This is a genomic window from Arthrobacter sp. GW822-FHT05G07, assembly GCF_058799755.1.
Map to the genome: position 1 here is coordinate 1 of NZ_JBXALT010000013.1, position 54,634 is coordinate 54,634.

At 63.3% G+C, this 54,634-nt stretch carries 56 protein-coding genes (1 of these 56 cut by a window edge); 29 read left to right on the forward strand and 27 right to left on the reverse strand.

What is annotated here, in order from left to right; genetic code table 11:
- From AC1RJY_RS20150 to AC1RJY_RS20200, 11 genes are all read left to right on the forward strand, one after another.
- A partial coding sequence (locus tag AC1RJY_RS20150; protein ID WP_498603104.1) for a lipoyl synthase occupies positions 1-495 on the forward strand: 495 nt, incomplete at its 5' end.
- Positions 496-613: 118 nt separating this feature from the next.
- Positions 614-1,048: a hypothetical protein gene (locus AC1RJY_RS20155; RefSeq protein ID WP_498603105.1), complete on the forward strand. Its 435-nt coding sequence runs from the start codon at positions 614-616 to the stop codon at positions 1,046-1,048.
- Between the two features lie 293 nt (positions 1,049-1,341).
- Positions 1,342-1,794, forward strand: coding sequence for a hypothetical protein (locus tag AC1RJY_RS20160; protein WP_498603106.1), 453 nt, complete (start codon positions 1,342-1,344; stop codon positions 1,792-1,794).
- 90 nt (positions 1,795-1,884) lie between these two features.
- Entirely contained in the window at positions 1,885-2,733 is an 849-nt protein-coding gene (locus AC1RJY_RS20165; RefSeq protein ID WP_498603107.1) for a COG1470 family protein, read from the forward strand.
- Position 2,734: 1 nt separating this feature from the next.
- Positions 2,735-3,250, forward strand: coding sequence for a hypothetical protein (locus AC1RJY_RS20170; RefSeq protein WP_498603108.1), 516 nt, complete (start codon positions 2,735-2,737; stop codon positions 3,248-3,250).
- Entirely contained in the window at positions 3,247-4,506 is a 1,260-nt protein-coding gene (locus AC1RJY_RS20175; RefSeq protein ID WP_498603109.1) for an Ig-like domain-containing protein, read from the forward strand. Before AC1RJY_RS20170 ends, AC1RJY_RS20175 begins: the two co-directional genes overlap by 4 nt.
- Positions 4,507-4,665: 159 nt before the next feature.
- Positions 4,666-5,730 carry an FUSC family protein gene (locus AC1RJY_RS20180; protein ID WP_498603110.1) on the forward strand — a complete coding sequence of 355 codons (1,065 nt, stop codon included), beginning with the start codon at positions 4,666-4,668 and terminating at the stop codon, positions 5,728-5,730.
- Positions 5,731-5,826: 96 nt separating this feature from the next.
- The gene (locus tag AC1RJY_RS20185; protein WP_051025037.1) at positions 5,827-6,324 is read left to right on the forward strand and encodes a MarR family winged helix-turn-helix transcriptional regulator; all 498 of its coding nucleotides are present in this window, start codon (positions 5,827-5,829) and stop codon (positions 6,322-6,324) included.
- Between the two features lie 79 nt (positions 6,325-6,403).
- Positions 6,404-6,805 carry a hypothetical protein gene (locus tag AC1RJY_RS20190; protein WP_014923192.1) on the forward strand — a complete coding sequence of 134 codons (402 nt, stop codon included), beginning with the start codon at positions 6,404-6,406 and terminating at the stop codon, positions 6,803-6,805.
- Positions 6,802-7,731: a serine/threonine-protein kinase gene (locus AC1RJY_RS20195; RefSeq protein ID WP_014923191.1), complete on the forward strand. Its 930-nt coding sequence runs from the start codon at positions 6,802-6,804 to the stop codon at positions 7,729-7,731. Before AC1RJY_RS20190 ends, AC1RJY_RS20195 begins: the two co-directional genes overlap by 4 nt.
- 73 nt (positions 7,732-7,804) lie before the next feature.
- Positions 7,805-8,065 (forward strand): GlsB/YeaQ/YmgE family stress response membrane protein, encoded by a 261-nt coding sequence (locus AC1RJY_RS20200; protein WP_011776589.1) that lies wholly within the window; start codon positions 7,805-7,807, stop codon positions 8,063-8,065.
- Positions 8,066-8,219: 154 nt separating this feature from the next.
- On the opposite strand, the gene AC1RJY_RS20205 is transcribed toward AC1RJY_RS20200, so the two are convergent.
- A complete protein-coding gene (locus AC1RJY_RS20205) occupies positions 8,220-10,856 on the reverse strand; it encodes a LuxR C-terminal-related transcriptional regulator (RefSeq protein WP_498603111.1) in 2,637 nt (878 codons plus the stop codon).
- A 74-nt stretch (positions 10,857-10,930) separates the two neighbouring features.
- Between AC1RJY_RS20205 and AC1RJY_RS20210 the strand changes: the two genes are divergently transcribed.
- Entirely contained in the window at positions 10,931-11,581 is a 651-nt protein-coding gene (locus tag AC1RJY_RS20210; RefSeq protein WP_014923189.1) for a DedA family protein, read from the forward strand.
- Positions 11,582-11,612: 31 nt separating this feature from the next.
- Here the strand turns inward: AC1RJY_RS20210 and cls are convergent, their stop codons facing one another.
- From cls to AC1RJY_RS20225, 3 genes are read right to left on the reverse strand one after another with little or no spacing between them, the layout of a single operon-like run.
- On the reverse strand, positions 11,613-13,079 hold the full coding sequence (gene cls / locus AC1RJY_RS20215; RefSeq protein WP_498603112.1) for a cardiolipin synthase: 1,467 nt from the start codon (positions 13,077-13,079) through the stop codon (positions 11,613-11,615).
- Positions 13,080-13,085: 6 nt separating this feature from the next.
- Positions 13,086-14,150: an AI-2E family transporter gene (locus AC1RJY_RS20220; protein ID WP_498603113.1), complete on the reverse strand. Its 1,065-nt coding sequence runs from the start codon at positions 14,148-14,150 to the stop codon at positions 13,086-13,088.
- Between the two features lie 44 nt (positions 14,151-14,194).
- A complete protein-coding gene (locus AC1RJY_RS20225; protein ID WP_238324414.1) occupies positions 14,195-14,572 on the reverse strand; it encodes an SHOCT domain-containing protein in 378 nt (125 codons plus the stop codon).
- 317 nt (positions 14,573-14,889) lie between these two features.
- Here AC1RJY_RS20225 and AC1RJY_RS20230 point away from each other — a divergent pair, with 317 nt between their 5' ends.
- Positions 14,890-16,146, forward strand: a complete 1,257-nt coding sequence (locus AC1RJY_RS20230; protein WP_498603114.1) for a hypothetical protein — start codon at positions 14,890-14,892, stop codon at positions 16,144-16,146.
- 34 nt (positions 16,147-16,180) lie between these two features.
- Here AC1RJY_RS20230 and AC1RJY_RS20235 read toward each other — a convergent pair whose 3' ends face one another.
- On the reverse strand, positions 16,181-16,936 hold the full coding sequence (locus AC1RJY_RS20235) for a ZIP family metal transporter (RefSeq protein WP_210065441.1): 756 nt from the start codon (positions 16,934-16,936) through the stop codon (positions 16,181-16,183).
- 220 nt (positions 16,937-17,156) lie between these two features.
- Between AC1RJY_RS20235 and AC1RJY_RS20240 the strand changes: the two genes are divergently transcribed.
- The 3 genes from AC1RJY_RS20240 (at position 17,157) to AC1RJY_RS20250 (ending at position 18,973) form a co-directional block, all read left to right on the forward strand.
- Positions 17,157-17,765: a TasA family protein gene (locus AC1RJY_RS20240; protein WP_014923184.1), complete on the forward strand. Its 609-nt coding sequence runs from the start codon at positions 17,157-17,159 to the stop codon at positions 17,763-17,765.
- A 106-nt stretch (positions 17,766-17,871) separates the two neighbouring features.
- Complete coding sequence (locus tag AC1RJY_RS20245) at positions 17,872-18,564, forward strand: signal peptidase I (protein ID WP_498603115.1); 693 nt, start codon at positions 17,872-17,874, stop codon at positions 18,562-18,564.
- Positions 18,557-18,973 (forward strand): Hpt domain-containing protein, encoded by a 417-nt coding sequence (locus tag AC1RJY_RS20250; protein WP_498603116.1) that lies wholly within the window; start codon positions 18,557-18,559, stop codon positions 18,971-18,973. Before AC1RJY_RS20245 ends, AC1RJY_RS20250 begins: the two co-directional genes overlap by 8 nt.
- A 15-nt stretch (positions 18,974-18,988) precedes the next feature.
- Here the strand turns inward: AC1RJY_RS20250 and AC1RJY_RS20255 are convergent, their stop codons facing one another.
- Entirely contained in the window at positions 18,989-20,302 is a 1,314-nt protein-coding gene (locus tag AC1RJY_RS20255; protein ID WP_498603117.1) for an MFS transporter, read from the reverse strand.
- Between the two features lie 217 nt (positions 20,303-20,519).
- Here AC1RJY_RS20255 and AC1RJY_RS20260 point away from each other — a divergent pair, with 217 nt between their 5' ends.
- On the forward strand, positions 20,520-21,260 hold the full coding sequence (locus AC1RJY_RS20260) for an IclR family transcriptional regulator (RefSeq protein WP_011776577.1): 741 nt from the start codon (positions 20,520-20,522) through the stop codon (positions 21,258-21,260).
- Positions 21,261-21,378: 118 nt separating this feature from the next.
- On the forward strand, positions 21,379-22,566 hold the full coding sequence (locus AC1RJY_RS20265; protein WP_498603118.1) for a 4-hydroxybenzoate 3-monooxygenase: 1,188 nt from the start codon (positions 21,379-21,381) through the stop codon (positions 22,564-22,566).
- A 136-nt stretch (positions 22,567-22,702) separates the two neighbouring features.
- On the opposite strand, the gene AC1RJY_RS20270 is transcribed toward AC1RJY_RS20265, so the two are convergent.
- The gene (locus tag AC1RJY_RS20270; RefSeq protein WP_498603119.1) at positions 22,703-24,649 is read right to left on the reverse strand and encodes an HNH endonuclease signature motif containing protein; all 1,947 of its coding nucleotides are present in this window, start codon (positions 24,647-24,649) and stop codon (positions 22,703-22,705) included.
- 48 nt (positions 24,650-24,697) lie between these two features.
- On the reverse strand, positions 24,698-25,048 hold the full coding sequence (locus AC1RJY_RS20275; RefSeq protein WP_498603120.1) for a MerR family transcriptional regulator: 351 nt from the start codon (positions 25,046-25,048) through the stop codon (positions 24,698-24,700).
- A 43-nt stretch (positions 25,049-25,091) separates the two neighbouring features.
- Here AC1RJY_RS20275 and AC1RJY_RS20280 point away from each other — a divergent pair, with 43 nt between their 5' ends.
- Complete coding sequence (locus AC1RJY_RS20280; RefSeq protein WP_011776573.1) at positions 25,092-25,550, forward strand: VOC family protein; 459 nt, start codon at positions 25,092-25,094, stop codon at positions 25,548-25,550.
- Between the two features lie 11 nt (positions 25,551-25,561).
- Here AC1RJY_RS20280 and AC1RJY_RS20285 read toward each other — a convergent pair whose 3' ends face one another.
- Both AC1RJY_RS20285 and AC1RJY_RS20290 read right to left on the reverse strand, forming a co-directional pair.
- Positions 25,562-26,053: a hypothetical protein gene (locus AC1RJY_RS20285; protein WP_498603121.1), complete on the reverse strand. Its 492-nt coding sequence runs from the start codon at positions 26,051-26,053 to the stop codon at positions 25,562-25,564.
- 223 nt (positions 26,054-26,276) lie between these two features.
- Complete coding sequence (locus tag AC1RJY_RS20290) at positions 26,277-27,161, reverse strand: helix-turn-helix transcriptional regulator (protein WP_011776571.1); 885 nt, start codon at positions 27,159-27,161, stop codon at positions 26,277-26,279.
- Between the two features lie 166 nt (positions 27,162-27,327).
- Between AC1RJY_RS20290 and AC1RJY_RS20295 the strand changes: the two genes are divergently transcribed.
- A complete protein-coding gene (locus AC1RJY_RS20295) occupies positions 27,328-28,710 on the forward strand; it encodes an MFS transporter (RefSeq protein ID WP_498603197.1) in 1,383 nt (460 codons plus the stop codon).
- Positions 28,711-28,795: 85 nt separating this feature from the next.
- Here AC1RJY_RS20295 and AC1RJY_RS20300 read toward each other — a convergent pair whose 3' ends face one another.
- From AC1RJY_RS20300 to AC1RJY_RS20310, 3 genes are all read right to left on the reverse strand, one after another.
- Positions 28,796-29,665 (reverse strand): class II glutamine amidotransferase, encoded by an 870-nt coding sequence (locus tag AC1RJY_RS20300; protein WP_498603122.1) that lies wholly within the window; start codon positions 29,663-29,665, stop codon positions 28,796-28,798.
- 20 nt (positions 29,666-29,685) lie between these two features.
- Positions 29,686-31,086 carry a glutamate decarboxylase gene (gene gad / locus AC1RJY_RS20305; RefSeq protein WP_498603123.1) on the reverse strand — a complete coding sequence of 467 codons (1,401 nt, stop codon included), beginning with the start codon at positions 31,084-31,086 and terminating at the stop codon, positions 29,686-29,688.
- Between the two features lie 106 nt (positions 31,087-31,192).
- Positions 31,193-31,438 carry a hypothetical protein gene (locus tag AC1RJY_RS20310; RefSeq protein ID WP_143711672.1) on the reverse strand — a complete coding sequence of 82 codons (246 nt, stop codon included), beginning with the start codon at positions 31,436-31,438 and terminating at the stop codon, positions 31,193-31,195.
- A 274-nt stretch (positions 31,439-31,712) separates the two neighbouring features.
- Here AC1RJY_RS20310 and AC1RJY_RS20315 point away from each other — a divergent pair, with 274 nt between their 5' ends.
- Together AC1RJY_RS20315 and AC1RJY_RS20320 are read left to right on the forward strand one after the other, a co-directional pair.
- Positions 31,713-32,561, forward strand: a complete 849-nt coding sequence (locus AC1RJY_RS20315; protein WP_498603124.1) for a PRC and DUF2382 domain-containing protein — start codon at positions 31,713-31,715, stop codon at positions 32,559-32,561.
- Positions 32,562-32,675: 114 nt separating this feature from the next.
- The gene (locus AC1RJY_RS20320; protein ID WP_014923170.1) at positions 32,676-32,876 is read left to right on the forward strand and encodes a hypothetical protein; all 201 of its coding nucleotides are present in this window, start codon (positions 32,676-32,678) and stop codon (positions 32,874-32,876) included.
- Here the strand turns inward: AC1RJY_RS20320 and AC1RJY_RS20325 are convergent.
- Both AC1RJY_RS20325 and AC1RJY_RS20330 read right to left on the reverse strand, forming a co-directional pair.
- Positions 32,845-34,704 (reverse strand): glycoside hydrolase family 15 protein, encoded by a 1,860-nt coding sequence (locus tag AC1RJY_RS20325; RefSeq protein ID WP_498603125.1) that lies wholly within the window; start codon positions 34,702-34,704, stop codon positions 32,845-32,847. The genes AC1RJY_RS20320 and AC1RJY_RS20325 overlap by 32 nt on opposite strands.
- A gap of 95 nt (positions 34,705-34,799) precedes the next feature.
- Positions 34,800-35,465: a TetR/AcrR family transcriptional regulator gene (locus AC1RJY_RS20330; RefSeq protein WP_014923168.1), complete on the reverse strand. Its 666-nt coding sequence runs from the start codon at positions 35,463-35,465 to the stop codon at positions 34,800-34,802.
- A gap of 117 nt (positions 35,466-35,582) precedes the next feature.
- On the opposite strand from AC1RJY_RS20330, the gene AC1RJY_RS20335 reads away from it, so the two are divergent.
- Complete coding sequence (locus AC1RJY_RS20335; protein WP_498603126.1) at positions 35,583-36,635, forward strand: NAD(P)-dependent alcohol dehydrogenase; 1,053 nt, start codon at positions 35,583-35,585, stop codon at positions 36,633-36,635.
- Positions 36,636-36,682: 47 nt separating this feature from the next.
- On the opposite strand, the gene AC1RJY_RS20340 is transcribed toward AC1RJY_RS20335, so the two are convergent.
- Genes AC1RJY_RS20340 through AC1RJY_RS20350 form a run of 3 tightly spaced genes read right to left on the reverse strand, consistent with a single transcriptional unit; the run spans position 36,683 to position 39,107 of the window.
- Positions 36,683-37,576 carry a dihydrodipicolinate synthase family protein gene (locus AC1RJY_RS20340; protein ID WP_498603127.1) on the reverse strand — a complete coding sequence of 298 codons (894 nt, stop codon included), beginning with the start codon at positions 37,574-37,576 and terminating at the stop codon, positions 36,683-36,685.
- A 2-nt stretch (positions 37,577-37,578) separates the two neighbouring features.
- Positions 37,579-38,508, reverse strand: a complete 930-nt coding sequence (locus AC1RJY_RS20345; protein WP_011776563.1) for an EamA family transporter — start codon at positions 38,506-38,508, stop codon at positions 37,579-37,581.
- Entirely contained in the window at positions 38,505-39,107 is a 603-nt protein-coding gene (locus AC1RJY_RS20350) for a helix-turn-helix domain-containing protein (RefSeq protein ID WP_498603128.1), read from the reverse strand. Before AC1RJY_RS20350 ends, AC1RJY_RS20345 begins: the two co-directional genes overlap by 4 nt.
- A gap of 116 nt (positions 39,108-39,223) precedes the next feature.
- On the opposite strand from AC1RJY_RS20350, the gene AC1RJY_RS20355 reads away from it, so the two are divergent.
- Both AC1RJY_RS20355 and AC1RJY_RS20360 read left to right on the forward strand, forming a co-directional pair.
- Complete coding sequence (locus tag AC1RJY_RS20355) at positions 39,224-40,120, forward strand: SDR family oxidoreductase (protein WP_014923163.1); 897 nt, start codon at positions 39,224-39,226, stop codon at positions 40,118-40,120.
- Between the two features lie 118 nt (positions 40,121-40,238).
- Entirely contained in the window at positions 40,239-40,469 is a 231-nt protein-coding gene (locus AC1RJY_RS20360; protein WP_043470828.1) for a DUF6458 family protein, read from the forward strand.
- 77 nt (positions 40,470-40,546) lie between these two features.
- Here the strand turns inward: AC1RJY_RS20360 and AC1RJY_RS20365 are convergent, their stop codons facing one another.
- From AC1RJY_RS20365 to AC1RJY_RS20375, 3 genes are all read right to left on the reverse strand, one after another.
- Positions 40,547-41,344, reverse strand: coding sequence for a ZIP family metal transporter (locus tag AC1RJY_RS20365; protein WP_014923162.1), 798 nt, complete (start codon positions 41,342-41,344; stop codon positions 40,547-40,549).
- A 102-nt stretch (positions 41,345-41,446) separates the two neighbouring features.
- The gene (locus tag AC1RJY_RS20370) at positions 41,447-42,346 is read right to left on the reverse strand and encodes a carbon-nitrogen hydrolase family protein (RefSeq protein ID WP_498603129.1); all 900 of its coding nucleotides are present in this window, start codon (positions 42,344-42,346) and stop codon (positions 41,447-41,449) included.
- Positions 42,347-43,909 (reverse strand): APC family permease, encoded by a 1,563-nt coding sequence (locus tag AC1RJY_RS20375; RefSeq protein ID WP_498603130.1) that lies wholly within the window; start codon positions 43,907-43,909, stop codon positions 42,347-42,349.
- A gap of 113 nt (positions 43,910-44,022) precedes the next feature.
- On the opposite strand from AC1RJY_RS20375, the gene AC1RJY_RS20380 reads away from it, so the two are divergent.
- Both AC1RJY_RS20380 and AC1RJY_RS20385 read left to right on the forward strand, forming a co-directional pair.
- Entirely contained in the window at positions 44,023-44,667 is a 645-nt protein-coding gene (locus AC1RJY_RS20380) for a TetR/AcrR family transcriptional regulator (RefSeq protein ID WP_498603131.1), read from the forward strand.
- 17 nt (positions 44,668-44,684) lie between these two features.
- Positions 44,685-44,969: a hypothetical protein gene (locus tag AC1RJY_RS20385; protein WP_498603132.1), complete on the forward strand. Its 285-nt coding sequence runs from the start codon at positions 44,685-44,687 to the stop codon at positions 44,967-44,969.
- 9 nt (positions 44,970-44,978) lie between these two features.
- Here AC1RJY_RS20385 and AC1RJY_RS20390 read toward each other — a convergent pair whose 3' ends face one another.
- The 5 genes from AC1RJY_RS20390 to AC1RJY_RS20410 form a co-directional block, all read right to left on the reverse strand.
- Positions 44,979-45,572, reverse strand: a complete 594-nt coding sequence (locus tag AC1RJY_RS20390; protein WP_043806422.1) for a histidine phosphatase family protein — start codon at positions 45,570-45,572, stop codon at positions 44,979-44,981.
- An 82-nt stretch (positions 45,573-45,654) separates the two neighbouring features.
- Complete coding sequence (locus AC1RJY_RS20395) at positions 45,655-46,578, reverse strand: alpha/beta fold hydrolase (RefSeq protein WP_210065474.1); 924 nt, start codon at positions 46,576-46,578, stop codon at positions 45,655-45,657.
- Positions 46,579-46,661: 83 nt separating this feature from the next.
- Positions 46,662-48,275 carry an amidohydrolase gene (locus AC1RJY_RS20400; RefSeq protein WP_498603133.1) on the reverse strand — a complete coding sequence of 538 codons (1,614 nt, stop codon included), beginning with the start codon at positions 48,273-48,275 and terminating at the stop codon, positions 46,662-46,664.
- Positions 48,272-49,495 (reverse strand): serine hydrolase domain-containing protein, encoded by a 1,224-nt coding sequence (locus tag AC1RJY_RS20405; protein WP_498603134.1) that lies wholly within the window; start codon positions 49,493-49,495, stop codon positions 48,272-48,274. Before AC1RJY_RS20405 ends, AC1RJY_RS20400 begins: the two co-directional genes overlap by 4 nt.
- Positions 49,492-50,937: a purine-cytosine permease family protein gene (locus tag AC1RJY_RS20410; protein ID WP_498603200.1), complete on the reverse strand. Its 1,446-nt coding sequence runs from the start codon at positions 50,935-50,937 to the stop codon at positions 49,492-49,494. The genes AC1RJY_RS20405 and AC1RJY_RS20410 overlap by 4 nt, the downstream gene beginning before the upstream one ends.
- Before the next feature lie 127 nt (positions 50,938-51,064).
- Here AC1RJY_RS20410 and AC1RJY_RS20415 point away from each other — a divergent pair, with 127 nt between their 5' ends.
- Both AC1RJY_RS20415 and AC1RJY_RS20420 read left to right on the forward strand, forming a co-directional pair.
- Positions 51,065-51,706 (forward strand): TetR family transcriptional regulator, encoded by a 642-nt coding sequence (locus AC1RJY_RS20415; RefSeq protein WP_043806680.1) that lies wholly within the window; start codon positions 51,065-51,067, stop codon positions 51,704-51,706.
- A 228-nt stretch (positions 51,707-51,934) separates the two neighbouring features.
- On the forward strand, positions 51,935-53,299 hold the full coding sequence (locus tag AC1RJY_RS20420; protein ID WP_498603135.1) for a serine/threonine-protein kinase: 1,365 nt from the start codon (positions 51,935-51,937) through the stop codon (positions 53,297-53,299).
- A gap of 64 nt (positions 53,300-53,363) precedes the next feature.
- On the opposite strand, the gene AC1RJY_RS20425 is transcribed toward AC1RJY_RS20420, so the two are convergent.
- Positions 53,364-54,634, reverse strand: the 3' portion of a protein-coding gene (locus AC1RJY_RS20425; protein ID WP_498603136.1) for a polysaccharide deacetylase family protein. 187 nt of this gene lie beyond the right edge of the window; 1,271 of the gene's 1,458 nt are visible here — the last part of the coding sequence; its start codon lies beyond the right edge, outside the window; it ends in the stop codon at positions 53,364-53,366.

The window sequence follows — 54,634 nt, forward strand, 5'->3', positions numbered from 1 at the left end:
TCCAAGCCCGAGGTGTTCGCGCACAACGTGGAGACCGTGCCGAGGATTTTCAAGCGGATCCGTCCGGCGTTCCGGTACGAGCGGTCCCTGGATGTCATCACCCAGGGCCGGGACCTTGGCATGGTGACCAAGTCCAACCTGATCCTGGGCATGGGCGAGACCCGGGAGGAGATCTCCGAAGCGCTCCGTGACTTGCACGCGGCCGGTTGTGACCTGATCACGATCACCCAGTACCTGCGCCCGTCCGAGCGGCACTTGCCCGTGGACCGCTGGGTCAAGCCGCAGGAGTTCGTGGACCTCCAGCACGAGGCCGAAGAAATCGGGTTCCTCGGTGTCATGTCCGGGCCGTTGGTGCGGTCCTCGTACCGGGCCGGACGCCTGTGGGCCACCGCGATGCGGAAGAAGGGCTGGGAAATCCCGGCCGCCCTTTCCCACATCGAGTCCTCCGGCACCACCCGCCAGGAAGCCTCCACCATCCTCGCCGCCCACGGTTAAGCGCCGCTCCACAACAGCCGCTACTCGCGCGCCCAAAAGGTCTCGACATCGCGGAAATCACCAGCGGCGAGATGAGGGTTGTGGTGGCCGGCTGCGGAGGGAAGGCGTGCACCTTCCGGTGACTGCCGGCGCCGCAGGCGCGGTGCCCAAGGCCAAGCTCAATTCGCTGGCCATCAAGATCGGCGTCGGTTCGTCGTTGAAGTTCCTCAGCAAGAAGGGACCGTTCGCCCGGCGGCTCCTGGCAGGCGAGCGCTATTCGCGGGACGCGTTGATCCACGAACTGGCCGAACGCCCGGGAATCGATGGCATCCAGCTCTACAGCTTCAGCTCCTTGGAATCGTTGCCCGCAGTGACAGCGGCCATGATCGACGGGTGTCTCGGCGCAGACTGCAGCAGTAGTACGACGGCGGATGGTTGCCTCTGGGAGGCGGCTGGCCGCCGTCGGGGGTTAAGTCATGATGCCGAAGCAATCGAACGCCAGCGCAGTTTTAGCTCAAGATGGGCACAATGTTCGCGCACACATGCCCCGATTCGGGCGGTGACGCAGCTTTGAGGCCCTGTCCACTTCTTGGACATACTCCGGGAAATTGAGTATTCCCAGGCCTAATCTGACAGTAATTTCTGGCAACGGACCAAGTAGTCCGAGGACAAAAACTAAGTACCTGCATCATGAAGGTGGGTATTTTCTACTCCCTGTTCGAATGAAAAGAGGCGTACCCGGAAAGCTAGCCACAGGGCTTGTGCTGAATGAACCATTGGGGACATCGCTTCATCCGACAAGAACGATCGGATGCTGGGGGTTGCGACGCGGCTCCCCGGGACGTAGATCAACCAAGGAGTCTTATCATGCGCAAGCTTTCCAAGAAGAGCCGGGTCACCGCAGCCGTCGCAGGCGTTGCATTGGTAGCAGTGGGTGGCGGAGCTGCCTACGCCTACTGGACCACCACCGGTTCGGGCAACGGCACGGCAACCAACTCGACCGGCGGCGGAACGGTCACCCTTCACGCGACGTTCGCAGGCGGACTGGCACCGGGCAACCAGGTTAGCGTTGCCTACACTGCCGACAATGCCACGACCTCCAGCACCGTGGTTGGGGCGCTCAGCGCCAATGTGACCACCGATGTGGCGAGCTGTCTTCCGGAATGGTTCGAGGTCACGGCCGTCACCAGCAACAGCTCGGTCGCCGCCAACACCACAGGAACATCCGTGGGCGCCGGCGTTCTGAAATTCAAGGACGAAGCGGTGAACCAAGACGCCTGCAAGAGTGCAGTCGTAAAGGTCAACGTCACCAGCAGCTAGCGTCGGAGCGCCGGGGACCACCTTGCGAGTGGTGGTCCCCGGCCTACGCATTCCTGCCCGCAGCACCGAACACGTCCGAAAAGAGCTTCCATGGACCACCGGCCAACGCGAACAACGCCGTTCCACCGAACAAGATTGCCACTCCGTGCGCTGATACTTGCGCTCCTAGTTGCTTTCGTCCCGGTGGCGGCCCTCGCAGCAAGCAGCGGGCAGGGCACCTCGCAAGGGAACCAGGCCAAGGTTTCCAAGGGGATTGCGGTGGCGCTGTCTCCCTCAAGCCGGACCCTGGACCCGGGGCAGTCCACCTCGTTTACCGTGTCAGCCACGTCAACGGGAGGTTTCGCCGGGACTGTCACGTTCGCCGCCAGTGGGCTGCCGGCAGGCGCGGCAGTGGCGTGGCAACCGTCGGAGGTGGTTCTCACCTCCGGAAGCACCGCGCAGGTGACCATGACAGTGCAGACGGGCCCCACCACACTTGCCGGTAAGACGGACTTCACGGTGAAGGGCGCCAGCGGATCAGTGCAGGCTTCAGCGCCCGCGCAGCTGCACGTCCTGGAGGTTAAGCGGACCTTTGACGTTTCCGGCTCGGTGGATGGTTTGCTCGCACCGGGAATCACCAGGCCCGTGAATCTCCAGATTTCCAACTCCCACAACAAGAGCATCGCGGTGACCAATCTGACCATGGCTATCAGCCAAGTGGTCAGAACCTCAGCGGCGGTGGCCGCCAACCTGCCCTGCACCACGGCGGACTACAAGATCACCCAATATTCGGGGGTGTACCCGCTGACGGTTGCACCTGGCGTCCGCACCCTTTCCGAGCTCGGCGTGCCGGAGTCCAAACGACCGCAGATCGCCATGCTCGACACCTCCAAGCTCCAGGACGGTTGCAAAGGCGCCACCCTCAAGCTCACGTACTCCGGCACGGGACAGGCGAACTGACATGACTGCGACAGTCCGAACCCCGCGCACTCCAGGCACCGGACGCCTGGCACGAACAGCCGCTGCCACCGTGGCCCTCTGCATCCTCGGCGGTGCAGGCTCCGCGTACGCCTACTGGACTACCACCGGAATTGGTAGTGGATCGGCAACGAATGGCACCATGCAGGCCGTCACAGTGGACGCACTCATCCCTGGCGATACCCTGCAAACCAGTTTGGTCCCCGGTGGGACTGCCGACGTCATTCTGCGCGCCACCAACCTCAACGCCCACGCCGTCACCATCTACGGCATTGCGGCGAGCGGTCCTGTGACCGCCGACTCCGGGCACCCGGGATGCGCCACCACCGGAGTGACGTTCACGCCCCCGGCCGCACCCTTGACCCCCGCAGTAATCATCCAGCCGAACACCTCCATCCAGCTCACGCTCGGCAATGCGGCCAGCATGAGTGCGGCGTCCGTGTCAGCCTGCCAAGGTGCCCAATTCAACGTTCCCGTCACTCTGGAGGTACGGAAATGAGCCGGCTTGATCAGGCCACGGGCCGGGCGACGTCCTCGTCCGCCACCTTTGGACGCTGGAACAGGATCGTCGTGATTGTCCTCGGGATACTTTTGGTTTCCTGGGGAGGGCCGGCTGCCAGTGCGTTCTGGGGTTCGGTCAGCAGCGGATTCGGTGCGGCCAAGGCCGACGCCGTAGCCCAGGGCGCGAGGCCCACTACCGCGGTTTCCGGCACCAGCGTGACGGTCACGTGGACGGCGAGTACGACGGCGGCAGGCCGGCCCGTAACCGGCTACAGCATCGCGCGTTACGCCACAGCCACCGCAGGTACCGGGATCGCTGCGGCAGGAACCTGCACGGGTACCATCGCCGCCCTCAGTTGCGTGGACAACAACGTTCCTACCGGGACCTGGTATTACGCGGTCACCCCGTTGTTGTCGGCCTGGCAAGGCGCGGAAAGCACCAGGAGCACGGCTACGGCCATGGACGCGACTCCGCCGGGAGCACCTGTAATTACTGCTCCTCTCTACGTGAATTCCAGCACCGTGAACAGCGTTCCTGTCAGCGGCACCGCCGAACCCGGTTCAACCGTGGTTCTCACGGTCACCGGTGCCGGGGCCCAGCCTTTGACGCAAACCATGACGGCCAACGGTTCGGGAAACTGGACGGCAACTCCGGTTGATCTTAGGGACTTCACTGACGGAACCATCAACTACTCCGCCAGGGCAACAGATGCAGCCGGCAACACCGGCACTGCAGGTACGGCAGATTCCACGAAGGACGTGACCGCACCGACGGTGACCGGGGTTCAGCTCACTAACGGTGGAGCCGCCGGAATCCTCGACAAGGGCGATAGGGTTACGCTGACATTCTCCGATGCACTCAACGGGAATCTGATCTGCAGCGCTTGGTCGGCTACAGGCGCCCAGTCCCTGACTGCCAACAGCGGTCAAGTGACCGTCAGCGTCGATGCAAACGATGTCCTCACAGTCAGCAGCGGAGCCTGTACTGTCAGGCTCGGCGGTGTTTTCCTCGGCGCTAACTACACCACCCAGAGCCGCAGTTTCTCGGGGCAAGGCAACGGCGGCAACGCCTCCTCCTTGGTATGGAACGGCATTGGCACCCTCACCGTTACTTTGGGAGCGGGAACCGCAGGCACAAACACAGTCACCTCGACGAATGTGTACCCCACTTACACCCCCGCCTCCGGCTTGACTGACGTCGCTGGCAACCAGCTTGGCACCTCGCCGGTTTCAGGGGCTCCCGCGCTCTTCTGACCCCAGAAATTTGTCCAGAGGCAGTGCCCCTCGCCCACGTGATGAGGGGCACTATCTACGCCCATTACCGGGGTAGCCCTAAATCCCGGGCGTAACCTTGAAGCGGACGCCAGCGCCGCCGTCGTACTTTTGATCCTGCGACGAAAGGCGAGCCGCTCCTTGAAGGCTGTAGCGGAAATGTTCACGATGGGCCCTGGAAACAAGGACCACCATCCCGCACTCCGCTGCGCTGTAGGTGTGTTTGTTCCGCTGATTACGTTGACGCTGTTGGGGCGGCTGGACTTGGCCGTGTTTGCGTCGTTTGGTGCCTTCACCGGAATTTATGGCCGGAATGAGCCCCACAGCGTGCGGTTCCGGAGCCAGTTGCGCGCCGGCGGCTTCATGCTTTTGATCATTCTTCTGGCCACGCTCATGGCCCGTTTTGCGCAAGCTGGAGGCATCGAAGGTGCAGCATATTCCTGGCTCCTGACGGCTGCGACTACCGTTGTGGCCGGTGTTTGTTCCGTGGTGGTGGCCGCGTGGCGGCTGCGGCCCGGCGGCTCACTCTTTCACATTTTTGCCTTCGCTGCCATTGCTTCCATCGCCGCGCAGCCTCCCCTCTGGGAAGCCATGCTGGTTGCGGTGGGGACCACAGTCTTTTGCTTGCTCATCGGCATGTCTTCGCGCGTACTCAAAAGCCACCGGACGCCGTGGAAACGGCCGCCGCCCATCCGTCACACCTCAGCCGAGCGCCGGGCGATCTGGCTTGAAGGCGGCGGCTACCTGGTGGCTGCGGGTCTGGCGGGGACCATCGCGACTTTGGTGGGGGAACGGCTGGGGTTCGGTCATACCTACTGGGCCATGGTGGCGGCCGTAGTTCCGTTGGTGGGTCATTCGACTCGTCACAGGGTGAGCCGTGGTATTCAAAGGATCGCGGGTACGGTGATTGGGCTGGTTTTGCTGGCCGGCATTCTGTGGCTGAATCCCGCGCCGTGGGCCATGGTTTTGGTCATTGCCGCGTGCCAGTTCGGAGCGGAGATGTTCATTGCCCGCCAGTACCTGGTGGCGCAGGTGTTTGTGACGCCGCTGGCGTTGATCGCCACGCTGTTGGCGGCGCCGGTTGATCCTGCCTTACTGCTGCGTGATCGCATCGTTGAGACCGTCATTGGTGCCGCCGTCGGCGTTGCAGTGGTGGCAGCTCCGGCTGTTTGGCGGCGACTACGGGCCGTTGGTCCGGACGCTTAGCCACCCGGGGACCGGTGACGGTCTGCGCCACCCGCGCAAATCACCTAGTATCAATTGCTTAGACAATCGAGATACATGTCTACCAAAGGACTGGTGATGAGCGACAAAAGTGAACGTCAGGGCTATTGGTACGGACTGGAGAGCCGCAAGCAGATGGGCGCCGTTGACGTCCTGAATGCACTCAGGGACTATCGCTCGGCCGAAGCCGACATGCGGCGCCGCACCCAGGCCTCCATGGGAATGGGTGAAACGGACCTGTTGGCCCTGCGGTACCTGCTGGAAGCCGAGCGCGCGGGCAGGGACGTGGGGCCAAAAGAGCTGACGGTCCGCCTGGGTATGACGTCCGCTTCCATGACGTCGCTGGTGGATCGGCTGGTCAGGTCCGGATACGTCATCCGCGAACCGCATCCCACTGATAGGCGGGCACTCATCCTCAAACCAACCCCAGGGTCGGACCAGGAAGTACGCAGCACTCTGGGCGACATGCACGCCCGAATGATGGAGGTTGCGGGCACCTTGAGTGCCGAGGAATCCGCGGTAGTGGTTGAATTTCTCAGGCGTATGCGCGGCGCAATTGACACCATCGCCACATAATCCCGACTGGACTTAAGTAGTAAGTACACATATAACTAGATAGCCAAGCTACTTACTAGGGAATGTGTGGGAGAGAACGATGACAGTCGCGCTGCGTGAACCAAGCTCCACACCAGTGGCTGAGAATACCGTTGACGTAGTCACGGAGCAGGTTATTCCCGAGGGGCCCGTGCATTGCGGTGCACACATGGCCATCTCCGCCGGGCCATCATATGACTCCATGCAGTGGGTTTCAGTGGAACCCATCTGGCCGGAGTGGGCTTGCGGTTGCGGCTTCCGGATGGATATCGACGCCCTGGACCCCGTGAGCGGCGTCTGGATCGCCGCTCTCCGCCGCCAGAGCCTGCAGCATGAACTGGCAATCGCCCAGAACACCCTGGAACTGACGTTCAAAAAAGCGGTCGACGCCGGAGTCGACCCTCGCGCTCTGGCCGACGTGACCGGAGTGCCCGCCGCCGAAATCGAATCCCTCCTGCAGTGACGCTCCTTGACCGGGCGGCCGTCCGCGCTGATCGCGGGGCCGCAACTGCTGAGCGCCCGGCCGCAAATGCCAGTGCAAATGCAGGCGCAAAATCGGTGCACCAGGACGTGCTGCTTGGAGGGCGTTACCGGCTCGGTGCCCAACTGGGTGGCGGCTCGGAAGCGTATGTCAACGAGGCATTGGATCTGCTCTCCGGCAAAACGGTGGCGGTCAAGATCTTCAGGTCAACGAACTCCTTGGACAACGCCCCTTTTCGGCGGGAGCTGGAAATCCATGGACGTTTGCGGCACAGGAACATCGTCAGGATTCTCGACTCCGGTGACACCGACTCCCGTGGCGACGGCGTCGGCGTCAGTCAGGACAACCGCCACTTCGTGGTGATGGAGCTGGTGGCCGGTAAGGACCTGCGGTGGATCCTGCAGGACAAGCCCGCGTCCCCGGAACAAACTGCCGCGTGGATGACCGACGTTGCCCGCGCCTTGGCCCACGTTCATCGCAGGGGAATTGTCCACAACGACATCAAGCCGGGCAACATCCTGGTGGACTTCGCGTCCGATCCCGGCGGCCCTGGAGTCGCTAAACTGGCCGACTTCGGAATTGCCCTCAACGGACGCCACGGTGTGCCCAACTCTTCCTCGGGCACACCGCACTACCTCAGCCCTGAAGAAGTGTGCGGCGGAACGTCCACAACCGCCAGCGACATCTACTCGCTGGGACTGGTTGCCCTCGAATGCCTGACCGGAACCAAAGCGTTCCCAGGCCCTCCCCTTGAGTCCATGGTGGCAAGGACTCTTGGAGAACCCCGAATTCCCGGCACGGTGCGGCGGCGCTGGTCCATGGTGCTTCATGCCATGACAGACCCCGATCCTGCCGGCAGGCCGTCTGCCAGCCAAACCGTCGGTATGCTCCGACGGCTCAGCTGGTAGCCAACAATCAGGCCGATAGCGGCATGCGTCCTTATGCCGAACTGGGGCCTCTTCATGAAAGAGAGAAAGAAAAATGGGAATCATCGGTTGGATTGTTTTGGGTTTGATTGCCGGAGCCATCGCAAAGGCCATCAAGCCCGGCAAGCAGGGTGGCGGATGGATCGCCACGATCCTCCTGGGCATCGTGGGTGCCGTCCTGGGCGGTTGGATCGGCAGCGCGCTCTTCAATGTAGGCATCAACGAGTTCTGGTCGCTTTCCACGTGGTTGCTCGCAATCGGCGGCGCACTGCTGGTACTCATCATTTGGGGACTGGTCACACGCAAGAAGGCATAACCGTCTGAATGACAAAGAGGCCCCGACGCTGCTGCTGGTTCTGCAGGGTCGGGGCCTCTTTGCTGCCCTCCGGGGGTTATCCAGGAGTTAAAGGCTGTTATTCGGCTGAGTAGCCGAGGGCCAGGTCGATGAGCGGCGTCTTCCGAGGTCACGGCTACGGCAAATATCCGCTCTTGTAGGCTGCGGCCACCGCGTCATGCCGCGAACCGGCCCCCAGCTTCGAATAGATAATCCGAACGTGCGTCTTCACGGTGTTCACGGACAAGTGGAGTTCCGCTGCCATCTGTTCCTGCGACAAGTGAGACGGAAGAAGAGTGAGGACTTCCCGTTCCCGGGGAGTCAAGGCCTGCGCCCGCCGGGCATCGGTGGGCGGCCGCAAAACCAGCAGGCGCTGAGCGAGAGTCTCTTGGGGTCCGTAGGAACCTGCCCTTTCCACCAGGAGATCAATGACCTCGTGGGGCGCGATTGCCAAGGGCCGGAGCACGTCCAGGTCGTCGGCTTGACGCAGGGCTTCTTCCAGAATTTTGCCGGCAAGTGACCGTCGTCCGGTCCGGATGGCCATGGAGCATTCCAGGACGTTAACGTGGAGCCGGGTCCATTCCAGCACGGGCTTCACCGCACCGGTGTGAAACGGCTTGAGCCGATCGGCAGCGGCGTCGAATCGGCTGATCCCTGCTGGACCCTGGGCGCGGAGGAGGCAAAGCTCACCCGTTCCTGGTATTCGCTCCTCCGCCCATTCCAGGACCTCCCGGGCATGGTCGGCATGCCCCAGTACCAGCGCGGCCGTGTGCTCAATGACAGCGATGCAGGCAGCCAGGGGTTGTGCAAAGAGATGGTCCCTGCCGATGCGCAGGCGGGCTTGGCGCATGCCTTCAAGAGCGTTGCGCCTGTCCCCGGAATCCATGTGCGCGCACGCAGTGATTATTTCCAAGGTGGCTCGCATGGCAGCTCCCACACCCTTGGAGGCAGCCCCGAGTTGACCGAGTTCGGCAACGCCGGCTGCAGCGAAACGCAGGGCTTCTGCTGGTTCCGCTCGGAGGAGCGCAGCAGAGGCATGCATCAGGGCTCCAACCGACCTGCCGGCTCCGGCCGTCCACACGTGTGCCGGAAGCTTGTCCTCGGCGAGCCGCAGGAAGTGACTGGCACGGCGTAGCTGGCCTTGCATGGAGTAGGTGGCGGCGAGTTTGAGGTACACCTTGCCGGCGAGGTAGGCGTTGCCCGCCTCGGTGGCCTCCATCAGGGCGGCGGAAGCCTCGTTCTCCGCGGTTCCATATTTCCCTTCCACCAGTGCGGCGGTGACGCTGACCATTCTCGCCTCGATGCGGACATCACTTTGCCTCGAGAAACGGAGGGCAGCATAGTCCGCCGTGGCTTGCGGGTCCTGATCTTCCCAGCCATCGTTGAACCAGGAAAGGCGTGCTTTTGCCAATGCCTGCAGTTCGCGGAGATCGGGAGGTAAGTCGTCTGCCCGGGTTCGGTTAGCCGCGGCCATGTAGCGGGTTGCGGTGGTGGGCTGACGGCTTTCCACGTGTGCCAGGGCGGCAACCACGCAGAGCGTGGGGTTCGTGGCGAAGGCGGCATCGGGCAAAGCCGCTATCGCACGGCGGACCTGCATGACTTCACCGGACCCCAGGAGTGATGCGCCGTGCCGTTCAAGGACTTCGCCGATCAGGCCGTTGTCCGCCGAGTCCATGGCGTGCCTGAGCGTCGCTTCGGGTTCGCCGGCCTGCTCATGCCACTGGGCGGCGATCCGGCTGAAGCGGAGTAGTTCGTCTGGCTGCTTCCGGGCCAGTTCGGCCCTGAAGAACGCACGGATCAGGGGATGGACCAGGAAGACTTTCCGCCCGCTACCTGCCGATTCAACAAGGTCGCGGTCATCGGCCAAGCTGGAGAGGATGCTTCCGGCGTTCCGGTGGCCTGCAAGGGTATTGGCCTGAGCAGCAACCACCACGCGGCACACACTGGTACTGGAAAGGACATGCCGTTCTTCACCGGAAAGGGTGCGGATGATGTGGTGGTCCAGGTAATCGGAGAGCTGCCGGTTGTTGGCAGCGATGTCTCCCAAGGGGGCCTCGGTATCGGCGGCTTCGCGCAGGTAACGCAGCGCGAGGACTACACAGGCAGGCCAGCCCGCGGTCTGCCTGAACAGCTCGCGCCGTTGGTGCATCCCCGTCAGGGTGGTCGTCTTTGCTGCCAGTACGTTGATTTCCTCAAGACTGAAAGCCAGGTCACTCGAGCGCAGTTCCACGATGCGGCCGCTGAGCCGGGCAGGTCCGGCATCAACTGCAGTGCTGTCCCGTGCAACGAGTGCCAGTTGGATGGGTGGTCCGGATTGGTTGAGCAGCGCCGGAATCCAACGCTCGCGTTCATCCGAACTGAAGCCGTCCACTCCGTCGATGACCAGGCGAACGCTGGTGCCGGTGGAGGCCAGCTCCTGGGCCAGGTCACCCAGGACTTCCACGGCATCTTCTTCTTCTCCGGAAAATTGCCTGAGTGCACCGGGCGGGATGGCCGGGGATCGCCTCAGCGCCTGCAACATCGCGGGCCAAAGCGCTTCCCTGTTGTGTTGGTTGGGGCTGAGCCACGCCACCTTGTGTGCCTGATCTTCCAGCCACTGGCTCAGAAGCACTGTTTTTCCGTACCCGGCAGGGGCGCAGATGAGGACGGTATCGGCCGTGTCGTCGAGCTTGGCCACGAGTCGGGATCGAGCCAGCAGGACCAAGGGCAGCCGGGGGACCGCAGTTGGCTTCAGGCTCAAGAGGTCCGGGCGGGTACCACCTTGGTCGTCCACTCCTTCAGTGTAGGGCGGGGTATCGAGGATTCACCCGGTAAAGGCGATCCGCGTGGCGACTCCAGGACGTAAGGATGATCTTGGCGGCCGTGAGACGCTTGGACGAGGCCCGGGAGAGGGGTTTCACCGTGCAGGCTTTTAAGGACTTCATGAGCGCCGCGGATTCCGGGTGGGTCTACCCGCTCGGAGCGATCTTCGTGGCGTTGTCTGCCGTCTTCCCGCCAATTCCCACGACGTCCCTGTTTGTGGCATTGGGAGCTCTTTCAGCGACGGATAACCTTCCGAACGGGTTCTTGTTGGTGGTGGCGATGCTGGCCGGTGCCGTGGCCGGCGATGTGGGGGCGTATGAACTGGTCCGGCACCGGGATATGGCCAACTGGAGGATACTCCGTGGCCCCCGGACCCAGAAGGCCCTGCACGCTTCCCGGGAGCGCTTAGCCAAGCACGCAGCGTCGTGGGTCCTGACGTCCAGGTTCGTTCCCTTGGGGCGGCTCACCATGAACGTGGCCAGCGCCATCACGCCCGTTCCGCGGGGAAGGTTCATCCTTTATTCAGTGGCTGCCGGCATCCTGTGGTCCGCATACTCCGTTGGCATTGGTGCCCTTTCAGGGCTTTTGCCTGGCTTGTCCACCGAATTCGCAGTGGTCATGGCAATAGCTTTCTCGCTGCTGCTGGGCAGGGGTATCAGTGCCGGCGTGACGTGGTATCTCCAGCTGGACGACTGACTTAACCCAGCCGGGCTAGTGACGTGAGCGGCTACTGAAGCGACGACGTCAGCCGGGCCAGGTTATCCAGTGCCACGTGGCCCACTGGCCGCCGGAGCCAATCCTCCAGCAGCAACTCCGTGCTGGCTTCCCGGTAGCCGTCTTCAACAGCCCGCATTTGGTCCACAATGGAGCGTCCGTGAACCAGCACGGAGACTTCCATGTTGAGGCTGAACGATCGGACATCCATATTGCTTGAGCCGATCACAGCGACGTCGTAATCCACTGTGAAGTGCTTGGCGTGCAGGACCTGCGGGGCCTTGTAGAGGTAGATGCGGACACCGGCCCGCAGCAACACTTCGTAGTAGGAACGCTGTGCGTGATAAACCATGGCTTGGTCGCCCACTTCGGACACAAAGAGCTCCACGCTGAGGCCCCGGGAGGCGGCCGTAATGATGGCCAACTGGATGGCTTCGTCGGGCACGAAGTAGGGGCTGGTGATGCTGACGCGATGCTCGGCCTTGTAGATGAGCGTGGTGTACAGCTTGAGGTTGTTGTCATTGTCGAAGCTGGGGCCGCTCGGCAGGATCTGGGCGTCGATGAGCTCGGGCGCGGAACCGAGGACAACCGGGGAGGTGTCCAGCGGCAGCAGGGTCTCGGATTCGCTGTACCAGTCAGTGACGAACACGGCGTTGAGCTCGCGCACCACTGGCCCTTCCAACCGCACCATCAGTTCGTGCCATTGGAGCCCGCGCCTGACGTTGCTTTTCTTGTTGTAGGACGCGTCGATGAGGTTTTGCGAACCCGTGTAACCCACCCTTCCATCCACCACCACCAGCTTGCGGTGGTTGCGCAGGTCCGGGCGTTGCCATTGTCCCTTGAACGGTCGGAGGGGGAGCATGGCATGCCATTCGGCGCCCATCCCCTCAAAAGCGCGCAGCATGTCCCGATACGTGGGATCACGCACCGCCGCCAAATGATCGAACAGGACCCTGACCGCCACGCCACGCGCGCGTGCTCTGGCCATGGCCTCGAAGAACGGAGCCGTAGTGGGATCCAACGCCAGAATGTAGAACTCCACATGCACGTACTCCGTGGCGGAGTCGATGTCCGCGATCATTCGATCGAAGCAACCCTTGTAGTCCTCCAGCAACTCGGCCCGGTTGCCGCCCACCATGGGCAGCGCGCCCAGACGGAGGTTAAGTTCGACGGCGGACCGCAGCCAGGCGGGCCACTCCTCACTGTGGCTGACTGCTGAGAGGCCTGGCGTCCGTCCCAGTATGAGCTCGTTCACGGCGCGCTGCTTCTCCCGCCGAGCCTTGGGAAGCTTGCCGCGGCCCACCAGCAGGAACGCCACCATTCCCAGGTAGGGGATGAAGATAATCGCCAGTACCCAGGCAATGGCGGACGACGGGCGGCGATTGGCTGAGACCATCACCGCCGCGATTGATCCGAGCACGATGTGGAGCGCCAACAAGATCAAGGCGACAACATCGACGTCGTTCAGTAGTCCTTGCATGCCGCACTACTTGGCGTTCTGCTGCGGTATGACAACCTTCTTGATGATCAGCAGAATCGAGGCGGTGATGGGGCACGCTATCAGCGCCCCCAGCAGGCCCAGAAGCGTCCCTCCCACCATCGCGCCGATGAGGACCAAGGAGCCCGGGATGCTGATCGCCTTCCCCACTACCCGGGGCGTCAGTACGTAGGCCTCCACCTGCATGTAGACCAGCATGACGAGGAAAACCACCAGTGCAGTTGCGGGAGACGTGAAAAGCGAAACCACTGTGATGATTGCGGTGCTGATCGCACTGCCCACCAAAGGTATGAGGGTGATGGGAAATGCCAGGACCGCGAGTACTGCCGCATATCTCACCCCGGCAACCGACAGGACAATGAAGGTGAAGATCGCATTTAGCAGGGCGAGAATTGACATTCCACTCAGGTATTTACCCACGGAAGCGATAATTGTTTCCGAGATATCAGCGAAAGATTCCCGGCGGGAAGCCGGAACCAGCGCATATAGGTTGGACTTCATGACCTCGTGCCCGGCCACGAAGTAGAGCGTTAGGACTACTACGAAGATCACGGCGAAGGTTCCGTTGACCACGTTGTAGCCAACCTGCACGGCGCCGCCGCCAATGGCAAGCCACACATTTGGATCCGCGGCCGAGGTTTCCAGCCATTCGAGCAACGGCGACAGTGCTCCGCCCAGGGAGCCGTTGAAGTCCCGGAACCATTCCTGTTCTCCCACCGCATCAAAGCTGGAAGGAAGCACCCGGACCAGCGCGGCGCCCTCCTCCACCAGAATCGGGACAATGAAACGGATCAGCACCACTACAAGCACCAGGAAGCCAACCGCCACAGCAAGGACGGCGCCACCGCGGGAGAGTTTCCAGCGTTCCAGCCAGCGAACCAAGGGATAGAGCCCCAGTGAAATAAACAGGGCCGCAAAGATCAAGGTCAGCGAATACCGCAGCGTGATGACGGCGGAGCCCAAGGCCAGGGCGACCAGTACACCGAGCGCTGCGATGAGGCCGAATCGAAACGGTCCGCCCTCCAGCAGCGGAAATGCCTTCAATCGCGTCATGCGGTCCCTTTCGGCCGTACGGGAATGGCGGACCGTAGCCTGAGTCAGGCCAAAGCGATCTCCTTGAGGCGAGCGTACTCGGCTTCGGTTATATCTCCAGCCGCAAGCAGTGCCTTGGCTGCTTCGATTTGCTGGGTGGGCGATGGGGCTCCGGCGACTTCACGAATGTAATTCTCCGCCTCTTCAACGGATTCCCGGACCCGTATTTCACTGCGTAGGGCCATGCCCTTCCCGCGCATGATCACGTAGATCAATGCGGAGATAAAGGGAGCCACAAATAGGCACAGGATCCACAATGCTTTGACGCCACCGCTGAGGGCTTTATCGCGGAGAAGATCGGAAATGATCTGAAAGAGGAGGATCAGGTAAGCAATAAAGAAAAAAGCAACAATGATGCTCCACAACGATTCCAAAAAGCTCATGGTGTCTTTCCCATCGTTCATTCGGCCCGGGGCTGGACCGCCATCATCCGGCACGGGAACCGATCCCCGGCAGGACCACAACACCATTCTCAATTCGCTGACGCCCAACTGCGCGTGCCTTCAGAGGATAGGTAACGATTGAACAGAAAGATCACCCACTAAGGGTGAGCGCCGGTGGCCCCGGCTCGACCACGGGCAGCCCTGGGGCCTGGGCGCCGGTCGGTCACAAATCTCCCGTAGCACGGCGGCTGCGGACTGCATCCAACGGTCCGTTACGCTGCTCAAAGCCACGCCACTCCGCACGCTTAGGGCCACCAATGACGCACTCTTTCGCAGCCGACAACGCCGTCCCGCAGTCGGAAAATCCGGCGGAATCGTCGTCGGAACCTTCGCTCCAAACAGGCGGCGAACGCACCGCCGCCGGCACCGCCCTGGGAGCATTTGGAATTGCCGCCGTCATCGGAGGATTCGCACTTCTCCTCCACTGGCTGGCGCAGCATTCGCCGCGGATTGGCCCCGGTTACGAGGGCTGGCCGCAGGACACCACCGTTTCGGCGTTTGCCGCCTTGCGCTGGTTCTTCGGCGACATGACCGAGCCCTTGTTCTACAAGTCCGATCTTGCAGCGCTCGGACTGCTCGCGGGTGCCACGGCTGCGTGGTGGGCCGGCCGACGAGGCGCGAAATGGGCCGGCACGCTCAGCTACGGCACAGGTCTGTGGCCGTGGGTCCTGACCTCGGCGTCACTGAGTCTGATGCTGTCCAACCTGGCGTTCGGATGGATGCTGGACGACGGGTGGCAGCCAACATTCGTGCCGTTGGTGTGCGTCGCCCCTGCCATGGTTCTTCTCTACGGGGCGGGGTGGCGGACTTGCATCACCGGCGCCATCCTGGGGGCAGCCACCACCACACCGCTGGCGTTGCTGTTCATCCCTACCGTCTCTGCGCCGCTTGGCCTGCCAGCCGTGGTGGCGTGTGTCCTCGCTATGTCAGTGGGGTCGGTCATCTCGTTCATGCTTGCCCGGCGGCTGCCGTGGCTTGTCCTGCGGGAGCCTCGGCCGGCGACGCAACCCGAGCTGCCGCCGTCGGGCCCTATCCCGAAATTTCTCAGGGACGTCCAGTGGGCGGCGCGCCGGGTCCTCAGGGACTTCACCGAAACCCACTTCTTTGCCAACGAACTCGCCGGCGCCTGCGTGATCCTGGCCGTGGGCGCGGCGTTTGTCCTGAACCCGGGATTGTCGTCGTACGGAACGGGCCTGTTGCCACACATACTGTTTGCCCAAGCGCTGACGTCGGCCATCGGCGTCACGCTATGGAGTGGTTGGTACCGCGACGGCGGGTGGGCGGCCACCTACGCGTCCGTCGTGTCAGTGGCTCCTGCAACAGTCCTCGCGTACGGCGGCTCCTGGACGGCGATGGTGGGTGGGGCCGTAGTGGGAGCGGTCCTTGCGCCGCCTATAGCCAAGGCCATATCCGCGCGGCTGCCGGCCGGATTCCATCCTGTCATCGGTAATACAGCGGCCATGGCAATCTCGACGGCGGTTGCCGTGCCGGCGCTTGGGCTGCTGCCCTTCTAGACCCAGCCCTCCCCGCTCATGCCGGTGCAGCGCGTCAGCCGCCCACGTGATGAATGGTGAAGGCACTCAGGAAGCCGACGGCGGCAGTCAGCCCGGTCAGGTTGTGATGCTCCTCGAAGGCCTCGGGAATCATGGTGTCGGCGAGCATAGCAAGGATGCCGCCTGCGGCGATGGCGGTGATGAACGCGATCACGGTTTCCGGAGCGTTCTCCAATGCGGTGTACCCCAGAAGTGCAGCAAGCCCGCTGAACACAGCGATGCCGATCCACGTACCAAAGACGTACGCGGGGCTGCGCCCGGCCTTCTTCATGCCTGCCGTGCTGGAGAGCCCCTCGGGAACATTCGAAATGAAAACGGCGGCGAGCATGGCGGGGCTGACTGCTCCACCGGCGAGGAGTCCGACGCCGAGGACCACGGATTCGGGAATGCCGTCAATGAGGGCACCTACTGCGATGGCCGTGCCGCTTCCGGGGGAGTCTTTCTCGGAAGGCTGAGAGCCGCCGGAGCGTTTCCTATGCTTGGCGCCGGCACGGGCCAGCAGGGCGTTGGAGCCCACAAAGATCAGGGCGCCCAGGAGGAAACCGAGGACTGTGGGGAGCAAGCCGCCGCCCTCCACGGCTTCGTCAACCAACTCGAACGCCAACGCTGAGATCAATACACCCGCGCCGAATGCCATCACCGTGGACACGATCTTGGGCGGTACTTTCCACATCCACGCGATGCCCGCCCCAAGGACCAAGGCACCGCCGGCCAGCGTTCCCCACATCAAGGCCTGCAACCACATTGGCATTTTTCCTGCCCTCTCATCGGCCGTTCACGTGCATCATGAAGTGTTGCACATGGCACCTTGTGTGACTGCTGAAAGTCTTGAGGGTTTCCTGAGGAACTGTTGACCGAACACAGGATTGGTTCTTGATCCGGGCCCGGCACAGTAGTTCTTGTCAGCCAGAGAGGCTGAAAAAGAACGGCCGGCCGGACCCGCGGTGGCCTCCCGAAAGGACCATACTCAGATGGCCATCAGCCTCAAGACCACCTCAGGCAAGATCCTCGCTTCCGTCGCACTGGTCGGCACCGCAGCCGCCGTCGCCGGCATGGGCACCTACGGCGCGTTCACCTCCTCCACCTCCGCCTCCCAGGCCGTCACCGCAGGCACCGTCACCATCGCCCTGGGCGCACCCGGCCCCGCGAACACCCTCAACGTCCCCGTCACGGGCCTGCTGCCCGGCGACAAGGTCGAAAAGCTCGTCACCTTGGCCAACACCGGCAACTCGGACCTGAACAACGTCACCCTCACCACCTCCGCCGGCGCCACCGCATCCCTGCTCACCACGGACGCCACCAACGGCCTGCAGCTGACCATCGAAAACTGCTCCGTAGCCTGGACCGGCGCCGCTGCACCCTACAACTGCACCGGAACCAAAACCACCGTCCTGGCCTCCGGCCCGGTCATCGCAGCGAACAAGGCCCTGAACAACCTCACCTCCCTGACCTCGGCCAAAACCGACAACCTCAAAGTCACCACCGCGTTCCCCACCACCGCGAACAACGACTTCCAAGGCGCCGCATCCACCATCGCCTTCGCCTTCACCGGCACCCAACGCACCGAAACCACCAAGTAAGCACTGCCCTAGAAACAACAACAGCCCCGCCGGGCCTGGTCGGGCGCCCCCCTGCCCGATCAGGTCCGCCGGTAGACCCACCCAGCCACGGAAGGAACGCCAGGCAATGAGCGCCATCACCACCATCAGCGAACCCGCAGTCCATGGCCGGCGTTCCGCCGGGAAGGTTACTGCCGCCGTCGTGATCCCTACGGAAGCTGCGGCCGCAACAACAGCCAACGGCAAACCGGGTGCGTTCCGGCGGGTCGCCGGCAAGGTAGCCAGGGGAATTGGTGCGGGCATGCTAATCCTGGGCGCAATGGTGTTCCTGTTCCTGGCGATCGGACCACGGATCCTGGGCTACCAAACCTCAACCATGCTCACCGGCTCCATGGCGCCGCTGATCAACCCCGGCGACGTCGTCGTCACCGTCCCCACACCCGTCACGGACATCAAAGTGGGCGACGTCATCACCTACCACATCCCCGTCGAAGACCAGCGGGTGGAAACCCACCGCATCACCGAGATCACCACCACCGCCGACGGCGGCGTAGCAGTCCAAACCAAAGGCGACGCCAACAACGGCATCGACCCCTGGATCGCCACCCTCCAAGGCAAAACCGTGGACAAACAAATCGCCACCATCCCCTACGTCGGCAACGCCATCCGCACCCTCCGCGAACCCATCGTCATGAACACCCTCATGTACGGCGCACCCACCATCCTGGTCATCGGAATGCTCGCCTCCATCTGGACCAAAGACCCCAGCAAGTCAGAGCCGGAAAGCGTCGCAGCTCCCCAGGCAGCCAGCGGTGAGTAAGGACCCGGACCCAACGCCGGAGGCAACAGCCCTTGAACCGTGCAAGCTGACAGTGCTGGCTGACGAGTTGGGAGACTCAACACCAGCGCTCCGTTTTCTCTCCACATATCTGTCCATGCTGCCCGACCGGATGCTGAGGATCTCCAACGGCTTGTGCCGGCACGACGTCGACGCGAGCATGGACGCCATCCTCAGCCTCAAGGTTTCCTCGGCCATGGTGGGCGCCCTGGACACAGAAGACCAGTGCCGGGCCATTGAGCTGATGATCCGGGAAGACCACTTCGACTCCGCAGTGGAGGCATTCCCGGCGCTTCAGAACTCTACGGACCGCTGCTTCGCTGCCGGACCGCAGTTGCTGGGGAAGGCTCGGGAGTCGCTCTGCCAGTCGATGATTCCTCGCACGACTTAGCGGCCAACGTGGCGTCTAGTGGTCTACCGGCACACTGGTGTCAGCGGTCTTGACCTCATGCGGCACCACGAATAGCGCGGCCACTGCCAGGATCCCGGCTGCGGCGAATACGTAGAACCCCGCAGGGTAGGCGATGTTCGCGGCCACCAGGGTCCCGGTCACGGCAGGCCCAACGATCGCACCGAGCCTACCCACTCCTGCTGCGAAGCCCAGTGCAGTTCCGCGGAGGCGGGGCGGGAAAAGCTGGCTGACCCAGGCGTAGACCAGCACCTGTGAGCTGAAGACGAAGACGCCGGTGACGAACACCGCAGCGTTGAGTAGGAACTCGTTCTGGATCTTGACGCTCAGAATCGCCAGGAACACCGCGGACAATCCAAACCACATCAGCACAATCTTCTTGGTCCCGTGCTTGTCGGCCAGAACTCCGGCAAGGAAAAGACCCGCCACGGCGCCGAGGTTCAGGACCAGCAGCAGGGTCAGGCCCGTGCTCACGGGGTATCCGGCGGCGGCCATCAATTGCGGCAGCCACGTGTTCAGGCCGTAAACCAGGAGCAAGCCCATGAATGACGCGATGCCGATGCCCACGGCAACCATGGGATAGGGCTTCTGCAGGAGGTCCCGGAAGCCTGTCTTTGGCTTGGCGACGGTTGAATGCTCGACGCCGGTTGTTGCGTTCGCGGATTCGCTCGGCTTTCGTTCGGCAGCCCTTGGCGAGCCGGCCTGTGCTGAGCCGGCCTTCACGGGCGTTACTTCACGGAGCGATTCAGGCAACTTGACCCACAAGAACGGCAGGAGCACCAGGCCGGCAACGCCACCGATGATGAACATGAGTCGCCAGTTTGGAACGATGAAAATGGCCAGGAGTGCCGTTGCAACAGCGCCAACGTGGTACCCGGTCATGGTCCGTGTGGTGGACTTGCCCGCGGATCCGGCCGGGGCGTAGTCGTTGATGTAGGCCAAGGCGGCAGGGAGGCAGGCGCCCAAGCCGAGCCCGGCCAGCATGCGAAGCAGGGAGAAGACGGCGACGTTCGGGGCAAAAGCAACTCCGATGGTGAACAGGGAGAAGCTTGCCACGCAGGCGATCAGCAGTTTGCGGCGTCCGAACTTGTCGGAGAGCGGCGCGATGAAGAGAGCGCCGAGGCCCACGCCCACCAACGAAATGGTGGCTGCGAAGGTGGCTCCGACGGCGTCGAATCCAAGCTCGCCGGTCTTGATGAGTGTTGGGATGACGGTGCCCAGGACCACGAGGTCGAAGCCGTCCAGGACCATGGCCAGCCAACAGAGCCAAACAGGCCATTGGGAGCGGCGGGCAGATGACATCGTTGGCATAGCGTCCTCGGTACTTCTCAGTGGGCCCGACCGCTGAACGGTCGGTCGGTCATTCATGAGAGTTGTATCACCGCATGATGTTGTCTGGCACACGTTCTACCATTGAATGGAAGATGCTTTGGGGTGTCACGTCATATTGAAGACGAGACACTAACCAAGAAGCAGCGGCTAGAGGCAGCGACCAAGAGGCAGTGACCAAGAGGCAAGGGAGTGTATCGTGGCCAACTCGGCATCCGGCGATTCTGTGGTGGACCGCGTGGTGCGATTGATCGAGGCCTTTCCGGAAGGGGTGCCCTCGCTGCAGCTGAGCGAGCTGGCCCATCGCGCCGGACTCCCGCTTTCGTCAACCCATCGCTTGGTCCGGCAACTTTCCGAACACGGACTTCTGGATCTTGGGGCCGGGGGGACTGTCCGCTTGGGGCTGCGTCTGTGGGAGCTCGTGAACCGGAATTCGCCCACGCTTGCCCTCCGGCAGGCAGCCATGCCGTTCATGGAGGACATCCAGCAGGTCCTCAACCAGAATGTGAACTTGGCCGTGCTTGACGGATGGGAGGCGCTCTTCGTTGAGCGGCTTTCCCGGCGGGGATCGGTGGCCAACAGGGCGCAGATCGCCGGCAGGATGCCTGTCCATATTTCCTCAGCAGGGCTGGCCCTGATGTCACACCAGTCGCGTGAACTGCAGGCGGAGTACCTGGAGCAGTTCGCGGATCCGTTCGGAAAGGTGACTGCCGACGTCGTGCGTCATTACCTGGCCGAAGCGTCGCAGCAGGGGTACGCGCAACTGGCTGGCGTGGTGGACCCGGACACGTGGGGCATTGCCGTGCCGGTGATGAACGGTAAGCGACGCACGGTGGCGGCGCTCGGGGTAGTTGTGCCCCTTGCGGAGATGCGGCTCCAAGCGCTTGTGCCCGCGCTCCAGACGGCGGCTCGAGGGATAGGGCGCCAACTCGCCGACTAGATCTGCTTTCCGTTCAACGGAATTGTTGTAACGCTCATCACGAAACCCGGGCCACACTAATTCCAGACTCATCCCCGCTTCCGAGCAAGCCGGGATACGCAACGAAGCGAGGAAAACCATGGCACGCACAGCTATCACCACTCAAGTCGCCATCATGGGCGCTGGCCCCGCCGGCTTGATGCTCTCCCACTTGCTGGCTCAGCAGGGCATCGAATCGGTGGTGGTGGAGATCCGTAGTCGCAAGGATATCCAGGAAACGGTCCGCGCCGGAATCCTCGAGCATGGCACTGTGAACCTGCTGGTTGATTCCGGCGTCTCGGACCGGGTGCTGCGCGAAGGCGACCGACACGACGGAATCGAACTGCGATTCAACGGCGAAAGCCACCGCATCAACTTCAAGGAACTCGTAGGCGAATCCGTGTGGCTGTACCCGCAGACGGACGTTTTCATGGACCTCGCCGCCAAGCGGGAGGCCGACGGCGGCGTCGTCCGTTACAGCGTTACGGACACCACTGTGCACGACCTCGAAGGCAAGCCGAAAGTTTGGTTCACCGACGCCGGGGGCCAGGAGTTCGAAATCCAAGCCGATTTCCTGGTGGGTGCCGACGGGTCGCGCAGCCACTGCCGCTTCCAGATCCCCGAAGCCAACCGCAAATGGTACTTCCACGAGTACCCGTTCGCATGGTTCGGAATCCTGGCCGAGGCCCCGCGCAGCGCCGACGAACTCATCTACGCCAACTCCGAGAACGGTTTCGCCCTGATCAGCCAGCGCACCGAAACCGTTCAGCGCATGTACTTCCAGTGCGACCCCAAGGAGAACGTGGCCGACTGGGACGACGAACGCATCTGGACCGAGTTCCGCAAGCGAGTCAACGGCAACGGGTTTGAGCTCAAAGAAGGGCCGGTCCTGGAAAAGATGGTCCTGCCGTTCCGCAGCTTCGTCCACACCCCCATGCGACACGGCAACCTCTTCCTCGCCGGCGACGCCGCGCACACCGTCCCACCCACTGGCGCCAAGGGCCTCAATTTGGCGATACACGATGTCAAGGTGCTGTTCGAAGGCTTGGATTCGTTCTACTCAAGCGGCTCCACTGCGTTGCTCGATTCCTACAGCGACCGCGCCTTGGACCGTGTCTGGAAGGCCCAACATTTCTCGTACTGGATGACGTCCATGCTGCACACCGTGCCGGGCGCCGACGACTTCGACCGCGCCCGCCAGCTTGGTGAGCTGCACTCCGTTGTGACGTCCGAGCACGCCAAGGCATACCTGGCGGAGTCGTACACAGGTTGGCCGACCTCCCGGTAATCCTGGTGGAGGCAGGCCGCATGCTGCACTAGCAGCACCCGGTGACTCACTGGCTGTTGGTTTGGTGGCTCGCTGTATCAGTGAGTGGCTGAATCGCCGAAACAGCAATCCGCTTCCAGCTCTTCCCACCTTTCGCTCATGTCTTGTGGGGTGTGTGGTGGTGGTTGCGTCGGGGTGTTTGGTGGGGGTCGACGTGGGGTGGGGGGATGAACCAGGGGATGCCTGTTGTCATGTCGATGCGCCATTGCTCCTTGTGGATGAGGTGGTGGTGGTGGCTGCAGAGCAGGGTGCCGTTGTTTGTGCCTGTGGTGCCGCCGTGGGACCAGTAGGTGGTGTGGTGGGCTTCGCACCAGGGTGCGGGCATGGTGCAGTCGGGGAAGGCGCAGCCTTGGTCGCGGGCGGTGATGGCTTTGCGGATGTGGGGTGGGAAGATCCGGGTGGTGCGGCCGATGTCCAGGACGCGTGAGTCGCTGCCGAGCAGGACGGGGAGGATGTCGGCGTCGCAGGCGATTTTGCGGATGGTGTTCGGGTGGATCGGGCCCAGGAATGTGGCGGTCCCGGTGCTGAGCCGGTTCCCGGAGCCGGGCTGGGTGGGGCTGAGTTGGAGTTGGTTGAAGAGGTCGCGGCGGTCGATGGTGACGGTGACCTGGGGTCGGAGGCCGCCGTTGGAGGGCAGCTTCCCGGTGCTCATGGCGACGCTGCACGCACCGACGAGACCGTCGAGGAGTTTCTGCGCCCTCGAACGCCGGTCCAGATCCGGGCCGCTTGATCCGAGATCTGCTTCTTGCATGGTTGCTTCGTCGGCTCCTGATCCGGCCGGGTAACCTGTGCCAGGTCCTTGATCCGGGCCTTCGCTGGGTGCCGTGCCGGACTCCGGACCATTGAGGCGGGGGTTGGTGGCGGCGTTCATGGCGGTGGTGAGGGTTTCGTATTGTTCGGCGGTGGCGAAGATTTCGAGGTGGTGGAGTCCGTGGCGGCGTCGGCGGCGGAGGAACGCGCCTTGGAGTGGCCGGAGTGCTTCTTCAGTGGGTTCGGGGCCGTCTTGGTCGATGAGGTCGGTCCATCGTTTGGCCATTTTGGTGACGAAGTCCGGGTCGGATTCGATGGCGGTGGTGGTGAGGGCGTGTTCCATGTCGGTGATGGTCTGGGGCTCTGCGAGGTGCCGGACTTTGTCCAGGGCGGTACTGATGATCGTTGCCGAACGGGAGGGCACCGACGCGGACCCGATGGCGTCGGCGAGGATTTCACGCCGGGCCGGGAGGACCTGGCCGGTCATTCCGGCTTGGGGGAGGACCTCGGCGGCGAGGGCAAGCCGGCGCCGGGCCTCGCCGATGCCGATCCGCAACCGTGCCCGAAGGAACTCCGCCGCGTTCCGGTACCCATCATCCAAAGGATTGGCGGATGCCGTCGCCGTCGCATTGCCCGCACCCGCGACGGCCGTACTGGTATGAGTTGCTGCTCCCGCCGGGACGGTATCCGCCGAGGCTGAGGTTGCGGGAACCGTCGAAGGCCCCGCCGGTTCAGTCCAGCCTGTCCGCCATTCCGGCGCTGCGGCCGACACCCCCGGCTGCGCATGCTGTGCTTCCGTCCGGGTTCGTTCCACGGCGTGCGCCGCAACCACCTGCAAATACTCCACGGATCGCGAGATCTCCTCGACCCTGCCGGCAAAATCCGCGGCCTCAACAAACCCAAACAGCCGGGCCTCCGCGGCAGCGGTCGAGCGCATCGATTCCAACAGGGCAGCCCCCTGGCCGAGCGCCTGAGTCAGCCCCGGGACGGTGCCGGTGCAGCCGCTGCGTGGTTCTAAGTCCTCACTCGATGTAATTGATTTCGTTGGCGAACCTTGTTTTGAGCCAACCCTGCGGTCCCGCTGGAACTCCGAGGAGTTGGCGATCGACTCCAAGCCGTGAAGCAGCTCAGCGGTGAGTGGGTTGCCCGCAGTGGAGGCTACCGCCGTCGAGCGCTTATGACCGATTGCGATCTCACCGGGCACCGCTGTCGTTCTTAGGGGGATGCGTCCCGGCAGCCCGTCGGCACCGGACGAATCCGCCCGCCGCGCCAATGTCTGCCCAATGCCTTCCATAAATCAACAATGTCATTTGGGTCCATCAGGCATCAGCCCTCATCGCCGCTATGTGGATAAAGTGCGCAGTTCGTCGATCAGATGGTCCAAGGACGCGCGGTGGCGCTCGATCACAGCGATGTTGTTGCTGAGTCTTGCCCGTTCGCGCAGGAGCCGGGCCTGCAATTCCGATGTCCGCTTTCCAGGATCAGTGATGCAGGGCAGGAGTTCAGTCATTGCTTTGCTGCAGAGTCCGGCGTCGAAGAGACGCTGCATTAACCCGACGCGCTGAACAGCGTCGTGGCTGTAGGTCCGCTGCCCGGATTGTGAGCGCAACGGACTGAGAAGGCCTTGATCTTCGTAGTAGCGAAGTGAACGCGCGCTAGCCCCGGTCGCTGCAGCGAGTTCGCCGATACGCATAAGTATTTGCCCTCACGTTGGTGTCAGGTCCTACGGTACAGACATGACAAGTGAACCAAGCCCAAAGTCACCGGTCCGGCAGTTGCGCCTCGTCGTGGAGGCTGAGGATTACGAGGCTGCATTGATGTTCTTCCGCGACACCCTGGGCCTGTCGGAGCAGGCTGCTTTTGAAGGGGAAGGGGACGCCCGCGTCACCATCTTGGAAGCCGGCCGAGCCACGCTGGAGATTTCCAACCCCGCGCAGGTGCGGCTGATCGACCAGGTTGAGGCCGACGGACAGCCCAGTGCCAAGATTCGAATCGCCTTCGAAGTGGATGATTCCGCCGCGGCCACTAGAGACTTGGTCGAAGCAGGAGGCACCTTGATTGCTGAACCCAGGGAAACCCCGTGGAAGTCGTTGAATTCGCGGCTCGAAGCACCCGGCGGGCTCCAAATCACGCTGTTCCAGGAGCTTGAATCCATCGAAGAACGTAGCTCGAAGCCTGGTTTCAAACGCCCCTGACCGCTCGTGGCCTAACCGGCGACTCCCGTTTGATGGTCGATCCCCGCTTGGTCCACCTTCCGGTGGAAGCGCATTCCGGCCTTGCCACCTAGAATGGCGCCGATGAGGGGCACGATGAACGCGATGGCGAGGCCAATGATGCCACTGGCGGTCATGAGACTTCCGTCGACGGGGATCTGGGGCGCGCCATTGAGATCGCTGAGGATGTTGAACTGGCTCCCGGCCACAGTCGCGAGGATCGCTACGATGATGGCGACGATGATGCCCCATAGCCACACCGCGAGCCCTTGCTTCGCTCCGTCGAAACGGGCCATGCGTCCGGCGACGTAACCACCGCAGTAGTACGCCAGGAATAAGACGATTGCCAGGACGATGCCGCTGACGATGCCCAGAGTCTCTGCGTTCTGTTGCGCCTGTTCCGCTGCTTGTTCGGCGTTGGAAGAATTCGCTGCTCCCACGCCGACGCCGATCGCGGTAGCTAAGGCGCTCAGCAGGACAGTCATCCCGATTGCCGTTAGCCAGCCAAAGAAGGCCGAGCCCCATTTGATGCCGCCAAAGCTCTTTCTCGGCAGCGACCACGTCGTTCCTGCGGCCCCTGGGTGTGCTTGACCCTGCGATGTTTCTGTCTGCCATGTCAGCTCCTTGTCCGGATGCCTGGGCTTTGGCCTTTCATAGTCAAGCAAAACATCCTCATCAGCGAGAAAGCAAGGAGGCTTACTATTTTTCTCAGCGGTCGATTTCAGCCGCGCTGCGCAGCGCGCCTTCGAAATCACCCGCACCTTGGAGAAGCTGCAGGGCCGCCGCTCCCGGAGATCCCGGGTCTGCGGCATAGAGGAGGACCCGGTGCCCGGACTCATCGGGCGGCGTAAGTACCTCGAAGTTCAGCTCCAGATGACCCACTTCCGGATGCTGCATGTATTTCACTCCGGACATGCAGTTCTCCACTGGATGCTTGGCCCAGAGCTTCGCAAACTCCTGGCTCTTCAAAGTGAGCTCACCAACCAGGGCAGCCAGTTCCTGATCATCGGCGGACTTTCCTGCCACAAGGCGCAACGACGCTACTGCACGGCTGGCCTCCTCTGGCCAGCGCGTGTACAGCTCCCGTGTGTGGGGGTCGAGGAACAACAGCCGGGTCATGTTGGGACGCGAGGACGGGGTCTCCGGGGCGGCGTATTCCAGGTGGCCGGCGACGAGCCGGTGCCCCAGGGCATTCCACGCCAGCACTTCACTTCGGCGACCCAATACAACGGCCGGGGTACCGGACATGGACTGGATCAGTCGCAGGGTCCCGGGCCGCACTTTGTCCGGTTTGAACGGCATGCGCCGCTTCGCCTTTCCGGGGCGCGCCAAGTTGAAGAGGTGCGCGCGCTCGGCCTCGTCAAGGTTCAAGGCACGGGCGATCGCACCGATCACGGCTTCTGAAGCATTAGTGCTGAGGCCCTGCTCCAACCGTGTGTAGTACGTGGTGCTGACTCCGGCGAGCATGGCCAGTTCCTCCCGTCGCAGGCCAGGGACGCGCCGGATGCCGTAGTTCAGAACGCCGACGTCATCTGGCTGCAAGGCTGCCCTCCGGACGCGAAGGAACTCCCCAAGTTCACTGTGTGTACCCATGCCCCCATTGTTCATGTGCTGGCCGGCATTGTCCTGTCACTGCCAGTGGTACCCACAACGGGGTGTGGTTGCCAAACACGAACACGGCCACGCTGGGGGCATGCCAACATCCAACAAAATCAGTCATCCCCACGTCGAGCCAGTAACAGGCGTAGCCAAACAAGGCATGACCACCAGGCAGCGGCTGGCGCTCATTGTCCTCCTGGCTGCGAGTTTCACGCTGGCAGTGGATTTCTCCATCCTCAACGTCGCCCTGCCTGCCATCGGCTCAGACGTGGGCTTCTCGCTGGAGCACCTCCAATGGGTGGCAACGGCTTTTGCCCTGTGCGCAGCCGGCCTCACGTTGCTTTTCGGGCGCGTAGCGGACCTGGCGGGACGCCGGAGGATGTTCCTGATCGGCATGGCACTGCTCGGGGTAGCTTCCCTGGCTGGTGGCCTCGCCACTGAACCGGCGTGGCTGCTGCTGGCAAGGGTTGGCCAAGGCATCGCGACAGCCATGGTGGTACCGGCTGCGTTGTCGCTGTTGCTGGTTTCGTTCCCGGAGGGCCCTCTTCGGGACAGGGCACTCGGGCTCAACGGCTCCCTGATGGCTGCCGGATTCACCACGGGGGCAATCCTTGGTGGGCTGCTGACCGAGCTCCTGAGCTGGCGGTGGGCGTTCTTCATCAATGTTCCCGTTGCGGTAGCAGTTCTCCTCATCGCACCCGTTGTACTCGCCGAAAGCCGACCATCGTCCAAGGTCCGGCTCGACGTTCCCGGCGCCATCACGGTCACACTGGGCTTGCTCACGTTGGTGTTCGGCCTTACCCATGCCGCCGAACACTCATGGACCGAGCCTCTGACGCTAGGTGCGCTTGCGGCCGCCGTCGTTCTCTTTGCCGTGTTTGCCAGGGTTGAAAGCCGTGCCCCGCACCCGCTGGTGCCCCTCGGCATCCTCAAGCGTCCAAGTGTGGCGTGGGGCAACATCGCCGGGGTTCTGGCGTTCGTCACCGAGACGTCGCTGGTGTTCCTGCTGACCCTGTACCTGCAGCAGGTCCTCGGCTATACGCCGCTCGCGGCGGGTCTTTCCTTTGCCGTCCTGGGCCTGGGCACCGTCCTCGGCGGCGTGCTGGGGCCAAGAGTGATCGCGAGGGTGGGCAGCAAGAGGGCAATCGTGTATGGGTTTGTGGTTCAGGCAGTGGCTACCGGAGCGTTGGTGTGGCTGAGCTCAGATCCGGCGTCCTTAGGGCTGTTGCTGGTGGCGACATTCATTGGGGGTGTCGCCAACCTGGTGGTCATCGTCGGCTTTATGGTGACCGCCACGTCCGGGCTGCCCGACTCTGATCAAGGAATGGCCACGGGTCTGGCCACCATGAGCCAGCAGATCGGCATCACCATGGGCATTCCGGTGATGAGCGCGGTATTCACCGCCCAGCTGGTGGCTATCGGCGCATCGGACGCTCCCGCCGTGCTCAGCGGCGTCACGGTGGCGGTGGGGGTGAATGCGGCCATGTGCGTCGCGGCTGCCGTGGCCGTTGCGGTGTTCCTCAGGAAGCCGGCTTCCGCCTGACGCCGCGCAAAGGCGACAAACGCACGACGGCGGAAGGTCGCCGTCGTGCGTTTGTCGCGTTGGGAACGGACTGCAGAAGTGGCGGTCAAGGCTGTTGCGACGCCGCCGCGGTCGGTTCAAGATCGGCGAGCGTGAGCAGACGCGCAGGAGCATCCGGGAAGGGCGCAGTGGAGGTGACGGCGAGATCCCGGCCCACGTGAACCAGCTCGCCGGATTCCATGGGCCGCCAGCCGGGGTTCGGGTCCATGGGTTCGGTGGCGAAGAGGACATGCGGAGAACGGGAGAGCTCGGTGCTCTTCGAACGGATTCGCTTGCTTCGAGCATCCAGCGGGGCGGACGGATCAGGTGCCGCAGTTGGATCCCTTTCCAGCACATACAAGGGGTGGGTGGCCGGGTACCTCAGCGCCCACATGTCGGTTGCGGTGGTGAGGATGAAGTTGAGGCTGAAAACGGGTAGATCCCTGGCAACCCAATTGATGGCCGCCGCGATACCTGCCCCCACGTCCCCGTCGGCCCGCCTCGTTTCCGCCGTGATAAGCGCGAAAAGGCGTTCGCTGTCCGACTGACCCAACACCAGGTCCATCACGCCGAGCTTGTTGAGGCGCTGGTCGAGTTGGTCCAGGCCGTGAAGAACGCCGTTGTGCGCAAACAGCCGCCCGTCCTGCTCGAACGGGTGCGTGTTGACCATGGTGAGCGCGCCAGTGCTGGCATACCGCACGTGGGCCAGGAACGTTGTGCTCTTCAAGTCCCTCGCTTCACGGGCGAAAGTGTGGTCCTCCCATGCGGCCAAAGGCTGTTTGGCCACGTGCGCCTTGCCGGCAGAATCGAACGTGCCTATGCCGGCGCCGTCGGGCTCCCGCCGGCTTTGCGCGGAAAGGCTGTCCGGGGCGTCCAACAACCAGAAGGTGGCCCGCACCGGCCGGGGACCGGCGTGGAGCCCGAAGAGACGGCACATACCAACTTCCCTTCCAGTGCTTAGTGGTGAAAGCCCTCTGACTGCTTGTCGGTGGGCATCGGCGCCGTGAGACTGTCGAGGTAGTCCACTTCCTTCTTGAGGTCAGCCAGGAAACTGGAGGCGAGGTCGCGGGTGAAACCGTTGCGGACCACGATCCTCTGGACCGTGACGTCACTCAACCCGTCAGGGAGGGGGTACGCGGGAACCAGCCAGCCGTTCATTCTGAGCCGTTCCGAGAGATGGTGCAGGTTCCAGTGTTCCGTGTGGCCGTCGCTGAGTTGCCACGCGAATACCGGAATGTCCGAGCCGTCGCTCCACAGGGTGAACGCGTCCATGGCACCGATTTCGCTGGAGAGGTAAAGGGCCACATCCCGTGACGTCGCTTGGACGGACCTGTACCCGGCAAAGCCAAGGCGCAGGAAGAGGTAATACTGCAGCAGCACTTGGGCGCCGGGCCGTGAAAAGTTCAGCGCAAACGTGGGCATGTCCCCGCCGAGGTAGCTGACGTGGAAGATCAGGTCCTCGGGGAGCGCCGCCGCGTCCCGCCACACCACCCAGCCCAGTCCGGGATACACCAGCCCATATTTGTGGCCGGAGGTGTTGATCGATGCGACGCGGGGGAGCCGGAAATCCCACACCGTTTCAGGTTGCAGGAACGGTGCCACCATGGCTCCGGAAGCCCCGTCCACGTGGATGGGAATGTCCAGTCCATGGCGGGCCTGGATCTCGTCCAACGCGTCCGAGATGAGTTCCACAGGCTCATACTTCCCGGTGTAGGTGACACCCAGGATGGCGACCACGCCGATGGTGTTTTCGTCCACGTACTGGTCCAGGTCATGGCCATCAAGCGTGGGGTGCTCGGCTGAGACCGGGACAAAACGGGGCTCCACATCCCAGTAATTGCAGAACTTCTCCCAGCACACTTGAACGGCGGAGCTGAGGATGAGATTGGGTTTCTCCGTGGACTTGCCCGCTGCACGCCTTGCGTGTTGCCACCGTCGCTTCAAGGCTAAGCCACCCAGCATGCAGGCCTCCGACGATCCGATGGTGGAGGTGCCGATGCTCTTCTCGGGATCCGGAGCGTTCCACAGATCCGCGAGCATCCGCCAGCAACGGGTTTCGATCAGAGCCGTTTGGGGGTACTCGTCCTTGTCGATCATGTTCTTGTCGAACGTCTCGGCGTAGAGCTTGGAGGCTTCCGTCTCCATCCACGTTCCAACGAAAGTGGCCAGGTTCAGCCGCGAGTTGCCGTCCAGCATCGCTTCATCGTGCACAACCTGGTAGGCCGTGGCCGGTAAGGATTCACCGTCCGGCAGGGTGAAACGGGGAAAGATGGTGGATTCTCCGGGCCTGCTGAACAGGGGATTGAGTTCGACGGCGGTGTCCGGTTCATGCTGTGACGCTCGGTGGGATCTGCTCATGGGCCAGCTCCTTGGAAATCGTCCGCTCGCGGCGGGGCGCAACCTGTCTTTGGCTCACGCTACCCGGGACGGCCCGCCCACCCAAGCTCCGCAGACCAAGTGGAGATTAGTCGGGGATCTCCATCTGGAATCCGCACTCGTCGCAGTGCAGAACCCTGGTGCTGAGGTAGACCTCCAGCTCAGGGTCAATGGATTGGCCGGTGGTTTCGACCATAAAAACGTGTTGCTTCCCGAGGCCTGCATGCATGGGAACTCCGCAGTGGAGGTAATGGTTGCCGAGCTGGAGGAGGTGGAGCGGAGCGGGCGCGGGGGTTTGGCTTGGAAGGGGGAAGTGTTCTGGCTGAGCAGACATGATGAACCCTGGCGGGAAGGGAGAATGGATACCTTTGGGCACAAGTACTGATTTCTCCGCTTCGAGCCTACGGGCCAGCGGGCAGTGTGGCAAGCGCCACTCATTCTCCATAATTAGGGCTTGCCAAGCAAACACTAAGCATGCTTACTGTATTGGTGTTCCTTAAAGTCGACGGGTTGAAACTTGCTCCCCGCTCCGGCATCCGGAAACCACGCCCGGTGATGCAGCCCGCTTGGCACTCCACAGTAAGAGAACCGCATTCCAAGGAGACATCATGCTCGCGAGGGAAAACATTGACCGTCTGATGGGCCTCAACGGAAACGTCCGCACCACTGAAGGTGACAAGGTGGGCTCCATCGGCACGTTTTACACCGACGATGACACGGGTGAACCTACCTGGGTGACCGTCAAGACAGGTCTTTTCGGCAGTTCGGAATCGTTCATTCCGCTTCAAGAAGCCACAGTCGAAGGCGACGATGTGGTGGTCCCGTTCAGCAAGGACCACATCAAGGACGCACCGCGTGTTGCCGAGGACGGGCACTTGGATCCGGGCGAGGAGAGTCGCCTGTACAACCACTATGGACTTGAGGGCGAGAGTGGCTTCAGCGGTCACGATGACTACGCCGGCACCACCACCGGAACAGTGGGGACTGCAGGCACAACCGGCACCAGGGACACGGTGGACAGGGACGCCGTGGATACGGACGCCAGCTACACCCGGGATACGGACGCCAGCCGCGGCGATGATGCCATGACCCGTTCGGAAGAACGGCTGAACGTGGGCACGGAGAAGCAAGCCACTGGCCGGGCGCGGCTGCGCAAATACATCACCACGGAGAACGTCACCACCACGGTTCCGGTGCAGCGCGAGGAGGTCCGCCTGGAACGCGAGCCCATCACGGATGCGAACGCCGGGGACGCCATGTCCGGGGCGGAGTTGACCGAGAGCGAACACGAGGTCACCCTCCATGAGGAGCGGCCCGTGGTGCAGAAGGAAACCGTTCCGGTGGAGCGCGTACGCCTGGAAAAGGACACCGTCACTGATGAAGTCCAGGTGGACGAGGAAGTCCGCAAGGAACGTATTGAAACTGAAGGAACCGGTACGGGCGAGACGCGCCGCTAGTTGCATGGTGTGAGGCCCGCTCTGCGCCCCAAAAACTCGGAAGAGTGCGCAGGGCGGGCGTCACAACGTCCGCTGAGCTATCGCTGACGAACTGGTGATGGGACCATTGTTTGTATGGGCGAACAAGAGAATGTGCAGCCCGCCGCGCCCTTGGGCGCAGCGTCAGAAGATCGGGGTGACCCGAACACACAGCAGATGCGGACCGTCGGCCAGCGTCGGCGTGAAGCCGAACGCAAGCTGGACCTCCACTTGGAGGAAGCGAGCCACAAGGGCGAACCATCAGCTACCGAAGGCGAGGATCATTCCGAAGGGTAGAGCCGCTGGCCCGGCCCGGATGTTTGGGTCTATGGAGCGGCGTGTCACTGCTGTGGGCTTCACCCTGGTGAAGCTGCAGGGCACTGTGAATCAGCGGGAAATGGCTGAAGGCTTGCGGAGTGTTGCCGAGGTGCCGCTGCGTCCGCGGATCCCACTCCTCGCTGAGTAGGCCCACATCGTTGCGGAGGCTGAGCAGCCGCTCAAACAGCTCGGTCGCCTCGTCGGAGCGGCCGATTCCCAGCAGCGCATCCACCAGCCAAAACGAGCACGCCAGGAAAACGCCTTCGTCGCCCGGAAGTCCGTCATGTCCGGACTGCGTGCGATACCGAAGGACCAGTCCGTCGTCAGTGAGTCCCCTCTGGATGGCGTCCACAGTTCCTGCGACCCGCGGATGCCGGTGCGGCAGGAAGCCGACGCGCGGAATCAGGAGGAGGCTCGCGTCCAGTTCCGTGCTGCCGTAGGACTGGACGAAGGTGTTGAGTTTCTCGTCGAAGCCCTTGGCCATGACGTCCGCATGGATCTCGCTGCGGAGGGCGGACCACCTATCGGCAGGGCCGGGCAAGCCTGACGTTCGAACGGCTTTGACCATTCGATCAGCAGCCACCCACGCCATCACCTTGGAATGGGTGAAGTGCTGCCTCGGGCCGCGCATTTCCCACAGCCCGTTGTCCGGCTGGTCCCAAGCCCCTTCCAAGAACTCCATCAAGGCGACCTGGATATCCCAGGAGCTATCCACGCTGCCATCAGGGGAGGCCGCCCGGGTCAGCGAAAGCCCGTCCAGTACTTCGCCCCACACATCCAATTGAAGCTGCGGAGCGGCGGCGTTTCCGGTGCGGACGGGCAGTGAACCTTCGTAACCCGACAACCAAGGGATGTCCGCTTCCGGGAGTCTCCGGGCGCCGTCGAGCCCGTACACAATCTGGAGTTCTGACGGGTCACCGGCGATAGCGCGCAGCAGCCAGTCGCGCCAAGCGGAAGCTTCCTCGGTGTAGCCCGCTGCGAGCAGCGACTGCAGGGTCAAAGTGGCATCCCGCAACCAGCAATATCGATAATCCCAGTTGCGGGGTCCGCCGATTTGCTCGGGCAGGGACGTTGTCGCAGCAGCCACGATGCCGCCTGTGGGTGCGTACGTCAGCGCCTTGAGGGTGATCAGGGACCGCTCCACCGGCTCCTTGTATTTGCCCGTCATTTCGCTGCGGCCGATCCATTCCAGCCAGAACGCCTCCGTCGCCTCCAGCGCCCGCAACGGATTAATCCGGCGCGGCTCCCGTTCGTGGCTTGGTGCCCAACGCAGCACGAACGGAACGCGCTCGCCGGCGCGGACAGTGAATTCGCTGACGGTGCGTTTGTCCCGGCCCACCAAGGGTGCGGGGGTGGTGAGGTAGGCCGAATCGGGGCCGGCCACCGCGCTGATGCCGTGCTCGCCGTGCCGGACCCACGGCACCACCCGGCCGTAATCGAAGCGCAGGACCAGTTCCATCTGCATGGTGACCTCGCCGGACAGTCCTTCGACGATCCGCACCAGATCCACGGCGTCGTCGCGGACGGGCATAAAGTCGATGACCCGGACCGAGCCGCCGTCCACTTCCCATTCCGTTTCCAGGATGAGGGTGTCCTCACGGTATTGGCGCCGCGTGCAGTTGCCACCCTCCGGTGTCCCGGCGGGCGCCAGCAGCCAGCGGCCGGCCTCAGACGTGTGCAGCAGTGCGGCGAAGCAAGCAGGGGAGTCAAAGCGCGGCAGGCACATCCAGTCGATGGAACCGCTGCGCCCCACCAGGGCAGCCGTGTTCAGGTCCCCGATGATTGCATAGTCCTCGATCTTGGCCATGAACTCAGCTCCCTCACTCGGCGTCGGCTATGCCTGACCGTACCGCGTCGGCCTGAGTGCCTCCAATGAGACTCGCAGCTCCAGTCGGAAGGCCTCTACTCCTCGCCGGCTTTCAGTCGGTGGAGACCGTCAAGGATGAGGTCCAGGCCGAACTCGAACTCGTCGCCAAAGTCGTAGCCGGGTTTGAGGACATGCTCGACGGCGATCTCCACCATGCGCGGATACTCACCCGTGGCGAAACGCTCCATGATGGGGTTGGTGATCTCGGCCGCGGTGTCCCGCCCCTCGAACGGAAGGGCTGCTTCCTGCAGGGCGAAGCCATAGATGTAGCTATCCAATAGGGCGTAGGCGTGTGCTGTCAGCTGGACGGAGAACCCGGCCTCCCTCAGCGTTGCAAGCGTTGCTTCATGGTGCCGCAGCGTGGCAGGTCCCGGCGCGGACCGGCTTTCGAGCAGCCCGACTGCCCACGGGTGGCGCCTGAGTGCTGAGCGCACTCCGCGGGCCCTTCGCTGCATTTCCTCGCGCCAGTCCCCTTGCGGTGCCGGCAGCTCGATTTCGCTGAAAACCATGTCCACGATGCCGTCCAGGATCTCGTCTTTGTTGGCTACGTAGTAGTAGAGGGACATGGGCTTGGTTCCCATGCTTTGGGCAAGCGTACGGATGGTCAGCGCGGCCAATCCGGACTCGTCGGCGAGTGCAACCGCGCACTCCAGGACTCGTTCCCTGCTCAGGGGCAGGCGCTGGGATGCTGCGGTGGTCACGGGATCTCCCTCGGTTCGATGCTGCCCTCTAGCGGTTTAGTACAGTGTACGGTAGCGTATTTAGTACAGCGTACGAAAGACTCGTCAGGCACAACACCGCACTAGAAAGGTCCGGCCATGACCACTGGTCAGCAAGCCAAAGAATCGCGCCGTCACAGGGATCAGTCCCTGCCCGGTCCCACTATGCGGGCCATCGTCCAGGAAGCCTATGGTTCCGCCGATGTCCTGCACGAGGCTCAGGTCCCTCGCCCGGCCATCGCGGACAACGAAGTACTGGTGAAGGTGCGAGCTGCCGGGCTCGATCGGGGGACGTGGCACGTCACAACCGGCCTGCCGTATGCGCTGCGCTTGGCCTACGGTTTCCGGGCTCCGAAAAACCCTGTTCCCGGGCTGGACCTCGCTGGCGCCGTGGAAGCCGTGGGCGCGAAGGTGACCCGGTTTGCGGTGGGTGACCACGTCTTCGGCTCAGGGAAGGGAACTTTTGCCGAGTTCGCCGCTGCCCGAGAAAAGCAGCTCGCCCTCAAGCCCGCCACTATCAGCTTTGAGCAGGCAGCGGCAGTGCCAGTGTCTGCGTGCACGGCACTGATCGCTGTGCGCGCCGGCGGCATCGATCCCGCGGCTGGGCGGATGCCGAAGGGGCAAAAAGTCTTGATTACCGGCGCCTCGGGCGGTGTGGGCAGCTATGCGGTGCAGTTTGCTAAAGCGGCTGGCGCTGAAGTCACGGGTGTGGCCAGTACGGCCAAAGTGGAGCTGGTTCGAGCCCTCGGTGCAGACCGGGTGATCGACTACACCAAGCAGGACTTTGCTGACGGCGCTGAGTCCTACGACGTCATTATCGACATCGCAGGCAATCCTTCCGTTTCCCGTCTTCGCCGGTCGCTCACGTCAACGGGGACGGCCGTGATCACCGGTGGGGAGGAAGGTGGCTCATGGACCGGCAGCCTGGACCGGCAATTCCGCGCTGTGGCTCTTTCCCCGTTCATTCGCCAGCGGCTCACCATGGTCGTGGGCACCCAAACTGCAGCGGACCTGGAATATCTTGCCGAACTGTTGGAATCGGGAACCATTGCCCCGGCCATCGATCGCGTTTATCCGCTGGCCGAGGTCCCGGACGCAATGCGGTATCTCGATGCCGGTAAGGCCCGCGGAAAGGTGGTCATCGCCATCTAGGCCTGGCAGGATTCCCGAATCAGGATTATTGCGCTGGATTTCTTGCGCTAGGTTCCCAGGCCAAGCTCCTCGATGACCCCGGCAACGCGGGCCCGCTGCTCAGGGCCCAGGCCTTGGATGGGTAGCGGCAGGCTCTTGGTGGAGGCCAGTCCCAGCTGTTCCGCGATGGCGGCGACAACTCTCAGGCTTCCACCAAAATCCGCAAAAAGTTGCCACAAGGGCGCAAGGCGCTCGGACTCGGAGGCCGCTTCACCGGGCCGTCCGTTGATGGCAGCATGTGTGATGCGTTGGGCGATGCCGGGCAAGGTTCCTCCGATCACCGAATACCAGGCGTCGCATCCAGCGCTCAATCCGGCGGCAGCGTTGGCATCGCCGGAAATGCCGAGGGTCACGTGGTCCGGCACAAGTGATCGGATCTCCCGCACCCGTTCCTCCAGGTGCATGGTGTTCGGGCTGCCCGGAATCTTAATGGAGGCAACCCCGGGCAATTGGGCAATGCGGCCGTATAGCCCTGGGTGAAAGGTGAAGTGGGTGGTGGCGGGGTTGTCGTAGACGATCACCGGAAGGGAGGAGTGGAAGGTGACGGTGTGAAACAGTTCGAACACGTCATCCTCGGTGAGCGGTTGGTACGTCATCGGCGCCAGCAACACCCCGGAGGCGCCCGCTTCTTCGGCAGCCTCGACGTTGGCCAGGACGTGCGAGGTGCGGAGAGCCCCCACACCCACGAAGACAGGGACGCTCCCGGCGTGCCGAACGGCGAGGTGAGCCACGCGGCGTCGTTCTTCATGTGTCAGGTAGGCATACGAGCCGGTGGATCCCAGTGCGGTGATGGAGTCCACGCGTGCATCACGCAGGCGTTCGATGAGTCCAACGTAGGACCGTTCGTCCAGGGAGTCGTTGGTGAGCGGCGTCAAGGGGAAGGCGCTCAGTCCTGTGAACATGCTCAGACCTCGTTTCGTGGGCTGGTGGCAGGTAGGGCATGGGGAAGGGGCGGTTCCAGGCCGGTGACGGGTTCTGGTGACGACGGGCGCCTGTCCCCGCCGCGCTGGGCCGCAGCGCCCGCAACCACCACCAGTGTGATGCCAACGAACTGGATGATGGACGGTTGTTGATGCAACACCAGGAGCCCGAGAAGCACGCCAAATGCCGGCTCCAGGGACATCAGCGTGCCGAAAGCGGTGGACGTCATGCGTCGCAAGGCCATCATTTCCAGGATGAAGGGGAGCACTGGCATCAGTACGGCGACTCCGAGGGCAGCCAGCAGGACTTCCCAGCTAAGGTGTCCGGCGGCCTGTGGGACGCCCACGATTGCGGCCGTAACAGCTGCCACCGGGACTGTGAGTGAGAGTGCTCCGGTTCCCGTGAAGCGATCACCAACTCGTTGGGTCAGCAGGATGTAGGCACCCCAGCCAGCGGCCGCGATGGCTGCGAACATCACACCAAGGGCGTCGATCTCGCCATGCCAGGGTTCTGTTAAAAGGACGACCCCGGCCAACGCCAACGCCGGCCACGCCAGGGCCTTGTGGTTGTGGCTCCGGATTGCTGCCACCGTCAGCGGTCCGAGGAACTCGATGGCCACCGTGGTGCCCAGCGGTATGCGCTCAATCGCGGCGAGGAACATGATGGTCATGAGGCCTGTGGCTACGCCGAGGCCCAGGAGGGGCAGGATGTCAGGGCGGCGTACAGAGCGAAGCGGCGGGCGGGCAATGGCCAGGAAGATGATGGCACCCATGCTCAACCTCAGCCATGCGGTACCGGCCGGACCCACGTCGGCGATGAGGTCCACGGAGAAAGCGGAGCTCAGCTGGACGGAGATCATGGCCGCAACCGCGAGCCCCCACGGTGGAACGGGGATGCGTTGGCGGGTCTTCATGAGCCAGCCTCCTGCACGTGTCCTGAGCCCACGCCAGGCTCGAACACTGCCAGGGAGAATCGGACGGGATCTGTGCCGGGGTTTGCGTAGGAGTGGGCGACGTCGCCCGGGAAGGTCATGGAATCTCCCGCCTCAAGGGTGTTCATATACCCGTCAACGTCCACGGTCAGGGTGCCGTGGAGAACCTGCAGGAGTTCCTTGGTTCCAGCGGCGTGGGCTTCGCTGCCGTGCTGGTCTCCCGGGCCCAAGGTCCAGTCCCACAGTTCCACCACATCCGGAGATTCGGTACCGGCGACCAGGACTCCGCGTCCGCCCTGCTCGCTGGTCCATAAGGATGCGCCTTCGCCGCTGCGGGTCACTTTGACCGGCTTGGGGCGTGGGGATTCAACCAGTGCGGGAAGTCCGACGCCTAGGGCATCACTGATGCGCAGTAGTGTCCCGACGCTGGGGTTCGCGGCTCCCTGCTCCACGTTGATGATCATCCGCCGACTCACGCCGGCAGCTTCAGCCAACTGATCAAGGGTCCATCCGCGGTTTTGGCGTTCTTGTCTAACCCGGGCTCCGATGGCCAAGGAAAGTGTGGTGGTGCTTTCATCCATTAGTGCATCATACTGCACTTTGAGTGCACTATAGCTGGGAAGGCGCGGCGCACCCTAGCCCGCAGTTCCCATCGCGTGCTACCACTGACCCTAGGAACGAACCTGGAGGAGAAACTGTGGCCGAAGACCTGCCTGTCCTTGTTGTTGGCGCCACGGGTTTCCTGGGCGGCCAGGTGGTGGACGAGCTTCTCAAGCGCGGAAAGAAGGTTCGCGCTTTAGTGAGGCCCAAGTCCAACGCCGCCAAACTTGAGGCCAAAGGCGTAGAGATCGCCCGGGGTGACATGCTGGACGCCGCCTCCTTGGTCACTGCGATGACGGGCGTTTCCGCGGCCATTTCGACGGCGGCCGGCTACACGCGGAATGACAAGAACGCCAAAGCCATAGACACCTTCGGCAATAGCAATCTGGCTGTCGCGGCCAAGCATGCCCGTGTGCCTCGCTTTGTGCTGATCAGCATCGTCACCAGTGACCAAACTCCCCAGATTCCCCATTTCTGGAACAAGAAACTGGCCGAGGACAAATTCGAGGAGCTCGGGGTACCCTTCGTGGCCCTCCGTCCGGGTGCTTTCTTTGACCAAGCGGTGGGAATGGGTGGTGATCCCTTCGAGAAGGGGCGCTTCGTGTGGCTCGGATCCAAGGATGCCCGGCTCACGTTCGTGCTGGCCAGCGATGTCGCCGCTTACCTTGCGGAGGCGGTTGATGCTGACATTGTTGAGGGGGAGCGCATCGACATTGGGTGGAGCAGGCCCCTGAGCATTCATGAAGCCGCCGAACTGGCTGGTCGCCGGGCCGGCAAGCAGGTCAAGGTGATGTCCATACCTTCCGGAGCGATCGCCGCACTCGGCAAGGTCACGTCAAAGGTCCTTCCGTTGGTGGCCGATATGGCGAGCATGGTGGCGTGGTTCGAGACCGGAAAGTACGTGGCGGACACCACCCGCCAGGAGCAGGTCTTCGGCCCCCCGCCCACCCCTGAGGACGCGATCGCCCGGGTGGCTGAGCGCTACGGCCACTGATTAATACTGACTAATGCGGCGCGGCAATGTCTGGTCGGAGCGGTAGGTCATAAGTATCCTGATGATACAGATTCGGCTGCAGACCCTGACTGCGCCGAACAAACATGAGGAGCACGCTATGAGAATCGGTTCTTCCATTGCCCTGATTGCCATCGGAGCTATTCTGGCTTTCGCGCTCGCCCCCGGAATCATTCCCTTCCTTGACCAGGTACTGGTTGGCTACATCCTGATAGGCGTAGGCATCATCGGCCTCATCATTTCCATCGCCATGTCCAACCGCACCCGCCGTACCGTTGTTGAGCGCCGCGGCGATCCCCACACGGTTGTTGAGCGGCGCCCCGAGGTCTAGCAGCCGCAACCAGCGAAGAAAGCGCACGACGGCGACCTCCGCCGTCGTGTCTTTTTCTTGTGTTTGCCTCCCGCGGCTCAGGCGAGCGAGAGCGTGAACGACAAAACAAATCCAGCTGCGGTGCTTAGCGCCACAGCCGGGCCGCCGTGCTCGTAGGCCTCGGGCATGAGTGTGTCCGCGAGGGACGCGATCACGGCTCCCGCTGCAAAGGCCAAAGGCAGGGAGATGGTTGCGGGCTCGGCGGAGGACAAAGGCCCCGCGCCCAGTACCACGGCGGCAACCAGCAGCACTGCGCAGACGCTCCAAAGCAGCATGATGGGCCCGGCTTTCCGGCCTTGGCTCTTCATGGATGATGCGCCCACCAAGGCCTCTGGCAGGTTGGAAACGAAGATGGCCGCCAGCAGTGCCAAGCCGCCGGATCCTTCGCCCAGGGAGATGCCCAGGGCGAGGTTTTCGGGCACGCCATCCAACGTCACGGCCGCGAGCAATGCCATGCCGGCCGCGCCGCGCGTTGAGGCGGAGGTGGCAGCTTTGTCCGAAGCGGCGGCGTCGGTGTCCAGTTTGGGGCTGCCCTGTATTTCGTCCGCGGCCTTGGTTTTGGACTTGCCTCCGGGCTGCGCCCAACGATCGAGCAAGGCGCTGAGGGCCGTAAACACTATGGCGCCGGCCAGCAGTCCCAACGCCGCGCGCACGATCCCGCCTTGTTCGTAGGCGTCCTCGAACAGTTCGAACGCCAGGGCGGTAATAAGGGACCCCGCCGCGAACGACAGCAGGATGGCCAGAAGCCGCTTCGGCAGCTCGAAGCGCACGCCCACGAAAGCGCCTATGACCAAGGCGCTGGAGGCAATCAATCCGAACCACAGTGATGCCATCACAACGCCAGTATAGAAGTAAGTAACCTGATCTTCTCTAGGGTGAGGGAAAAGCGTTCGACGGCGGCAGCCCGCCGTCGAACGCTTCTCACCTTGGGTGCGTCGTCAGGCCGTAGTGCTGGCTTGTCGCGCGTCCACCGAATCCCCGCTCCAGTCCGGCGCTTGGAAGTGTGCGCCCCCGAACATGGGGAAGCGCAGCATACCTTCCTGGTCCCGGAGCTGGGCCCACGGACGGTTAATGCCATGCGTTCCATAGCGGCGGAGTTGGGTGACCCGGTCCAAGTCCAGCACGGCGAACAGGATCTCTTCGCCGCCCCGAGCCTGCTGCATGATGGTGCCCTCCGGGTCGACGATGACGCTTTCGCCCACGCCGGAGGGGGATGCGCCGTTGACGTTCACCACATACACCTGGTTGGCGAAGGCGTTGGCCTGGGACATGACGATTTCCATGGCCCGGTCCCGGGTGGTGGTGAGTGTGGGCTGGATGATGACTTCTGCGCCTAGCCACGCGAGCTGGCGGGCCACTTCGGGGAAGCTGCCGTCGAAGCAGATGGCCAGGCCGATCCGTCCGCAGCCGGGGATGTCGAAAGTGACGAAGGAATCGCCGGGCGTGGTGGTTTCGAACGGGCGCCACGGAAAGAGCTTCCGGTAGCGGGCCACGATCTCGCCTTGCGGGGAGACGGCGATGGCTGTGTTGTAAGTGTTCCCGTTGTCCGTTTCCAGCAGTGAACCGGGTATGAGCCAGACATTAAGTCTGCGGGCCAGTGCGGAGATGCGGTGGGTAAGTGGGCTGGGGATGGGTGCGGCAGAGCGCGTTTCGCCGTCGGGGTCCGGGAGCAGGAACTCGCCCGGCGCGGACAGCAGCAGCTCCGGAACCACGATGACGTCCACGTCCGGGCCGAGCTTCTTGGCTGATTCGGCTTGGGCCTCGAACCGGGCCCACGTGGCCTCGAGGTCGTGGGGGACGGGGTTGGTCTGAAGTGCTGCGGTGGACAGGATGCGCATTTATGCCTCGGTTTCGTTGCTGAGAATGGATGGAAGTTGGTGCCGGGTGGTGACGTTTCCGCGGGGGATGGTTTTGCTGGAGAAGAAGCGGCGCAGTCTGGTCCTCAAGATCGCGGTGACCACCAGGCCCAAGGCCAGCGCACCGATGCCGATCCAGAACACCGAGCCGATGCCCAGCCAGGCCAGCCCCGCGTATTCAGGGGACAGCATGTCCACGGCGCTGTACGCGAACGCTCCGATCATCAGAAGTGCTCCCAAACCAGGAAGGAGGCCCTTCAGGATCAGGGCGGATGCAGAGGTGCGCATCAGCGGGGCGAAGTACACCACGGATGCCAAGGCGGTGGCCGCGTAGTAAGCCGCGATCATCAGGCCCACGGAGAGGATGGCCAGCCCGATGAAGTCAGCGCTGATTGCCGTTAGTCCCAAGGTTATGGCCATGGTGATGACCGCCCAGCAGGCGATGGAGGTGGTGGGTGTTCCTCGCTTGGAGTGCATCTTGGTTGTCGCCTTGGGGAGCGCACCATAGGTGCCCATGCTGAGCCAGGTCCGCGGCGTGCTGACAGCTACTGTCATCAGTGCTGCCAACGCTGAAAGGCCCACGGCCAGGATGATGACCTGGCCAAACACATCTCCTGTCGCCTGCGGACCGAGGACCGAGAGGACATCAGAGACGGTTTCAGGATCGGTGATGCTCGCAGTCCCGGCAAATCCCACGGCGGCCGTGGCCGTCACCACGTAGAAGAACAGCAGGATGACGGTGGTGATGACTACGGCCTTGCCGGGCGTTCCCTTTCGGTCCGTGGTTTCTTCGTTCACCGCTATCAGCGCATCCCAGCCCCAATAAATGAACAGGCACAGGATGACGCCGGACACGAGCCCGGACATGTCGCCGGATGCAAAGGGGTTGAACCACTCCAGGCTTGGCTGTGCGGCGCCACCTTCTGCCGTTCCGACGGAGGTGCCCGTGGCCATCGCCGCGAAAGCCGCGACACAGAAACCGCCAAGCGCCACCAGCTGGAGGGCAATCAGCGCATACTGCACCCAGGCGGATAGTTCGATTCCCCTCGCCGCGATCCAAGCACTCAGGACGATCAGCCCACACGCGATGGCAGCTACTGCGATAGGCTCCGCGGCGATCCAGGCCAAACCAAGGAAGTTGAGCAGATAGGTTGTGGCCACTTGAGCTAGTGCGGCGCTCGCAATGAACGTGGCCATCTGTGGCACCCATCCGCCAAGGAACCAGCCTGCAACCGGTCCGAAAACGCGGGTGATCCAGACGAAAACGCCGCCGCAGTCAGGCATTTCCCTGTTGAGGTCCCTGAACGCGAGGGCGGTAAAGAGGATGGGGACAAAGCCAAGCAGGAACGCTGCAGGGGTGCTCGCCCCAACGGCAAGGACCACGAAGCCCAGGGTCACGGCCAGGCTGTAGGCGGGGGCGACGGCGGCCAGTCCGAGGGCGACTGTTGGACCGATGCCGATGGAGCCGGCTTTCAGGCCCTTGGATGTTGGGTCCTTCGGGGTTGGGTCTTTGGCGAGTGAGATGCGGGAAGGGGGATGGGACACGGAGACTCCTCGTTGAATCAGTAATTTGAATCACATTCAAATTTGAATGCCATTCAATACCGGTCTAGAGTCAATGTCAACAGGAATTTTCAAGAGTCCCCGGGGGAGCGGTAGTGGCCAAGGCAGACAAGAAGGAAATCCGACGCCGTGAAATAGTGGCGGCAGCCCAGGCTGTTGCAGCGCGCGACGGCGCTGAGGGGGCCACACTCCGCGCCATTGCCGCGGAGACAGGCATGGCCGCAAACGCCGTGCTCTACTACTTCGGCAGCCATGCCGACATCATCGCTGCCGCCGTGCAGGCTTCCTCCGGCAGATTTCTAGAGAAGCTCGCCGAAGCCGTGGATCAGAGCATGACCCCCACAGCCAGGCTCGCCGCGGTCATCAGCGCGGGAACCACTGCCGGGCTTGACGATGATGTCTCCCGGATCCTCTACGAATACTGGCCCCACATGCTGCGAGACCCCGAGCAGCGCCGGATCCAAGACGAGCTCACCCGTGCGCAGGAAGGCGTCTACCGTGAAATCATCGACGCCGGAACCCGCTCCGGCGAGTTCGCTCCCCTTCTGGACCCGGCCAAGATCGCCCGCACCCTGGTTGCCCAGGAAGATGGACTTGTCATGGATGTGCTGGCCGGAAGTGCCGGCAGTGAGTATGTGCTGGACCTGATGGGGAGCCTGGCGGCCGCACTTTTGGGCCTTGAGGCCGAGACTCTGCTGGACCTCATCGCTGCCCGCGGTGTGCCGGCAGCCGCCACGTAACGGCGTAGGCTGCTGCCATGGAGAAGTCATTCGACATTGAAATGGTCAACCAGAACGAGTACTTGGTGCGTTGGGCATCCGAAGGACAAGCCGGGGAATCCCTGGTCCACACCAACCCGGAATTCCTTGCTGAGGTTGGGCTGGAGGGCTTCGACGAGCAACTCGTGGTCGAAGAAACCACCACCTACCTCGCGGAACACCAGCCCGTGATCGACTTCCCCCAAACGGTTGACCTGGAAGAGATCGCCGCCGCGTACACGGACTACGCGGAGCAGCTGAAGGCGCGCCTCGAAGCGCGGTAGCAGCCTAGCTCAGGACTCGACGCCGGCCGTGACCCGCTCGCCGTTGAAGTACTCCAGCTGCCAGCCGTCCGTGACATGGTGATGGGCCAGGTTGAGGACCGCGTTCTGCACGCTGTCCAAGGTGCGTCCGATGGCCCGGCTCAGGGTCAGCCGAATCAAAGTGCCGTGAGCCACCACCAGGACGCGCTTGCCGGCGAACTCCTCGGCCAGCTCTTCCAAGGCAGCAATGCCGCGATCAGCGGCGGCCTCGTCAGTTTCGCCGCCGCGGAAACCTCCGGGGATGCGCAAAGCCTCCAGCTCAGGCCCGGCCTGAAGTCCTTCGGCAGGACCAAAGCTGCGCTCTGTGAGCTCCGGAACCAGCCGAGCAACTTTCAGCCCCAGTCCATCGGCGATGATCTCGGCAGTTTCGGCGGCGCGGCCCAGGGGCGAGGACACCACGGTGTCCCAAGGCTGGTCCGACAGGAAGGCGACGGCGTCGCGCGCCTGGCCGCGACCGACGTCGTTCAGCGGAATGTCAGTGGACCCTTGCAACCGGCGCTCCGCGTTCCAATCGGTCTGGCCATGGCGGACGAGGGCGAAAGTTGTGAGGGTCATGCTCTCCATTGTGCCCTGAGGTCCTGCCGGGCCGCAGTTCGCTACGTCACGTAAGGCAAACGCCCGACGGCGGGAGGTCGCCGTCGGGCGTTCAGCGTTGCCGCAGTTCCTCTATCAGTTGCTTTACGACGGCGGTCTGCTCGGCGATCGCGAAGTGTCCGCACTCCGTTAGCGTCACGATCTGGACATGCGGGCCGAGCGAGGCCAGCTGGGAATGGTCGGATGCTGGCGTGAAGGCGTCGTGGTCGCCACGCATCGCCAGCACGGGGCAGCTGATACGGCGCCACTGGCCAAAGTCGTACAGTGCAATGGCTCGCGCGGCTGCACTGAAGCTGGCTGGCCGGGCTTCCTGTGCCAGCCTGCGGATGAGGCCCGAGGGGACGGCTGCCGGGTCCGCGAAAAGTGGTGACAGCAGAAGCCGCATCAATGGCGTGTGCCCGACCCCGCGGATCAAGGCTCTTCCCGCGTTTCCGAAGACTGCGGTGGTGTTCATGAGCAGCAGCATGCCCACGAACCATGGCATCTTGGCAAGCCCACGCCACGGGCTCTTCACCGATCCGGCAACTCCAAGAGTGGTTGCCGAAACCACCACGACGCTGACGGTGGATCCGGGCCATGCCGCAGCAATATGCAGGGCCAGGACACCTCCCATGGAATGGCCCACGATGTTCCACTTGTTGTTCCCCAAGGCAGTCAAAACCTCGACGACGGCACCCGCCATGGCTTCGATCGTGGCCGTCTCCAGCTGCGCACCTTGGGTGGAATCGCCCCAGCCCGGCAGGTCTATGAGGACGCGGTCGCGTTCTGGAGTATCGGAGAGCAGCGGCTGGAAAGTTGTCCACGACCCCGCGGCCCCGTGCAGGTAAACGTCAGCGAAGTCACCGCCACCTTCCGAGGATTCTTGTACGCGTGCCACACACGGCCCCAGGGCCGTGGCGATCACCTCGAGCCGCGGCGAAGCAACGCCCGATAACGCTGCGCTGCCCGACCGCGACGCTTCCTGCAGAAATTCCATGCGACCCGCTGCTCCTGACCTTTGACAGTGATCCACCTTTGACACTGATTCGGAGCAGCGGGCAATCCGGATCGGCAGGCGGGTTAGTCCCTTTCGAACACTGTGCGTCCGCCCACCACAGTTCGCACAACCTTGGCTTCGAGGAGCGAGGCAGGGCTCTCTGTGGCGAGTACGTCCGTATCCAAGACAACGAAGTCCGCGTACAGGCCGGCAGTAAGCCGACCAATTTCGTGCTCCGCGCCGCACGTCCAGGCCGAATCCCGCGTTGCATGTTGGATCGATTCCGCGAGGGGCAGTGCGAACTCCGGGACATTTGTTCCAGCGGACGCGTCCAAAGCAGAAGCGCGGGTGGTGGCCACATACATATTGGGCAGCGGTGCGTGCGGGGAGGTGGGGGAGTCCGTGCCGAAAGCCAGCCGCGCTCCCGCCTGGGTGATCCACGGCCACGGGAAGCCGCGCTCCACACGGTCGTCACCCAATTTGGCGGCCCAGTTCTCGCTGATAGCGGGATCGGCGTGGACCGGCTGCATGCTGGCGGTAATACCCAGCGCGGCGAGGCGATCGACGTCGGCCCTGTCCACCAACTCAAGATGCTCTATGCGGTGGCGGCGCTCGCGGGGGCCGTTCTCCGCAACGGCGTGTTCCACGGCGCCGATCGCGATCCGCACCGATTCGTCGCCTATGGCGTGCATGGCAACTTTCAAACCGGCGGCATCTGCGGCGGCAACCACTGGCGCGAGTTCCTCGAGGCTCCAGATCGGTTCCGCATTCGAACCATCGGCGTACGGCATACCCAGGGTGGCCGTGCACCCGTCGATAGTGCCGTCGATGATCACCTTGATGCCCACCACGCGCAGGAACGGCGAAACATGTTCGACGGCGAGCGCGGCCGCCCGCTGTACCTGGGCGATGTTTTCCTCCGCCGATCCAGCGTTGTTAACACGCCAATAGGCGATGAGCCGGCTGGTCAGTGTGCCGTCTTTGTCGGCACGTTTGAAGGCCTCGAGGTCGGTCTCGTTGAAGCCCATATCGCAGGCTGTGGTGACGCCGGTTTCGCGGTAGGCCTCTTGGACTGCGGCGATGCTGGCCCCGTGTTCGCCTTCGCCTACCTGGGAGTCGAGGAAGGGGAGCACCATGTCGTAGAAAGCGTTCTCGTCGATGTAGCCGGTGGCGTGCCCGTGAGAGTCGCGTTTGATGGTGCCGCCGTGCGGGTTCTTAGTGTGGTCATCAATCCCGAGTTCAGTCAGCGCCGCGGAGTTCACCCACACCGAGTGGAAGTCGTAAGCGAAGGCATACACAGGCCTGTCCTGGACTACGGCGTCCAGCATCCCCGCGTCCGGTACACCGCCTGGGATGGCACCGTGCAGCCAGCCAGTGGCCAGGATCCTCACGGCATCCGGGCGTTCGGTGGCCCTTGCCTTGATTCGTTGCTGGATTTCCTCCACGGATCGGGCACCCCACAGGCTGACCTGTCCCAGGGCTTCGCCGGTGCCCACAACATGGGCGTGCCCATCCACGAAACCGGGGACCACCAAGCGGCCCTCAAGGTCAATTGGTTGGGCGTCCGGGCGGAGGCGTTCGGCTGTGTGGGCGTCTCCCACGTAGAGGATGCGTTCACCTTGGACGAGCATAGCCTCAGCCCAGCGGCGGGTATCGGAGGTGAAGATGCGGGCGTTGGTGTAAAGCTGGGTGGTCACGCTGCGGATTCCTTGCTTTCCTGGGCTGTTTCTTCTGTTGGTATCTCTTGTGATGCGAGGGGCTGATCCAAGGAGCGGCTGACATCGAGGAGCAGCTGGTTCTGGAGCTCGTGGAGGTGGCCGCTATCCGGTTCCGGCCAGGTGGAGAGCTGGACCACCACGGTATCGGTGGCGGGATCGATCCAGAGGTACTGGCCGTAGATGCCGATTCCTGTCACGTTGCCTCGCTCGTTTCCCGGGCACCACCACTGACGGGTGTAGGAGCCCTGGGGGTGTATGCCGGTGAAGGAAGCGTCGGCCATGGCTTCCCGGTCTCCGCCAGCGAGTATGCTGCGGACCCACCCCTCGGACACCACCCGGCCCGCCGGACCTACGCCACCGTCGAGCATTAACCGGCCCACCCGCGCGAGGTCGCGGGCAGTGCAGGAGACCCCGCCGTTAGCGAAACCGAAGCCACTGGAATCGACGGTGATGGTGGCGTCCCGGTCTGCGTCGAGCTTGGACCACAGGTACTTGGACAGGGCCTCTGAGTAGCGGAGCCCGGTCACGCGCTCGATGATCCAAGCCAGGACGTCCGTGTTCGCGGAGCAGTACTGGAAGCGGCCCACGGTTCCGTTGCCTGTGAGCGTGGTGAGGAACTCGTAGGTGTCCTGGGGGTCGCCGTCCCGGCGGGTGCGCCAGCCGGAGGAGCGGTCGTGGGTCTGCACCTCGGAGGCGGGATCCATGTAGTCCTCGCTGTAGTTGAGGTGGATGGCCATATCAAGCACGTGCTGGATGGTGGGACCGTCATAGGCCGATCCGGCGAGTTCGGGGACGTAGTGGACAACGCGGTCGGACGTGACGATGTCTCCGGAATCCACCAAGGCCCCGACCACCAGGCCGCACATCGACTTCGAAATGCTCATGACCAGGTGCAGGTCATCGGGGGCGAAGCCAGGGCGGTAGTACTCCGCAATGACATTGTTGCGGTGCAGGACCAGGAATGCGTCGGTGTAGCTCTCCTCCAGCCGTTGGCTCAGGCCTGGAACGGCAAGGGCATCCAGCCGCTCAGTAGCCGCTGCCGGGGCGGCCGGGAAGTGGCGGGTGACTGACGCCGTCGGCAGCATTTCACCAAGGTGGGCGAAGGTCCACCGGTTATGCGGGCCTTCCTGCCAAGAGTCCACGGTGGGTTGGCCGGCGGCGCCAACGTAACGCGGGGGATGGGCTCCGGTGGTGGTCATGCGGGGGCTCCTTCGATGGAGGGGATTGCGGTGGGGCGGCGTTTCGCGGCGAGGCGCGTCAGGGCGATGTAGACCCCGGCTGTCACCACCATGGACACCGGCACCGAGAGGTCCAGGAAGCCCATAGCCGCGGCGATAGGGCCGGTCCACACAGAGCTGGTGAGGAACAGGGAGGCCACGGCTGCGCCAAGGCCGATGGCGAGCAAGCCGGGGACGTGCCAGCCGCCGGAGTACCAGAAGCGGCTGCCGGGCTGCTCGTCAAAGAGGTCATCGCCGCTGTAGCGGTTGCGTCGGAGGATGACGTCGGTGGCGAAGACTGTCATGGTGGGTCCGGAGATGAGGACCAAGAGCTGCAGCATGAGGTTCACGGCGTCCAGCAGGCTGGTGGACATGACGAGGTAGATGGTCAGCGCTGTGCCGATCGCTCCAACTACCACCGCCGAGGGGATGCGGCGGATGGGGACGCCGATGGACTGGAACGCCATGCTCGCCGTGTAGGTGGTCATGCCGTTGAGCGCGATGGTGTTGATGATGACGCCCACCACGAAGATGGGCCCGAGCCAGGCCGGGAGCAGGGCCAGAAGCGCCGATTCGATGCCAAGATCCATCGCGGCGGAGTCAATCCCTGTTGCGAGCAATGCGCCCACTGAGGTGAAGAAGATGGCTGGCAGGGCGCCACCGAGCGCTGTGGCCGCGATGATGTGCGAAGGCTTGGTGGATCTGGGGAGGTATCGCGCCAGGTCCGGGCTATTTGAGTAGGACAGGGGAGAGGAAGCGAGGATGGCGAATCCGATGGTCATCGCAGACCATAGCGGCAGACCCTCCAACGGTGCAGGAGCCGTGTAGCCCCACTGCACGTGCGGCAGGACGAAGGCCGTCACCAGCAGGAAGATGGCAAGCAACACCGAGGCAACCACGGGGTAGCTGCGCAGGATCAGGCTGTGGCCGAACACAGCCACCAGCACGGTGATGGCGGCAACAATAATGGTGACGAGCACCGGCACAAGGACGGGATCGGTGAAGCCAATCTGCGCCAGGAGCTCAGCGCCCATGAACGAGGACGCGAGCCAGTTGAGCGCCAGGAAAACGGCGGAAATGAACCAGCCAAAGAAGGCGACAACCACCCTGTTCCCGCGGATTCCGTAGATGGCCCTTGTGATGACGGAGCCGGAGGTGCCTGCTGCCGGGCCGCTGGTGGCCACGATGCCGGTGAGGATCCACGGGAGGCTGCCCGCGATGATGACCAGGAAAGCCTGCCAGAGCTCCATGCCCAGCAGGATGAGCGTGGCGCCCACCGTGAAGTTGAGGACGCTGACGTTTGGGGCGGCCCACACCGGGAAGAGGTCCCGGGCACGGCCATGGCGTTCGGACGATTCGATGAGTTCAATGCCGCGTTTTTCGGGGTGGGCAAGGGGTTCGGGGTAGCTGACCGCATCGGTCATATGGTGCTGGGACAACGCTGTTCCTCTCGGGCAAGGACCGGTTCGCAACGCTGGGATACCGGTCCAGGGACGCTATTGGTCGCATGACCAACGTGCTATTGGTCACTAATCCAATAGACTGATGGGCATGGTGTCAAGCCCCACGTCCCAACGTGTTCGAAAATTACCTGACGAGCGCCGCGCCGAAATTCTGGCCGAAGCTGCTTCGATCGCCCTGAATGAGGGGCTGGAGCGGATCACCCTCCGCGCCGTAGCTGACCGGCTGGGTGTGCGCCCCGGGCTGATCAGCCACTACTACCCGGCCGCCGAGGACCTGGTGATCGCGGCCTTCGTCCTCGCCGTTTCGGAGGAGCGGGAAGAGTTGTTCCCCGACGGCGGGACTCCCCTGGAGCGAATGGCCCACCTCATCGGACGCATAGAGGGGAATGGCGCCTTCGAGCTCACCAGGCTGTGGCTCAATGCCCGGCACCTGTCCCGCTTCATTCCGGCCTTGTCCGAGGCGCTGCTGGCGCAGGAATACCTGGATAGGTCGCGGCTGACAGCACTCATTGAGGATGGTGTTACCTCCGGTGACTTCGCGGTGGATGACCCGTTCTCTGCATGCATCCGGATATGGGTGGCCATCGACGGCGTGGGCTCTTATGTCAACAATCCAGCGTCCTTTGATTACGAGGCATTTACCCGGTTCGTCACTGACGTGGCTGAATGGTCGTTGGGTGTTCAGTCCGGGGTACTTCGCAGGGCCGTGGATCGGGTTCGCAGCGCCTGATTCCGGCGTTCGCCGATACTCCGCATTGCCCTCCCTGCTGGTTAATCAGTATCCTGATGACTTATCTGGTGTAACCGGATGATGCTGCTTGGGCTGTTTGCCTGGGCCGTAAGGGGCTGAAGCAGTCGGCCCCGCGGCCATCGTGAGTTTGATTGACGGCATTGCTTGGTGCGTCGGACGGCGGGTTGGTCCGGGGCACCCAAGTGGGCCTGAAGGGCGTGACCATTCGTGGGCAACAATGAAGAGGCCGTGGACTCCCGCGTCCCCGATTCCATCGACGACACACTTGACGGGCGCTACCAGCTGGGACCCGTGCTGGGCAGGGGCGCCATGTCCACTGTCTACCGGGCAACGGACCTGCTGCTGGGCCGCGAAGTGGCCATCAAGATATTCCTCCCGGGCTCCGGAGATGACTCCTTCCGCGGCCGGCAGGAAAACGAAATGCGGCTTCTGGCAGGGTTTGACCATCCCGGACTCGTCGCAGCCTTCGATGCTGGCGTCGATACCCGGAACGACGAAGAACGCGCCTTTCTGGTGATGGAACTCGCTGAGGGCCGCGACCTGCGAGCCGTGCTGTCCGACGGGCCACTCACCGTTCCGGAGACTGCCCGCATTGGCATCCGGATTGCCGGAGCGTTGTCCCAGGTCCACGAACACGGCGTCATCCACCGGGATATCAAGCCTGCCAACATCCTGGTCTCCGACAACGACGGGTTGGCGCAAACAGTGAAGTTGGCGGACTTTGGCGTCGCGCTGGTGATGAACGACAACCGCCTCACCGCAACAGGCTTCACCGTTGGCACCGCCCAATACCTCAGCCCGGAGCAGGCACAGGGTCTTTCGCTGACCCCCGCAAGCGACATCTACTCGCTGGGCCTGGTACTCCTCGAATGCCTCACCGGGCGGGCTGAGTACCCCGGGACACCTATTGAAACGGCATCAGCCCGCCTCCACCGGGCGCCGCAGGTCCCCGTGGAACTGCCCGGCCCGCTGCGTGAGCTCCTCGAAGCCATGACGGACATGGACCCCGAAAAGCGCCCCACAGCGCAGCACGTTGAACAGGCGCTCGCCGAAGAAGGGATCCAGTCGGGGCGAAGGACCGCGCTGCTTCCTTCCGTTCCGTCCCGGCCACCACTCCGCACGCCAACCAAGCGGCAAGCCACTGTTACCAGTCTCAGGGGCTTCAGTAAACGCCGGCCTAAGACCGTCAGGAGCGTGGCCGCAGCGGCGGTCACCATACCGCTCGCTTTGCTGATCCTCTCCCAGGGGCTTACTCCTACAGGCAACACGGCGGATCCCTCCCAGCCTGCAGACACCGGCATTTCCCAGGCCGAACCGCAGCCCACTGCGCCGGTGGTGCCCGCTGTATCTCTCGCGCCGGCGCCCGTCGACGCTGTCCCCGCCGACGCCCAGCCCGCTGAGGCGGTCAATCTGCAGGAGCCGGCGCAGGCCCCTGCACAGGCACCAGTGCAGGCACCAGTCCCGGCGCCTGCCCCCGCTGTGGTGCCCGGCCAGGACCTTGCCAAGGACAAGAGCGGCGGCAAGAGCGAGAACAAGCCTGAGAAAGCCAAGGGAAACGGAGAGGGCAAGTAGCCCCGCCGGCGTGAATTAACGCACCACGGCCACCCGCCGCCGTCGTGCGCCAAGGTCCGGAAGTTCAGCGTCCGGCAACGCACCCCGGTGCGGCACCGCGGCACTTGTAGGAGGCGCCCGCCTTCAGTTCGATCCCGGCGAAAAGCTGTGGGAGGGTGACCAAGTAGAAGCCCTTGCCTTTGAGCTGGGTGATGAGTTGGTCCTGGCCGTCCACGGTGGACGCGTGGACGTCGTGCAGGAGGATGACCGATCCCGGCTTGACCAGGCCCATGATCCTGGGGAGGAAAACCGCCTTGTTCTTTGACTGCCAATCCAGGGAGTCGACATCCCAGATAATCTGCGGGAGCCCCACGGAAGCCGCAACCGTCGTGTTGCTCGCTCCGTAGGGCGGCCGCATGTAAGCCGGCACCACTCCTGTTGCTTTTTCAATGGCGTCCTGAGCCCCTCTTACCTCGCCCTGGATGCTGGCCGGCGCCAATTTGGTCAGATACGGGTGGCTCATGGTGTGGTTTGCGATGGTGTGGCCCGCTGCTGCCACGGTTTTCGCGACTCCCGGATTTGCCCGGACGTAGCCACCCTGCTGGAAGAACGTGGCAAACACTTTGTGCTTTTCGAGGATCCCCAAGAGCCGGGTGGTTTGCGCATTGGGCCCGTCGTCGTAAGTGAGTGCAGCGCAGGCCACGACGTCGCAGTTGATGTGGGCCAGGCCGCCCGGGGCGGGCGAAGGGGCGTTGAACGGTGCACCGGCGATGACGGCGGTGCGAAGGGCTTGGCCAGCAGGCGAAATGACATCGTCTGTGGCGTCCGCATTCAAGACCACTGTGACGGTGTCGGGCAGATCGGCGCCTGTTCCGGGGTCCCGGTGAACGGTGACGCTGAGATCCCCGCTGGAGGTAAAGGCGACGGCGGTGAGCAGCTCAGCATCGGAAACTGCTGCTGGAGGCTGGGTGGGGGGCGGGTGGCCGATTGCTTCGCCAAGTATTGTCCGCAAGGTGCCGGTCATGGCGGGGTGGATCAGGGTGGCACTGCCACTGACAACGCCGGTGCCGAGGTCCTCGTAGGTGATTTCGTCGATGCGGGCGGTGCGGACGCCTCCGTTCATGGTTGTTTGCATGAACCTGGACCCCACAACGCTCCCGGTGGCCAGCACAATTCCATGGATGACCGAGACCCCGTCGGCCAGGAGGGCGCCGGGGGTGGCCGGCAGTGCCGCGGGTTCATGGCGTCCGCCGCCTCGGGCATCGAAGATGCTGAGCAGCCTGGCGTCGAGTTTGCTGTTGAAGGCCTCGGCACCGCTGATGTATTGCCACGTCGCGACCGTGGGGGAAGCCCCGG

What these genes read in the sequence shown, in the direction of transcription:
- AC1RJY_RS20370 (WP_498603129.1), bottom strand. Translation starts at nt 42,346, where the DNA reads ATGCGCATCCTGTCCACCGCAGCACTTCAGACCAACCCCGTCCCCCAC.
- AC1RJY_RS20410 (WP_498603200.1), bottom strand. Translation starts at nt 50,937, where the DNA reads ATGACCGATGCGGTCAGCTACCCCGAACCCCTTGCCCACCCCGAAAAA.
- AC1RJY_RS20415 (WP_043806680.1), top strand. Translation starts at nt 51,065, where the DNA reads ATGGTGTCAAGCCCCACGTCCCAACGTGTTCGAAAATTACCTGACGAG.
- AC1RJY_RS20185 (WP_051025037.1), top strand. Translation starts at nt 5,827, where the DNA reads ATGAGCGACAAAAGTGAACGTCAGGGCTATTGGTACGGACTGGAGAGC.
- AC1RJY_RS20280 (WP_011776573.1), top strand. Translation starts at nt 25,092, where the DNA reads ATGACAAGTGAACCAAGCCCAAAGTCACCGGTCCGGCAGTTGCGCCTC.
- AC1RJY_RS20190 (WP_014923192.1), top strand. Translation starts at nt 6,404, where the DNA reads ATGACAGTCGCGCTGCGTGAACCAAGCTCCACACCAGTGGCTGAGAAT.
- gad (WP_498603123.1), bottom strand. Translation starts at nt 31,086, where the DNA reads ATGAGCAGATCCCACCGAGCGTCACAGCATGAACCGGACACCGCCGTC.
- cls (WP_498603112.1), bottom strand. Translation starts at nt 13,079, where the DNA reads ATGCAAGGACTACTGAACGACGTCGATGTTGTCGCCTTGATCTTGTTG.
- AC1RJY_RS20210 (WP_014923189.1), top strand. Translation starts at nt 10,931, where the DNA reads ATGATCTTGGCGGCCGTGAGACGCTTGGACGAGGCCCGGGAGAGGGGT.
- AC1RJY_RS20310 (WP_143711672.1), bottom strand. Translation starts at nt 31,438, where the DNA reads ATGTCTGCTCAGCCAGAACACTTCCCCCTTCCAAGCCAAACCCCCGCG.
- AC1RJY_RS20240 (WP_014923184.1), top strand. Translation starts at nt 17,157, where the DNA reads ATGGCCATCAGCCTCAAGACCACCTCAGGCAAGATCCTCGCTTCCGTC.
- AC1RJY_RS20160 (WP_498603106.1), top strand. Translation starts at nt 1,342, where the DNA reads ATGCGCAAGCTTTCCAAGAAGAGCCGGGTCACCGCAGCCGTCGCAGGC.
- AC1RJY_RS20225 (WP_238324414.1), bottom strand. Translation starts at nt 14,572, where the DNA reads ATGAGCTTTTTGGAATCGTTGTGGAGCATCATTGTTGCTTTTTTCTTT.
- AC1RJY_RS20230 (WP_498603114.1), top strand. Translation starts at nt 14,890, where the DNA reads ATGACGCACTCTTTCGCAGCCGACAACGCCGTCCCGCAGTCGGAAAAT.
- AC1RJY_RS20175 (WP_498603109.1), top strand. Translation starts at nt 3,247, where the DNA reads ATGAGCCGGCTTGATCAGGCCACGGGCCGGGCGACGTCCTCGTCCGCC.
- AC1RJY_RS20350 (WP_498603128.1), bottom strand. Translation starts at nt 39,107, where the DNA reads ATGGATGAAAGCACCACCACACTTTCCTTGGCCATCGGAGCCCGGGTT.
- AC1RJY_RS20270 (WP_498603119.1), bottom strand. Translation starts at nt 24,649, where the DNA reads ATGGAAGGCATTGGGCAGACATTGGCGCGGCGGGCGGATTCGTCCGGT.
- AC1RJY_RS20320 (WP_014923170.1), top strand. Translation starts at nt 32,676, where the DNA reads ATGGGCGAACAAGAGAATGTGCAGCCCGCCGCGCCCTTGGGCGCAGCG.
- AC1RJY_RS20290 (WP_011776571.1), bottom strand. Translation starts at nt 27,161, where the DNA reads ATGGGTACACACAGTGAACTTGGGGAGTTCCTTCGCGTCCGGAGGGCA.
- AC1RJY_RS20395 (WP_210065474.1), bottom strand. Translation starts at nt 46,578, where the DNA reads ATGGAATTTCTGCAGGAAGCGTCGCGGTCGGGCAGCGCAGCGTTATCG.
- AC1RJY_RS20390 (WP_043806422.1), bottom strand. Translation starts at nt 45,572, where the DNA reads ATGGAGAGCATGACCCTCACAACTTTCGCCCTCGTCCGCCATGGCCAG.
- AC1RJY_RS20300 (WP_498603122.1), bottom strand. Translation starts at nt 29,665, where the DNA reads ATGTGCCGTCTCTTCGGGCTCCACGCCGGTCCCCGGCCGGTGCGGGCC.
- AC1RJY_RS20325 (WP_498603125.1), bottom strand. Translation starts at nt 34,704, where the DNA reads ATGGCCAAGATCGAGGACTATGCAATCATCGGGGACCTGAACACGGCT.
- AC1RJY_RS20265 (WP_498603118.1), top strand. Translation starts at nt 21,379, where the DNA reads ATGGCACGCACAGCTATCACCACTCAAGTCGCCATCATGGGCGCTGGC.
- AC1RJY_RS20170 (WP_498603108.1), top strand. Translation starts at nt 2,735, where the DNA reads ATGACTGCGACAGTCCGAACCCCGCGCACTCCAGGCACCGGACGCCTG.
- AC1RJY_RS20315 (WP_498603124.1), top strand. Translation starts at nt 31,713, where the DNA reads ATGCTCGCGAGGGAAAACATTGACCGTCTGATGGGCCTCAACGGAAAC.
- AC1RJY_RS20340 (WP_498603127.1), bottom strand. Translation starts at nt 37,576, where the DNA reads ATGTTCACAGGACTGAGCGCCTTCCCCTTGACGCCGCTCACCAACGAC.
- AC1RJY_RS20385 (WP_498603132.1), top strand. Translation starts at nt 44,685, where the DNA reads ATGGAGAAGTCATTCGACATTGAAATGGTCAACCAGAACGAGTACTTG.
- AC1RJY_RS20220 (WP_498603113.1), bottom strand. Translation starts at nt 14,150, where the DNA reads ATGACGCGATTGAAGGCATTTCCGCTGCTGGAGGGCGGACCGTTTCGA.
- AC1RJY_RS20200 (WP_011776589.1), top strand. Translation starts at nt 7,805, where the DNA reads ATGGGAATCATCGGTTGGATTGTTTTGGGTTTGATTGCCGGAGCCATC.
- AC1RJY_RS20405 (WP_498603134.1), bottom strand. Translation starts at nt 49,495, where the DNA reads ATGACCACCACCGGAGCCCATCCCCCGCGTTACGTTGGCGCCGCCGGC.
- AC1RJY_RS20165 (WP_498603107.1), top strand. Translation starts at nt 1,885, where the DNA reads ATGGACCACCGGCCAACGCGAACAACGCCGTTCCACCGAACAAGATTG.
- AC1RJY_RS20335 (WP_498603126.1), top strand. Translation starts at nt 35,583, where the DNA reads ATGACCACTGGTCAGCAAGCCAAAGAATCGCGCCGTCACAGGGATCAG.
- AC1RJY_RS20345 (WP_011776563.1), bottom strand. Translation starts at nt 38,508, where the DNA reads ATGAAGACCCGCCAACGCATCCCCGTTCCACCGTGGGGGCTCGCGGTT.
- AC1RJY_RS20245 (WP_498603115.1), top strand. Translation starts at nt 17,872, where the DNA reads ATGAGCGCCATCACCACCATCAGCGAACCCGCAGTCCATGGCCGGCGT.
- AC1RJY_RS20360 (WP_043470828.1), top strand. Translation starts at nt 40,239, where the DNA reads ATGAGAATCGGTTCTTCCATTGCCCTGATTGCCATCGGAGCTATTCTG.
- AC1RJY_RS20295 (WP_498603197.1), top strand. Translation starts at nt 27,328, where the DNA reads ATGACCACCAGGCAGCGGCTGGCGCTCATTGTCCTCCTGGCTGCGAGT.
- AC1RJY_RS20255 (WP_498603117.1), bottom strand. Translation starts at nt 20,302, where the DNA reads ATGCCAACGATGTCATCTGCCCGCCGCTCCCAATGGCCTGTTTGGCTC.
- AC1RJY_RS20235 (WP_210065441.1), bottom strand. Translation starts at nt 16,936, where the DNA reads ATGCCAATGTGGTTGCAGGCCTTGATGTGGGGAACGCTGGCCGGCGGT.
- AC1RJY_RS20285 (WP_498603121.1), bottom strand. Translation starts at nt 26,053, where the DNA reads ATGACTGTCCTGCTGAGCGCCTTAGCTACCGCGATCGGCGTCGGCGTG.
- AC1RJY_RS20275 (WP_498603120.1), bottom strand. Translation starts at nt 25,048, where the DNA reads ATGCGTATCGGCGAACTCGCTGCAGCGACCGGGGCTAGCGCGCGTTCA.